Annotated in this window: 59 protein-coding genes (1 of these 59 only partly in view); 31 read left to right on the top strand and 28 right to left on the bottom strand. The window is 70.6% G+C overall.

Annotation, left to right across the window (positions count from 1 at the left end):
* The 4 genes from E4P42_RS08180 to E4P42_RS08165 all read left to right on the top strand — a co-directional run.
* Window positions 1–892 carry the 3' portion of an alpha-hydroxy acid oxidase gene (locus E4P42_RS08180; RefSeq protein WP_245233938.1) on the top strand. 302 nt of this gene lie to the left of the window's left edge, so the window shows 892 of its 1194 coding nt (coding positions 303–1194); its start codon lies beyond the left edge, outside the window; it ends in the stop codon at window positions 890–892.
* Between the two features lie 29 nt (window positions 893–921).
* Window positions 922–1956 carry a LacI family DNA-binding transcriptional regulator gene (locus tag E4P42_RS08175; protein ID WP_135124895.1) on the top strand — a complete coding sequence of 345 codons (1035 nt, stop codon included), beginning with the start codon at window positions 922–924 and terminating at the stop codon, window positions 1954–1956.
* A gap of 103 nt (window positions 1957–2059) precedes the next feature.
* Window positions 2060–3196 (top strand): GGDEF domain-containing protein, encoded by a 1137-nt coding sequence (locus E4P42_RS08170; RefSeq protein WP_245233937.1) that lies wholly within the window; start codon window positions 2060–2062, stop codon window positions 3194–3196.
* A 106-nt stretch (window positions 3197–3302) separates the two neighbouring features.
* Window positions 3303–4217: an MBL fold metallo-hydrolase gene (locus E4P42_RS08165; RefSeq protein WP_135124893.1), complete on the top strand. Its 915-nt coding sequence runs from the start codon at window positions 3303–3305 to the stop codon at window positions 4215–4217.
* Window positions 4218–4224: 7 nt separating this feature from the next.
* On the opposite strand, the gene E4P42_RS08160 is transcribed toward E4P42_RS08165, so the two are convergent.
* Window positions 4225–5268 (bottom strand): diguanylate cyclase, encoded by a 1044-nt coding sequence (locus E4P42_RS08160; RefSeq protein ID WP_245233936.1) that lies wholly within the window; start codon window positions 5266–5268, stop codon window positions 4225–4227.
* Window positions 5269–5500: 232 nt separating this feature from the next.
* Here E4P42_RS08160 and E4P42_RS08155 point away from each other — a divergent pair, with 232 nt between their 5' ends.
* The 5 genes from E4P42_RS08155 to E4P42_RS08135 all read left to right on the top strand — a co-directional run bounded on the left by E4P42_RS08155 (window position 5501) and on the right by E4P42_RS08135 (window position 8297).
* Complete coding sequence (locus E4P42_RS08155) at window positions 5501–6145, top strand: FKBP-type peptidyl-prolyl cis-trans isomerase (RefSeq protein ID WP_371287002.1); 645 nt, start codon at window positions 5501–5503, stop codon at window positions 6143–6145.
* A 61-nt stretch (window positions 6146–6206) separates the two neighbouring features.
* Complete coding sequence (locus E4P42_RS08150) at window positions 6207–6599, top strand: hypothetical protein (protein WP_135124889.1); 393 nt, start codon at window positions 6207–6209, stop codon at window positions 6597–6599.
* Between the two features lie 37 nt (window positions 6600–6636).
* Window positions 6637–7215 (top strand): zeta toxin family protein, encoded by a 579-nt coding sequence (locus E4P42_RS08145; protein WP_135124887.1) that lies wholly within the window; start codon window positions 6637–6639, stop codon window positions 7213–7215.
* An 11-nt stretch (window positions 7216–7226) separates the two neighbouring features.
* Window positions 7227–7601 carry an RNA-binding S4 domain-containing protein gene (locus E4P42_RS08140; RefSeq protein WP_135125241.1) on the top strand — a complete coding sequence of 125 codons (375 nt, stop codon included), beginning with the start codon at window positions 7227–7229 and terminating at the stop codon, window positions 7599–7601.
* A gap of 102 nt (window positions 7602–7703) precedes the next feature.
* The gene (locus E4P42_RS08135) at window positions 7704–8297 is read left to right on the top strand and encodes a GNAT family N-acetyltransferase (RefSeq protein ID WP_135124885.1); all 594 of its coding nucleotides are present in this window, start codon (window positions 7704–7706) and stop codon (window positions 8295–8297) included.
* A 7-nt stretch (window positions 8298–8304) separates the two neighbouring features.
* Here the strand turns inward: E4P42_RS08135 and E4P42_RS08130 are convergent, their stop codons facing one another.
* Window positions 8305–8916 carry an ABATE domain-containing protein gene (locus tag E4P42_RS08130; protein ID WP_135124883.1) on the bottom strand — a complete coding sequence of 204 codons (612 nt, stop codon included), beginning with the start codon at window positions 8914–8916 and terminating at the stop codon, window positions 8305–8307.
* Between the two features lie 138 nt (window positions 8917–9054).
* Between E4P42_RS08130 and E4P42_RS08125 the strand changes: the two genes are divergently transcribed.
* Window positions 9055–9342, top strand: coding sequence for a DUF732 domain-containing protein (locus E4P42_RS08125; protein ID WP_167759400.1), 288 nt, complete (start codon window positions 9055–9057; stop codon window positions 9340–9342).
* A gap of 9 nt (window positions 9343–9351) precedes the next feature.
* On the opposite strand, the gene E4P42_RS08120 is transcribed toward E4P42_RS08125, so the two are convergent.
* Window positions 9352–10929 carry an FMN-binding glutamate synthase family protein gene (locus E4P42_RS08120; RefSeq protein WP_135124878.1) on the bottom strand — a complete coding sequence of 526 codons (1578 nt, stop codon included), beginning with the start codon at window positions 10927–10929 and terminating at the stop codon, window positions 9352–9354.
* A 393-nt stretch (window positions 10930–11322) separates the two neighbouring features.
* Between E4P42_RS08120 and E4P42_RS08115 the strand changes: the two genes are divergently transcribed.
* Genes E4P42_RS08115 through E4P42_RS08100 form a run of 4 tightly spaced genes read left to right on the top strand, consistent with a single transcriptional unit; the run spans window position 11323 to window position 14090 of the window.
* Window positions 11323–12162 (top strand): SH3-like domain-containing protein, encoded by an 840-nt coding sequence (locus E4P42_RS08115; protein WP_135124876.1) that lies wholly within the window; start codon window positions 11323–11325, stop codon window positions 12160–12162.
* A 16-nt stretch (window positions 12163–12178) separates the two neighbouring features.
* Entirely contained in the window at window positions 12179–12880 is a 702-nt protein-coding gene (gene scnC, locus E4P42_RS08110; protein WP_135124874.1) for a thiocyanate hydrolase subunit gamma, read from the top strand.
* On the top strand, window positions 12881–13252 hold the full coding sequence (locus E4P42_RS08105) for a thiocyanate hydrolase (protein ID WP_135124872.1): 372 nt from the start codon (window positions 12881–12883) through the stop codon (window positions 13250–13252). It abuts the gene before it with no gap.
* Between the two features lie 28 nt (window positions 13253–13280).
* Complete coding sequence (locus E4P42_RS08100) at window positions 13281–14090, top strand: DNA-formamidopyrimidine glycosylase family protein (protein ID WP_135124870.1); 810 nt, start codon at window positions 13281–13283, stop codon at window positions 14088–14090.
* 11 nt (window positions 14091–14101) lie between these two features.
* On the opposite strand, the gene E4P42_RS08095 is transcribed toward E4P42_RS08100, so the two are convergent.
* Window positions 14102–15682, bottom strand: coding sequence for a threonine/serine exporter ThrE family protein (locus E4P42_RS08095; protein WP_135124868.1), 1581 nt, complete (start codon window positions 15680–15682; stop codon window positions 14102–14104).
* Between the two features lie 108 nt (window positions 15683–15790).
* Between E4P42_RS08095 and aceA the strand changes: the two genes are divergently transcribed.
* Entirely contained in the window at window positions 15791–18088 is a 2298-nt protein-coding gene (aceA, locus tag E4P42_RS08090; protein WP_135124866.1) for an isocitrate lyase ICL2, read from the top strand.
* Between the two features lie 7 nt (window positions 18089–18095).
* On the opposite strand, the gene E4P42_RS08085 is transcribed toward aceA, so the two are convergent.
* Complete coding sequence (locus E4P42_RS08085; protein ID WP_209305726.1) at window positions 18096–18512, bottom strand: DoxX family protein; 417 nt, start codon at window positions 18510–18512, stop codon at window positions 18096–18098.
* A gap of 64 nt (window positions 18513–18576) precedes the next feature.
* Window positions 18577–19365, bottom strand: coding sequence for an SDR family oxidoreductase (locus E4P42_RS08080; protein WP_135124864.1), 789 nt, complete (start codon window positions 19363–19365; stop codon window positions 18577–18579).
* 69 nt (window positions 19366–19434) lie between these two features.
* Between E4P42_RS08080 and E4P42_RS08075 the strand changes: the two genes are divergently transcribed.
* Window positions 19435–20097, top strand: coding sequence for a L,D-transpeptidase (locus E4P42_RS08075; RefSeq protein WP_371287001.1), 663 nt, complete (start codon window positions 19435–19437; stop codon window positions 20095–20097).
* Between the two features lie 9 nt (window positions 20098–20106).
* On the opposite strand, the gene E4P42_RS08070 is transcribed toward E4P42_RS08075, so the two are convergent.
* Together E4P42_RS08070 and E4P42_RS08065 are read right to left on the bottom strand one after the other, a co-directional pair.
* On the bottom strand, window positions 20107–21519 hold the full coding sequence (locus E4P42_RS08070; RefSeq protein ID WP_135124862.1) for an FAD-binding oxidoreductase: 1413 nt from the start codon (window positions 21517–21519) through the stop codon (window positions 20107–20109).
* Window positions 21520–21530: 11 nt separating this feature from the next.
* Window positions 21531–22088 carry a helix-turn-helix domain-containing protein gene (locus E4P42_RS08065; protein WP_135124860.1) on the bottom strand — a complete coding sequence of 186 codons (558 nt, stop codon included), beginning with the start codon at window positions 22086–22088 and terminating at the stop codon, window positions 21531–21533.
* A gap of 121 nt (window positions 22089–22209) precedes the next feature.
* On the opposite strand from E4P42_RS08065, the gene E4P42_RS08060 reads away from it, so the two are divergent.
* Window positions 22210–22983, top strand: a complete 774-nt coding sequence (locus E4P42_RS08060; protein ID WP_135124858.1) for an enoyl-CoA hydratase/isomerase family protein — start codon at window positions 22210–22212, stop codon at window positions 22981–22983.
* 3 nt (window positions 22984–22986) lie between these two features.
* Here E4P42_RS08060 and E4P42_RS08055 read toward each other — a convergent pair whose 3' ends face one another.
* The 9 genes from E4P42_RS08055 to ripD form a co-directional block, all read right to left on the bottom strand.
* The gene (locus tag E4P42_RS08055; RefSeq protein ID WP_135124856.1) at window positions 22987–24081 is read right to left on the bottom strand and encodes a spore photoproduct lyase family protein; all 1095 of its coding nucleotides are present in this window, start codon (window positions 24079–24081) and stop codon (window positions 22987–22989) included.
* Between the two features lie 59 nt (window positions 24082–24140).
* The gene (locus tag E4P42_RS08050) at window positions 24141–24560 is read right to left on the bottom strand and encodes an EVE domain-containing protein (RefSeq protein ID WP_245233935.1); all 420 of its coding nucleotides are present in this window, start codon (window positions 24558–24560) and stop codon (window positions 24141–24143) included.
* 107 nt (window positions 24561–24667) lie between these two features.
* Window positions 24668–25765, bottom strand: a complete 1098-nt coding sequence (locus E4P42_RS08045) for a DUF808 domain-containing protein (RefSeq protein WP_209305725.1) — start codon at window positions 25763–25765, stop codon at window positions 24668–24670.
* A gap of 57 nt (window positions 25766–25822) precedes the next feature.
* Window positions 25823–27067: a sulfotransferase gene (locus E4P42_RS08040; protein ID WP_245233934.1), complete on the bottom strand. Its 1245-nt coding sequence runs from the start codon at window positions 27065–27067 to the stop codon at window positions 25823–25825.
* Window positions 27064–28149, bottom strand: a complete 1086-nt coding sequence (locus E4P42_RS08035) for a DUF1214 domain-containing protein (protein ID WP_135124854.1) — start codon at window positions 28147–28149, stop codon at window positions 27064–27066. Before E4P42_RS08035 ends, E4P42_RS08040 begins: the two co-directional genes overlap by 4 nt.
* Window positions 28146–28760 (bottom strand): TetR/AcrR family transcriptional regulator, encoded by a 615-nt coding sequence (locus E4P42_RS08030; RefSeq protein ID WP_209305724.1) that lies wholly within the window; start codon window positions 28758–28760, stop codon window positions 28146–28148. The genes E4P42_RS08035 and E4P42_RS08030 overlap by 4 nt, the downstream gene beginning before the upstream one ends.
* Window positions 28761–28812: 52 nt before the next feature.
* On the bottom strand, window positions 28813–29019 hold the full coding sequence (locus tag E4P42_RS08025) for a helix-turn-helix transcriptional regulator (protein ID WP_135124852.1): 207 nt from the start codon (window positions 29017–29019) through the stop codon (window positions 28813–28815).
* Complete coding sequence (locus E4P42_RS08020; RefSeq protein ID WP_135124850.1) at window positions 29019–29498, bottom strand: DUF2975 domain-containing protein; 480 nt, start codon at window positions 29496–29498, stop codon at window positions 29019–29021. The genes E4P42_RS08025 and E4P42_RS08020 overlap by 1 nt, the downstream gene beginning before the upstream one ends.
* 60 nt (window positions 29499–29558) lie before the next feature.
* A complete protein-coding gene (gene ripD, locus E4P42_RS08015; protein WP_135124848.1) occupies window positions 29559–30179 on the bottom strand; it encodes an NlpC/P60 family peptidoglycan-binding protein RipD in 621 nt (206 codons plus the stop codon).
* Between the two features lie 203 nt (window positions 30180–30382).
* On the opposite strand from ripD, the gene E4P42_RS08010 reads away from it, so the two are divergent.
* Together E4P42_RS08010 and E4P42_RS08005 are read left to right on the top strand one after the other, a co-directional pair.
* Complete coding sequence (locus E4P42_RS08010; protein ID WP_245233933.1) at window positions 30383–30622, top strand: DUF6480 family protein; 240 nt, start codon at window positions 30383–30385, stop codon at window positions 30620–30622.
* 51 nt (window positions 30623–30673) lie between these two features.
* Window positions 30674–31777: a spore photoproduct lyase family protein gene (locus tag E4P42_RS08005; RefSeq protein ID WP_135124844.1), complete on the top strand. Its 1104-nt coding sequence runs from the start codon at window positions 30674–30676 to the stop codon at window positions 31775–31777.
* Here the strand turns inward: E4P42_RS08005 and E4P42_RS08000 are convergent.
* The gene (locus E4P42_RS08000) at window positions 31765–32808 is read right to left on the bottom strand and encodes an NADP-dependent oxidoreductase (RefSeq protein ID WP_135124842.1); all 1044 of its coding nucleotides are present in this window, start codon (window positions 32806–32808) and stop codon (window positions 31765–31767) included. The two genes, E4P42_RS08005 and E4P42_RS08000, sit on opposite strands and share 13 nt — an antisense overlap.
* A 69-nt stretch (window positions 32809–32877) precedes the next feature.
* Between E4P42_RS08000 and E4P42_RS07995 the strand changes: the two genes are divergently transcribed.
* Complete coding sequence (locus E4P42_RS07995) at window positions 32878–33315, top strand: MOSC domain-containing protein (RefSeq protein WP_135124839.1); 438 nt, start codon at window positions 32878–32880, stop codon at window positions 33313–33315.
* Between the two features lie 4 nt (window positions 33316–33319).
* On the opposite strand, the gene E4P42_RS07990 is transcribed toward E4P42_RS07995, so the two are convergent.
* Window positions 33320–34102, bottom strand: a complete 783-nt coding sequence (locus tag E4P42_RS07990) for a hypothetical protein (RefSeq protein WP_135124837.1) — start codon at window positions 34100–34102, stop codon at window positions 33320–33322.
* A 102-nt stretch (window positions 34103–34204) separates the two neighbouring features.
* Between E4P42_RS07990 and E4P42_RS07985 the strand changes: the two genes are divergently transcribed.
* On the top strand, window positions 34205–34429 hold the full coding sequence (locus E4P42_RS07985; RefSeq protein WP_135124835.1) for a hypothetical protein: 225 nt from the start codon (window positions 34205–34207) through the stop codon (window positions 34427–34429).
* A 32-nt stretch (window positions 34430–34461) separates the two neighbouring features.
* Here E4P42_RS07985 and E4P42_RS07980 read toward each other — a convergent pair whose 3' ends face one another.
* From E4P42_RS07980 to E4P42_RS07960, 5 genes are all read right to left on the bottom strand, one after another.
* Complete coding sequence (locus E4P42_RS07980) at window positions 34462–36999, bottom strand: M50 family metallopeptidase (RefSeq protein ID WP_135124833.1); 2538 nt, start codon at window positions 36997–36999, stop codon at window positions 34462–34464.
* A 30-nt stretch (window positions 37000–37029) separates the two neighbouring features.
* A complete protein-coding gene (locus E4P42_RS07975) occupies window positions 37030–37833 on the bottom strand; it encodes a peptidoglycan-binding protein (protein ID WP_135124831.1) in 804 nt (267 codons plus the stop codon).
* Between the two features lie 256 nt (window positions 37834–38089).
* Window positions 38090–39448, bottom strand: coding sequence for an aldehyde dehydrogenase (locus tag E4P42_RS07970; protein ID WP_245233932.1), 1359 nt, complete (start codon window positions 39446–39448; stop codon window positions 38090–38092).
* Between the two features lie 33 nt (window positions 39449–39481).
* Entirely contained in the window at window positions 39482–41041 is a 1560-nt protein-coding gene (locus E4P42_RS07965; protein WP_135124829.1) for an acyl-CoA carboxylase subunit beta, read from the bottom strand.
* 29 nt (window positions 41042–41070) lie between these two features.
* Window positions 41071–41502 carry an SRPBCC family protein gene (locus E4P42_RS07960; RefSeq protein WP_135124826.1) on the bottom strand — a complete coding sequence of 144 codons (432 nt, stop codon included), beginning with the start codon at window positions 41500–41502 and terminating at the stop codon, window positions 41071–41073.
* Between the two features lie 198 nt (window positions 41503–41700).
* Here E4P42_RS07960 and E4P42_RS07955 point away from each other — a divergent pair, with 198 nt between their 5' ends.
* The 4 genes from E4P42_RS07955 to E4P42_RS07940 all read left to right on the top strand — a co-directional run bounded on the left by E4P42_RS07955 (window position 41701) and on the right by E4P42_RS07940 (window position 46404).
* Window positions 41701–42144, top strand: coding sequence for a Fur family transcriptional regulator (locus E4P42_RS07955; protein ID WP_371287000.1), 444 nt, complete (start codon window positions 41701–41703; stop codon window positions 42142–42144).
* Window positions 42145–42189: 45 nt separating this feature from the next.
* A complete protein-coding gene (katG, locus tag E4P42_RS07950) occupies window positions 42190–44451 on the top strand; it encodes a catalase/peroxidase HPI (protein ID WP_135124824.1) in 2262 nt (753 codons plus the stop codon).
* A gap of 73 nt (window positions 44452–44524) precedes the next feature.
* Window positions 44525–45418, top strand: coding sequence for an aminoglycoside phosphotransferase family protein (locus E4P42_RS07945; protein WP_135124822.1), 894 nt, complete (start codon window positions 44525–44527; stop codon window positions 45416–45418).
* Window positions 45415–46404: a haloalkane dehalogenase gene (locus E4P42_RS07940; RefSeq protein WP_371286999.1), complete on the top strand. Its 990-nt coding sequence runs from the start codon at window positions 45415–45417 to the stop codon at window positions 46402–46404. The genes E4P42_RS07945 and E4P42_RS07940 overlap by 4 nt, the downstream gene beginning before the upstream one ends.
* A gap of 21 nt (window positions 46405–46425) precedes the next feature.
* Here the strand turns inward: E4P42_RS07940 and E4P42_RS07935 are convergent, their stop codons facing one another.
* The 3 genes from E4P42_RS07935 to E4P42_RS07925 all read right to left on the bottom strand — a co-directional run bounded on the left by E4P42_RS07935 (window position 46426) and on the right by E4P42_RS07925 (window position 49303).
* On the bottom strand, window positions 46426–47118 hold the full coding sequence (locus E4P42_RS07935; protein ID WP_135124819.1) for a GDSL lipase: 693 nt from the start codon (window positions 47116–47118) through the stop codon (window positions 46426–46428).
* Window positions 47119–47234: 116 nt separating this feature from the next.
* Window positions 47235–48443: an acyltransferase gene (locus tag E4P42_RS07930; RefSeq protein WP_135124817.1), complete on the bottom strand. Its 1209-nt coding sequence runs from the start codon at window positions 48441–48443 to the stop codon at window positions 47235–47237.
* 170 nt (window positions 48444–48613) lie between these two features.
* Complete coding sequence (locus E4P42_RS07925; RefSeq protein WP_135125223.1) at window positions 48614–49303, bottom strand: M15 family metallopeptidase; 690 nt, start codon at window positions 49301–49303, stop codon at window positions 48614–48616.
* A 206-nt stretch (window positions 49304–49509) separates the two neighbouring features.
* Here E4P42_RS07925 and E4P42_RS07920 point away from each other — a divergent pair, with 206 nt between their 5' ends.
* The 5 genes from E4P42_RS07920 to E4P42_RS07900 are packed head-to-tail and all read left to right on the top strand — an operon-like array spanning window position 49510 to window position 54068.
* The gene (locus E4P42_RS07920) at window positions 49510–50727 is read left to right on the top strand and encodes a PP2C family protein-serine/threonine phosphatase (RefSeq protein WP_135124815.1); all 1218 of its coding nucleotides are present in this window, start codon (window positions 49510–49512) and stop codon (window positions 50725–50727) included.
* Window positions 50724–52319, top strand: coding sequence for a CHASE3 domain-containing protein (locus E4P42_RS07915; RefSeq protein ID WP_135124813.1), 1596 nt, complete (start codon window positions 50724–50726; stop codon window positions 52317–52319). The genes E4P42_RS07920 and E4P42_RS07915 overlap by 4 nt, the downstream gene beginning before the upstream one ends.
* A complete protein-coding gene (locus E4P42_RS07910; RefSeq protein WP_135124811.1) occupies window positions 52316–52756 on the top strand; it encodes a response regulator in 441 nt (146 codons plus the stop codon). The genes E4P42_RS07915 and E4P42_RS07910 overlap by 4 nt, the downstream gene beginning before the upstream one ends.
* Window positions 52757–52797: 41 nt before the next feature.
* Entirely contained in the window at window positions 52798–53475 is a 678-nt protein-coding gene (locus E4P42_RS07905; protein WP_135124809.1) for a S9 family peptidase, read from the top strand.
* Window positions 53472–54068: a class I SAM-dependent methyltransferase gene (locus E4P42_RS07900; protein ID WP_135124807.1), complete on the top strand. Its 597-nt coding sequence runs from the start codon at window positions 53472–53474 to the stop codon at window positions 54066–54068. Before E4P42_RS07905 ends, E4P42_RS07900 begins: the two co-directional genes overlap by 4 nt.
* 4 nt (window positions 54069–54072) lie before the next feature.
* Here the strand turns inward: E4P42_RS07900 and E4P42_RS07895 are convergent, their stop codons facing one another.
* Window positions 54073–54855 carry a metalloregulator ArsR/SmtB family transcription factor gene (locus E4P42_RS07895; RefSeq protein WP_135124805.1) on the bottom strand — a complete coding sequence of 261 codons (783 nt, stop codon included), beginning with the start codon at window positions 54853–54855 and terminating at the stop codon, window positions 54073–54075.
* A 380-nt stretch (window positions 54856–55235) separates the two neighbouring features.
* On the opposite strand from E4P42_RS07895, the gene E4P42_RS07890 reads away from it, so the two are divergent.
* Window positions 55236–55683, top strand: a 448-nt coding sequence (locus E4P42_RS07890; protein WP_135124803.1) for an NlpC/P60 family protein, incomplete at its 3' end; no start/stop codon positions are given.

The following is a 55683-nucleotide window of genomic DNA, read 5'->3' as shown; positions in this document are numbered from 1 at the left end:
CGAAGGCGAGTACGCCGGCGCCCGCGCGGCAGGCCGCGCCGGCATTCCGTTCTCGCTCTCGACCATGGGCACCGCATCGATCGAAGACGTCAAGTCCGTGAACCGGCACGGGCGCAACTGGTTCCAGCTGTACATGTGGAAAGACCGCGACCGGTCGATGGCGCTGGTCGACCGCGCCGCGAACGCAGGATTCGACACGATGCTGGTGACCGTCGACGTGCCGGTGGCCGGAGCGCGCCTGCGCGACAAACGCAACGGCATGTCGATCCCGCCCGCCCTGACCGCGAAGACGGTGCTCAACGCGGTTCCCCGCCCGCAGTGGTGGATCGACTTCCTGACCACCGAACCGCTCGCGTTCGCGTCGCTGGACCGGTGGTCGGGCACCGTCGCCGAATTGCTCGACACGATGTTCGATCCCGCCGTCACATTCGAGGATCTGGCCTGGATCAAAGCCCAGTGGCCGGGCAAGCTCGTGGTCAAGGGCATCCAGACGGTCGAGGACGCGATCGCGGTGACCGACCTGGGCGTCGACGGCCTGGTGCTGTCCAATCACGGTGGGCGTCAACTCGATCGGGCCCCGATCCCGTTCCACCTCCTCCCCGGCGTCGCCGCCGCGGTCGGCGACCGCACCGAGATCATGCTCGACACCGGCATCATGTCCGGGGCCGACATCGTGGCCTCCATCGCACTCGGTGCCCGGTTCACCCTCGTCGGGCGTGCCTACCTGTACGGCCTGATGGCCGGCGGTGAGGCCGGCGTCGACCGCGCCATCGCGATCCTGCGTGAGCAGATCACGCGCACCATGCGCCTGCTCGGCGTGGCCTCCCTCGACGAACTGGAACCTGGCCACGTCACCCAGTTCGAGCGACTGGCCCCGCGTGCCCGGCGCTGAAGACTACGCCGATCTGGTGTGATGGACGTATGGCCGTGAGCATGCGTGACGTCGCCAACGCGGCGTCGGTATCCCTCGGCACCGTCTCCAACGTGCTCAACGCCCCGGAGAAGGTCTCCCCCGCCACCGTGGCCCGCGTACACGACGCCATCGACCGGCTCGGGTTCGTCCGCAACGACGCCGCGCGGCAGTTGCGGGCGGGACGGTCGCGGTGTGCCGGTCTGGTGGTGCTCGACATCGGCAACCCGTTTTTCACCGACATCGCCCGTGCCGCCGAACAGCAGGCGGCCGTGCACCAGCTGACGGTGCTGCTGGGCACCTCCGACGGCGACGACGCCAAGGAGCAGGCTTACGTCGACATCTTCACCGAGCAGCGGGTGTTCGGGCTGATGGTGTCACCCCTCGGCGAGAACCTGGATCGCCTCGCCGCGCTGCGACGGCGCGGCACCCCGGTGGTGCTCGTGGACCGCGACGGCGCGGGAACGGTGTTCGACTCCGTGGCCGTCGACGATGTGGCCGGCGGTCGGCTGGCCACCCGCCACCTGCTCGACAGTGGGCGGCGCCATATCGCGTTCGTCGGCGGGCCTCGGGGTCTGCGCCAGGTGACCGACCGGCTGCGCGGCGCACAACAGGCCGTCGACGCGGTGTCCGGCGCGCGACTCGAGGTGATCGAGACGCCGACGCTGAGCGTGCTGGCCGGACGTACCGTCGGAGAACAGCTGCATCGGCGGCCCGCCGGCAAGCGTCCCGACGGGGTGTTCTGCGCCAACGACCTCGTCGCCATCGGCGCCCTGCAGGCGTTCACCATGCTCGGTGCGCTGCGGGTCCCCGACGACATCGCGCTGATCGGCTACGACGACATCGATTTCGCCCAGTCCGCGGTGGTGCCCCTGTCCTCGATTCGCCAGCCCACCGCGCTCATCGGGGCGACGGCCGTCGACCTCCTGGTCGCCGCCGCCGACCGGACGGACCGCGCACCGTCGCACCCGGTCTTCGCCCCGGAACTCGTCATCCGCCGCACCACGGCCGCCGCGCCAGGGGAATCTGCCCCCTCGCTGCGGTGAACTCGTGCGGTGCCGGTCCGCGATTGAACCGACTACTATTCAGATTTTGTTTGCCCGCACGGCGGTAGGGCGGGTCGGTGCGGACGGTTGACGGGGGTGCGGGTTGCCGGCGACTTCGGGCAGCGTCGTGGTGTTCAGCCGGTTCATCCGCGCGTGGTGGCAGGAGCCGGTCGACTACGCCGGGCAGGTGCAGTACTTCGCCAAACGGGCGATGTCCGGGGCGATCAAGACGCTGATCGGTCTGGGCACCGGTTTGAACGCGGTGCTCTCGCTGGCGATCCTGCTGCCGTTCGCCGACACTCCGGCCTCGCGCGTGGTGGTCGCGCTGTTCGCCGCGTTGCAGTTCGGGTGGGCATGGGCGTGGTGCACCCGGCCGTGGCCGTCGCGGCGCACCTCACTGGCGTTCGTCGTCTCCGCCGACATCGGAATCGCCGCGGTGGCCGTGGTGGACGCGTCGTGGCTGCTGGGCCTGTTCGGCTTCAACGCATTCGCGATGATCTCGGTGTACCTGATGTTCTTCGACGGTCCCAAAGTGATGGCCGCCCATGCGCTCTGGATACTGCTGGCGACCACCGGGTTCGCCGTACAGGCCGGGGCCGCTGCGGGCTTCGACGCGCTGACGTTCACGGCCAGCACGCTGGCCGCGGTGGCGCCGGTCGTCGCGACACCACTGGGTGTCCAGCTCGGTATCTGGGCCATGCGCAACGACGCGAACGTGTCGGTCACCGATCCGCTGACCGGGTTGCTCAACCGGCGCGGTCTGCACCTGCACATCGAGGAGTTGGTGCGCGACGCCGCCACCGCGGATGCCGAGGTGACGGTGATGGTCGTCGATCTGGACCGCTTCAAAGACGTGAACGACACCTTTGGCCACACCGTGGGCGACGACGTGCTGGTCCGCAGCGCACGCCGGATCATGACCGCGGTGCGAGGCACGGCCCTGGTGGCCCGCATCGGCGGTGAGGAGTTCGTGATCGTCGATGTCGCCCCCGGGCCGGGCCGCGACCCGGCGCGGGAATTCGACCGGGTCCGGGAAGCCATCGCCGCGCCCGCACCCCATGCGGTCACCGCCAGCGTCGGCGTCACCTGCGTGCCCGTCGCCGGCTTCACCGCTCCGGGAGTAGACCCCGTGGCGCTTCTCGACACCGTCATCGAACGCGCCGACGAAGCGATGTTCGCGGCCAAGCGCGGCGGCGGCAACGCCACGGTGCACCTGACGCCTGTCTGCGGCAACGGCTGATCCGAGCCGGCCCACCAGCCGGGATGAGTCCGGCCGCCGGAGCGAGTTCCACGCGGAAGACAGGTCGATTCCGCCTGTCGTCCGGTCGCTCAGGAGGAGAACGAACATGAGCATTGTCGACGAGAACCCCGCCGGTAGGCCCCGCCACGATGAACTGGTCCCCTCGCGTTACGCGGTGCAGGTCGGCGACATCGAGGTGCTGGTGATCAGTGACGGCGTACTTCCCATCACCGCCAGGACGATGGCGACCAATGCCGACGCCGCCGAGTTCAGCCATTGGCTCGACGACCGGTTCCTGCCGCACGACGTCCTGGACTGGCCGCTGAACGTGGTCGTGGTGCGCAGCGGCGACCAGACGATCCTGGTGGACGCAGGGCTGGGCGTGGAGTTCCCTGACTTCCCCAGGGCCGGGCAGACCGCCCACCGCCTGGAGGCCGCAGGCATCGATCCCGCCGCCGTGACCGACGTGGTGCTGACCCATCTGCACATGGACCACGTCGGTGGACTACTCACCGCAGGACTACAGGATCGGCTGCGTCCCGACCTGCGCGTCCACGTCGCCGCCGCCGAGGCCGAATTCTGGGAGTCGCCTGACTTCTCCCATACCGACATGCCCGCGCCGGTACCCGACGCGCTGCGCTCGATCGCGTCGCGGTTCCTCGACGAATACCGCGGTCGGCTGCGGACCTTCGAGACCGAGTACGAGCCGGCGCCCGGAGTGCTCATCGCCCGCACCGGCGGTCACACCCCCGGGCACAGCATCGTGCGGCTGGCGTCCGGCGGTGACCGGCTGACGTTCGCGGGTGACGCGGTGTTCGAGCCCGGTTTCGACAATCCCGGGTGGCACAACGGGTTCGAGCATGATCCGGACGAGTCGGTGCGGGTCCGGGTGCAGCTGCTGCGCGAGCTCGCCGCGACCGGTGAGTCGCTGGTGGCCACCCACCTGCCGTTCCCGTCGGTCTGCAAGGTGGCCGCCGCCGCCGACGCCTTCCGGTGCGTACCGGCCGGCTGGCACTACTGAGCCCGGGTCAGCTCTTGGGCAGCGACGGCACCGAGTTGATCGCATGCCTGGACGGCGGCTCGGTGTGGTGCTCGTGCCGATTGCCGCCCGCGCGTTTGGCCCGGTACATCGCCGCGTCGGCGGCCCGCACCAGCCGGGCCAGGCTGTGGAGTCCGGCGCGGTCGCGGATCGCGGGGCCCACCGCCATCCCCGCGGTTCCGACGCTGGCGGTGACGGACTGCGGCAGCGCGGCGATCTCCTCGCAGATCCGCGCCGCGATCGACGTCGGATCACTGGTCGGGTACACCGCGGCGACCACGAACTCCTCGCCGCCGCACCGGCCGATCACGGTGGGGACCCCGACCATCGCGTGGCGCAGCGCGCGGGCCACCGCGATGAGGGCCTCGTCGCCGGCCTGGTGGCCGTAGGTGTCGTTGATCTGCTTGAACTTGTCCAGGTCGACCAACGCCACGATCAGGTGGCCACCGGTGGTCCGACTGCCCACCATCTTCGACGCCTGCTGGTCGAACGCCCGCCGATTGAGCAAGCCGGTCAGTGAGTCGCGGTCGGCTTCCACCAGGTCGATGCCCAGCGAGCGGACGATGACGTGGATGGCGACCGGCATCGCGATGTTGATCTGCACCACCAGCAACAGATCGACGGCGGCCAGGGCGGTGTGCCCCTCCCACGCCAGCCGCAAGGCGGCGACCACGCCGACGGCCGTCGCGACCACGAAGTTGTAGAGCACCAGCACCGTCGAGTGGAAGAACGCGATGTATGCGGCGATGGTGGCGAACGAGATGCAGCCCGTCAGCGCGCCCTGCGGATCCGGATACGCCAGACACGCCAGCGCGATGGCCGCGTTGGAGACCACCGCAAAGGCCAGCGATTGCGCGTGCGACGGCCAGCGCCACGTCCACAGCGCCACGCCGGCGACTCCGCAGGCGACGGCGGCCCACATCATCGCGACCGGGAGCGCACCGACCGGACCGTCGAAGCGCAGCAAGGCGAGCAGGCACGCGGTCAGCGACGCGGCGATGAGCGCCATCATCAGTCGCACGGAGGTGGTCATGCCGCGGGCGGACAGGTACTCACTGATCCACTCATAGTGGTTCGCTCGCACCCGCCATCGCGGCGGTAGCGCGGCCGTCATCGTGCTCGCCCCCGAAGAAGTTCAGACGGTCGGCCGTCGTGTGCGCCGACCCTGCACAGCAAACTGATCCGAGACTACATGGTTCCGGTCCGGGCACGTACCGATCCCGGGAACCGCGAGGCGCAGTGGGGCCGCCGGTAGCGTGACGGCCGTGAACATCTCTCGCCTGCCCTCCTCGGTCGCGCTCGTCCTCGGGGCCGCGTCGGTGGCCATGACGCTCACCGCGTGCGGCTCCGATGAAGAAGCTCCCGCGACCACGACGTCGTCGGCGCTGGAGGCGACCACCTCCCCGTCGCCGTCCCAGACCGCTCCGGCGACGACGGAGGCGGCGGCCATGTCGTGCCCGACGGCCGCCCCGGCGGCCGACGCCGCACCGGAGTGGACGCTGCCCGGCACGACCGGAAACGTCGCGGTGACCGGCTCGACCGAGGAGGCCGCGCCGCTGATCACCGTCGAGGCACCGTTCAGCGTGACCGAGACGCAGGTGCAGACGCTGCAGCCCGGGAACGGCCCGGTCGTGTCCGACACCGCGACCGTGCTGGTCTGCTACATGGGTGTCAACGGCCGGGACGGCTCGGTGTTCGACAGCAGCTATGAACGCGGCGCCCCGGTGGACTTCCCGCTCGACGGCGTCGTGCCGGGCTTCCAGAAGGCCATCGCCGGCCAGAACGTCGGCTCCACCGTCGCCGTCGCCATGGTGCCGGCCGACGGCTACCCCGAGGGCCAGCCCGCCGCGGGTATCGAGCCGGGTGACTCGCTGGTGTTCGCAATCAAGATCCTCGACGCCGCCAACTGAATCGACCACTACCTGTAGCAGTCTGCTACGCTGGTTTCACACTGCTACAGGGAGGTTCGTCATGGCTGAGGCCGCCGCCGACCGGGTCACCCGGTTCGCCGCGGATCTGATGGACAGTGCGGCCGCCGAGGGCGCGCGCCAGAGCCGCTCGGCCAAACAGCAACTCGACCACTGGGCCCGCGTCGGACGCGCCGTGTCCAGCCAGCACAGCGCCGCCCGCCGCAGGGTGGAGGCGGCCCTGGCGGGTGCCACTCCCCTGCGCGACCTGAGCGCCGAGGAAGGCGTGGTGTTCAACGCCGAGATCTCCGCGGCCATCGAGGACAGCCTCGCGCGCACCGATTACGGCGCGAGCTTGGCCGCCCGCGGCGTCACCACCGTCGCGCTCGGCGACGACGGAGAGCTGGTGCAGTACCGCCCCGACGGCAGCACCGCCGTGCTCGACCACCGCGCGTGAACACGGCGGGCGCTGACGCGAGCCGCCGACACCAGCGGTGAACCGGCTCGATCTCATCGTCGGACCCAACGGCGCGGGCAAGTCCACGTTCATCGAACTCACCCTGACTCCACTGCTGCCCGGCAGCGCGGTGGTCAACGCCGACGAGATCGCCAGACACCGCTGGCCGGCTGACCCTGCCGGACACTCTTACGACGCCGCCCGGATCGCCGCGGCCACCAGGGCGGCCCTGTTGGATCGCGGCGCGTCGTTCATCGCCGAGACCGTGTTCTCGCACCCGTCGAAACTCGACCTCATCGACGCCGCGCACGCGGCCGGCTACACCGTCGTGCTGCACACGGTGCTGATCCCCGAACCCCTCGCGGTCCAGCGCGTGCGCCACCGGGTCGCGGCCGGCGGCCACGATGTCCCCGAACAGAAGATCCGCGACCGCTACCGGCGGCTGTGGGATCACGTCGCGGTGGCCGCGGTGCGCGCGGATTCGGCGACGTTCTACGACAACAGCGCCGTCCGGGGACCGCGGATCGTTGCCCAACTCGCCGGGGGCTTCATCGTCGGCTCTCCCACCTGGCCGGACTGGACGCCCGCGGCACTCGCGTCCCGGTGGCCGGGCTGAGCGGGTTCATCATGGACGGTGTGGAGTCGACGAGAATCGATCGCTGGCTGTGGTCGGTACGGCTGACCAAGACGCGTCCCGACGCGGCGTCGGCATGCCGGGGCGGGCACGTGCGGATCAACGACCGGCCGGCGAAACCGTCGTCGATGGTGTCGCCCGGCGACGAGGTGCGGGCCCACCTCGGTGACACGACGCGCATCGTGCAGGTGGTGCGGATCATCCACAAACGCGTCGGCGCGCCCGACGCGGCGACGTGCTACCTCGACCGCACTCCCCCGCCACCACGAGTGACGGCCATTCCGGTCGCCGTGCGCGACCGCGGGGCCGGACGGCCCACCAAACGCGACCGCCGCATGCTGGACCGGTGGCGCGCCGGCCGGATGTGAGCCACCCGCGCCGCGGCATCCCCTCCCGGCTGTAACTGTTAAAAGAATGTTGAACGGTTACTCTGCATGTGGACGCGCGCCGCACTGCGGAAGGAGGGCGCGATGGCCACGGAGAAGGTGCAGACGCTGACCGCTCGTCCGTTGTCGGACGCCACCTGGGAGGACTTCGTCGACGTCCTCGGCGACAACGGCGGGGCACGCGGATGCTGGTGTATGCACTGGCGCCTGTCGTTCGCCGAATGGGCCGAGGGCAGGGGCGACGGAAACCGGCGGGCGATGCGGAAATTGGCGCGGCGCGACGACGCTTCCCCCGGCGTGGTGATCTACCGCGGGTCTGAGGCGGTCGCGTGGTGCTCACTCGGACCGCGCGAGGACTTCCCCCGGATGGCGCGCTCACCGCTGCTGGCACCGATCGACGACGAACCGGTCTGCGCGATCGCCTGCCTGTTCGTGCACCGCGCGCACCGCGGGGCGGGGTTGCTGCCGGCGGTCCTCGACGCGGTCTGCCGCTATGCCGCCGGCCGCGGTCACCCGATCGCCGAGGGGTACCCGGTCGAACCGCGCGAAGGCCGGCGCGCCGGCGCCGACACCGCGATGACCGGTATCGCCAGCGCATTCCGCGGCGCCGGCTTCCATGAGGTGGCGCGCCCGCGGGACGACCGCCCGGTCATGCGGCGCCGCCTCCGACCGGCCTGAGGCGGGCTCAGGCGCCGGCGGAGTCGGCGCGGCGGTGGCGGGTCACCTTCTCCCGGTTGCCGCAGGTGCTCATGCTGCACCACCGTCGGCGACCGCCCCGCGACGAGTCGAGGAACAACCAACCGCACCGGCCGCAGGCCCGGACGCGGTCCGGGGGCAGCGTGAACAGCGCCTGCACCGCCATCAGGGAGAGCGCGGCGGGGATCGCCCCCGGTGCGGCCCAATCGGCCTCCCATTCCCCGGGGCCGGGCCCGGTCCAGTCGATGCGGGCGCCGCGCGCCCCGGCGCCGGCCCGCTCGAGCAGCGCGCCCAGCGCCCCGGATGGCACCGCGGTGCCGCCGGCCACCGCGCCGAACACCGCGGCCGCGTGCTCACGCACCGCGCGCACGTCGGCCACCAGTGCCCGCTCGGCGGCCGGGGTGAGCGTCGGCGCGGTCGCGAACAACCCCACCGACAGGCACCAGGCCACCACCTCCGCGGGTGACCGCAGCAGGTCGTTGTCCTCGGCGGGATGCAATCGGTCGAACACCGTGTTGGTCAGGTCGAGGATGGGGTGGCCACCGATGAAATGCGCGTCCTGCCAAGGTGATCGCGCGCGGGGCTCACCGAAGGTAACCATTGAAACCACTGTATCCGGTTGCGCGCCTGCGGGGCGCACGCGCGGTTCCCCGGTACGGGCCTGCCGCCGGGACACCGGGAACTGACGGGGTGGACAATGATCATGAAACGACGTCGAGTCACACCACGGAGGTCCCCGATGTACCGCTCATTCGCCGTCGCCGGACTGGTCTCGGCCGCGGCACTCGGGTTGGCCCCGTCGGCATCCGCCGACGAGGCCGGGTACCTCGAACTGCGGGAGACGCTGGCGTTTCTGACCGAGGATCAGCTGCTGTCGGCCGGTCACGCGGTGTGTCAGGCGACGCGCAGCGGCGTCCCGGCCTCGGACATCGTCGACATCGTCCTCGACGAGCTGCAGCCGTACGGCGTCACCGTGTCGTCCGCGACGCACATCGTCGTCACTGCGATCACCGAACTCGGCTGCTGAGCCGGCCGGTCAGCCCACCGCCGAGGGCGACGGCGGCGCCGAATCGCCCTGCCGCGTGCGCCCGGCCATCAACCCGATGATCGCCTCCCGGTCGGCGGGCGACGGCAAGCCCATACCGGGTGCGTAGCCGTAGACGTCGTGCAGCGGTGTGGTGGCGGTCCGACCGGTGAGGATGTCCACCGCGTCGGTGCCGATCAACCCGGGATGCTCGACGCCGCAGGCCTCGGCCACCTTGACCAGGTCCCGGCGCAACGTCTTGATGTAGTGGGCGGCCCGCTCCGCCTTGAGCTCGGGCACCAGCCCGCGTGCCAGCCAGGCGTTCTGGGTGGCGACGCCGGTCGGGCACGTGTCGGTGTGGCACTTCTGGGCCTGGATGCAGCCGATCGCCAGCATCGCCTCTCGTCCGACGTTGACCATGTCGCAGCCGAGCGCGAACGCGACCACCGCGTTGTCGGGCAGGCCGAGCTTGCCGGCGCCGACGAAGGTGACCTGCTCGTGCAGCCCCCGGTCGGCGAAGATGCGGTAGACCTGCGAGAAACCGAGTTGGAACGGCAACGACACGCTGTCGGTGAAGATCAGCGGCGCGGCGCCGGTCCCGCCCTCCCCGCCGTCGATGGTCACGAAGTCCACGCCCCGGCCGGAGTCGCGCATGAGATCGGTGAGCTCGTACCAGAAATCCAGGTCGCCGACTGCGGCTTTGATGCCGACCGGCAGCCCCGTCTCGGCGGCCAGCAGTTCCACCCAGTCGAGCAGGCTGTCGGTGTCGGAGAACTCGGCGTGCCGGGACGGGCTGACGCAGTCGCGCCCTTCGGGAATGCCGCGGGTGGCGGCGATCTCGGCGGACACCTTGGCCGCGGGCAGCAGTCCGCCGAGGCTGGGCTTGGCGCCCTGGCTCAGCTTGATCTCCAGCGCCCGCACCGGGGCGCCGGCCACCAGGTCCTTGAGCTTGGCGAGGTCGAACCGCCCGTGTTCGTCGCGGCAGCCGAAGTACGCGGTGCCGATCTGGAAGATCAGGTCACCGCCGTGGCGGTGGTAGCGGGAGATACCGCCCTCGCCGGTGTTGTGCAGGCATCCGGCCAGCGCGGCGCCGCGGTTGAGCGCCTCTATCGCGTTCGCGGACAACGAACCGAAACTCATCGCGGAGATGTTGACCACCGACGGCGGCCGGAACGCCTTGGCCCGCCCGCGCGCGGCGCCGATGACCTTCGCGCACGGCACCTCGACGTCGTGGCCGGCGGTCGGCGCCGACGGCGGAACGGTGCGGGCGAACGTGCGGTGTTTGATCACGGGGTACCCGGCCGTGTACTCGATGTTGTTGTCGGTGCCAAAGCCGAAGTAGTTGTTCTCCTTCTTCGACGAGGCGTACACCCAGCGCCGCTGATCGCGGGTGAACGGGCGCTCCTCGTCGTTGGCGGCGACGATGTACTGGCGCAACTCCGGTCCGATCGCCTCGATCAGGTACCGGGCACGCCCGATCACCGGGAAATTGCGCAGCAGTGCGTGTTTGCGTTGGAAGACGTCCCGGGCCGCCGCGGCGACCAGTGTCGAAGCGGCGGCGGCGGCGACGGTGCGAACGGTACGACCCATGGGTCGAGGGTTTCCGCGGGCCGGCGGCTCAAACCGGCCCCGACCGGCCGCGACCGTCCGTTCGCGCGCTCGCCACCGGGTGTTCAGACAACTCGCCGGCGCAGTGCCGAAGGGCGGCGCCGACCACCGCGGGCGATGGTGACCCACAGCCATCAGAGGGCACCCTGTGTCCGACCGGGCCGACCGGAGTGCCGCGTGAGAATTGATATTTGTTGTGACACAACCGCTTCGACGGCCGCCTGCATGGTCGCGCCCCGCGGGGATGCGGCCTGTTCGAGGTCCGCGTGATGATCGGATCGATTCCAGAAAGCCGATCCGCCACGTGTGGCGACCGGCCACAGCGAATAATCTCGGGCGTCTCGGTAGTGCGTCCGCACCACGAAGGGAGCGCCGATGGGTACGGCCGCGCAGCGTGCCTCGCAACTCGACCTGGTCGCCCGCCTCAAGTCGGCGTATCCGGAACTGCCGGATGCACCGACTCCCGATCAGCTCGACCACGCGCGGATCACCGCGTACCTCAAGCCGGTGCACGACGTCGGGGGTGAACCCGACGCGCCGATGACGTACGAGAACAAGCAGTACGAACAGTGGGAGGAAGCGACCTACGTCATCTGCGAGGTGCTGGGTGCGCGCGGCATCTGGCTGTCTGAGGAGCGGCGCCGGATCGGCAACGTGGACGTGGGGCGGGCACAGTATCTGGGCCTGCCCTACTACGGCCGCTGGCTGCTCGCGGTCGCCCGCGTGCTGGTGGAGAAGCACCACATCGGGCTCACCGAACTCGCTGAACGCATGGCCGAGGTGAAAGCGCGCTACCCCGACGGCCTCGACGGCCGGAAACCCCAGGCGCAGCCCAGGTTCGAGGGGGACGGCGCACAGGTCAAGCGCAACGAACATCACCGGCACGCCGTCGGCAAGGGCGACCCCCAGGTGTACGCCGGCCTGGCCGGTGCGCCTCGCTTCGCCGTCGGCGACGCCGTGCGGGTGCGTGAACTTCCCGTCGTCTTCTACACCCGCACCCCCGAATACTGCCGCGGCGCCACCGGCACGATCGCCGAGGTGGCCTACGAGAGTCCCGCGGCGGAGGACGAGACCTGGGACCTGCCCGATGCCGCCCCCGAGTGGTTCTACGTCGTCGAGTTCAACCAGAGCCAGCTCTGGCACGGCTACACGGGGACGCCGGCGGACACTCTGCGCACCGAACTGCCCGAGCGCTGGCTCGAGCCGGCGACCTAGCCGAGGAGGACGGCACATGGCCCACGACCACGACCACGACCGCACCGTCAAACCCATGGTCGACGAGATCACCGACTTCGAGGTGCTCGAGATCGCGCTGCGCGAATTGTGCATCGAGAAGGGCATCTTCACCGCTGAGGAACACCGTCGCTTCACCGAGTTCGCCGAGCAGATCGGGCCCACCCCTGCGGCCCGGCTCGTCGCCCGGGCGTGGCTGGATCCCGACTTCGAACAGCTCGCCCTCACCGAGCCGATGGCGGCGAGCAAGGAAGTCGGCGTCGACTGGCTGGAGCCGACCGGGTTCGGCACCCCGAGCGACTTCACCGCGTTCCAGATCCTCGCCGACACACCGACCGTCCACCACGTGATCGTGTGTGCGCTGTGCTCCTGCTACCCGCGGCCCATCCTCGGCAACTCCCCGGAGTGGTACCGCACCCCGAACTACCGGCGCCGGATGGTGCGCTGGCCTCGCCAGGTGCTCGCCGAATTCGGCCTGTACCTGCCCGACGACGTCGAGGTCCGGGTGCAGGACTCCAACCAGAAGCACCGCTTCATGGTCATGCCGATGCGCCCGGAGGGCACCGACGGCTGGACCGAGGACCAGTTGACCGAGATCGTCACGCGGGACTGCCTGATCGGGGTGGCGCTGCCGAGAGCCGGGGTCACCACCAACGTCATCACCGACACCCGCCCGGCCGTCCACCCGATCGGTGACTAGATGAGCACCGCGGAGCGCGGCCCGGTCGACGGCCGCCGGATCGAAGCCCTCGAGCGCATCGTCGAACGCAACCAGGTGTGGCCGCGGATGGCGGAGAAATACGGGGTGGTGAACCCGGTGCCGCCGTGGAAGACGAGCCTCGACGGGTTGTGCGACGCACTCGACCACGGCGGCTGCGGGCGGGCCGAGGGGCTGGACTTCAAGCAGCGCCGCGACGAGGAGGACCAGCTGTCGGCCACCGTCTACGCGGGGCTGCCCTATCCCGAGAGTCAACTCGTGTCGTTGGCGCACTCGCTGCTGATCCGCGGCCTCATCGACGAACGTGACCTGCAGGAGCGGCTGACCCGCATCCGCGCCCGGCTGGAGGCGTAGACCGCGCGCAACGGGAATCATCGGGGGCGTGCCCGAAGGTGACACCGTCTACGCGCTGGCCCGCCGGCTCGATGCCGCGCTGCGCGACCGGGTGCTGACCCACGGGCAACTCCGGGTGCCCGCCCACGCCACCGCCGACCTCGCCGGCCACACCGTACTCGAGCACGTCACCCACGGTAAGCATCTCCTGACGCGCCTGTCCGACGAGCTCACCCTGCACACCCACCTGCGGATGTCCGGCTCCTGGACCGTGTCCGAGCAGGGCCGGTGGCTTCCGCCCGCGGTCCTCCCCGACGTTCGGGTGGTGCTGCGCACCGCCGGACCGGCCGCTTACGGGGTGCGGCTGCCGGTGGTCGAGCTGCTGCGCACCCGCGACGAACGCGACGTCGTCGGGCACCTCGGACCCGACCCGCTGCGCACCGACTGGGACCCCGACGAGGCCGCGCGGCGCATCGCGGCGCAGCCGGACCGGCCACTGGTGGCGGCGTTGCTCGACCAGCGGTGCGTCGCGGGATTCGGCAACCTGTGGGCCAATGAACTGTGCTTCCTGCGCGGGCACAGTCCGTGGACGCCGGTCGGGGCCGTCGACGTCGGTGCCCTGCTCCGTCTCGGCGCCCGCGCCCTGCGGCACTCCGCCACCGTGCCCGGCGCGATGCAGGTGACCACCGGGGTGCGCCGCAAAGGTGAGCAGCACTGGGTCGCCGGCCGGGCGGGCCGGCCATGTCTGCGGTGCGGGACGACGGTGCAGGTGGTGGCCGAGGTCGTCAACGACCCGGAACGGCGCCGCACCTGGTGGTGCCCGACCTGTCAGCCGGGCCCCGCCCCCGCGCCGCGATGACCCGGGCGGTGTCAGCGCGTGGTGTCGTCGTCCGCCGTGGACCCGTCGCGGTCCGACGCGGGGTCGGTGTCGTCGCGCGCCGGTTCGAGCGCGACGCTGCGGGACCGGCGGCCGCCGCCGGTGGCGTCCGCCGGTTCGGACGGCTGCAGCGCGACCACCTGTCCGACGGCGCGGCGCAGCCCGGGCGGTCCCTCGATGCGGATCAGCTCGCCGATACGCCCGGCGCGGTAGCGCAGCGGTGAGCCGAGGAACTCGCCGAGCACCACGCCGCTGCCCAGCGCCAGCGCCACCGCGGTCGCCGAGAGCATCTGCGCCAGACCGTCCTGATAGTTGCCGTCGACGGCGAAGTAGAAGACCGCGCGGAACACCGCGAGGCCGGGCAGCATCGGCATGATGCCCGCGGTCGCGGTGACCAGCGCGGGTGACTGGCGGCGGATCGAGATCAACGTGGCCAGGAACCCGACGCCCAGTGCGGCGGCCCCGGTGGCGACGACCTGGCCGACCCCCGCGCTGCCGAGCCCGATCAGCACCCACTCGGCGAGGCCGGCGGCCACCCCGGCGGTGATCACCGACCGCCACGGCGCGTAGCTCGCGATGGTCAGGCACGCGCCGGCCAGGCCCGCTCCGACGACCGCGAGCGCGATCTCCCACGGCCGGTTGGGGATGATGAACATCTCGGTGGCGTCGACATGGAGTTCGATCGCGACCCCCGCGATGGTCGCGACCTGCAGGCCGGCGACGATGCCCACCACGATGCCCGCGGTCAGAAACAGCGCCTCGCCGAGGCGGGCCACCGCGGTGAGCATGTAGCCGGTCACCGCGTCCTGCATCGCGCCGACCAGTGTCAGACCTGACAGCAGCATCACGATGCCGGTGGCCACCAGGGCCGTCGGTCCCTGCCCGGCGAACAGATACGCCGCGACCGCGACCAGCGTCGCGATCGCCGCGCCGGTCACCTGATAGAAGAAGAACGGCGTGCCGATCCGGGCCAGCAGCCGGCCCACCCGGTCGATCACCGCCGACGTCACCGCGGCCAGAATGCACGTCAGCCAGCCGCCGCCGAGCAGCATGGCGATACCGAGCGCGAAACCGGCCCAGCCTGCCGTCGCGAGCCACCGCGGGTAGGGATGCGGCCGCTCGGTGATCTCGTCCATCTCCTCGTGGGCCTGATCGACGGTGACACCGCCCACGGTGATCCGCTGCACCAGCCGGTCCAGCGCGGCCAGGCGCGAGTAGTCGGTCGTACGCGTGTGCACCGACCGCACGATCGTCACCGGCGCGCTGTCCGGGCTCGGCATCGCCGACACGATGATCGTGGTGAACGTGATGTCGACGACGCAGTCGCTGAGCTGGTAGGCCTGCGCGACGTCGCGGGCGGTCGCGACGACGTCCGCGGTGCCCGACCCCGACGACAGCATCACCTCGGCGAGCCGGATGGTCAGATCGAGGACCTTGCGGGTGTGCATATCCCCGCGGCCCTCGGCGCCGCGGAAGCGCCGACCCGCGACGGGTGCCGGGTCGCGCCGTCCGCGCAGTGCCATCCGCAACCCGCGGCGCAGCGCCGCGGTGCCCTCTGTCCGATCGTGCTCCATCGCCCAGCAGGATACTGACGGCGCCTGATGTGCCGGGCACGACATCGAGGCTGTGGCGACTCGCCGAATCGGCCGTCGCGTCGCCACCATCGTCCTATCGTCGGCACCATGACCACCATCGACGCCCAGTCCGAAGTCACGACCTCGTTCGAGAAGGAGGTCGCCGACACCCAGCGATACTTCGACTCGCCGCGGTTCACGGGCATCACCCGCCTCTACACCGCCCGGCAGGTCGTCGAGCAGCGCGGCACCATCCCCGTCGACCACACCGTCGCGCGGGAGGCGGCGCAGGCGTTCCACCCCCGGCTGCGCGAGCTGTTCGCCGAGGGCCGCAGCATCACGACCTTCGGACCCTACTCCCCGGGCCAGGCCGTGACGATGAAGCGAATGGGCATCGAGGGCATCTACCTCGGTGGCTGGGCCACGTCGGCGAAAGGGTCCACCAGCGAGGACCCCGGGCCCGACCTGGCCAGCTATCCGCTCAGCCAGGTGCCCGACGAGGCCGCCGGGCTGGTGCGGGCGCTGCTCACCGCCGACCGCAACCAGCACTATCTGCGGCTGCGGATGGACGACGCACAGCGTGCTGCCACCCCGGTCCACGACTTCCGGCCGTTCATCATCGCCGACGCCGACACCGGTCACGGCGGCGATCCGCACGTGCGCAACCTGATCCGGCGCTTCGTCGAGGCCGGGGTGCCGGGCTACCACATCGAAGACCAGCGCCCCGGCACCAAGAAGTGCGGCCACCAGGGCGGCAAGGTGCTGGTGCCGTCCGACGAGCAGATCAAGCGGCTCAACGCGGCGCGCTTCCAGCTCGACGTGATGGGGGTGCCGGGCATCATCGTCGCGCGCACCGACGCCGAGGCCGCGAACCTGATCGACAGCCGCGCCGACGAACGCGACCAGCCGTTCCTGCTCGGCGCCACCAACCTCGCCATCCCGTCCTACAAGTCGTGCTTCCTGGCCATGATGCGCAGCTTCTACGACGCCGGGGTCACCGACCTCAACGGTCATCTCCTGTACTGGCTGCCCGAAGGCGAGTACGACGCGGCGCGAGCCTGGTTGCAGCGCAACGGGATCGGCGACGTGATCGCCCGGGCCGCCGCGGCGTGGCGCGCCGACGGCGACCCGAGCAACGATGCGCTCTACGACGATGTCGAATCGCAGTTCGTCGCGGCGTGGGAGGAGGACGCCGGCCTCAAGACCTACGGTGAGGCCGTCGCCGACCGGATCGCGTTCGCCGAGGGCGACGGGGAGGCGCTGGCCATGAGCGCCGACGAGTGGCGGACGTTCGCCGAGCGGGCCTCCCTGTACAGCGCCGGCCAGAAGGCCCGCGAACTCGGTGTCGAGGTGGCCTGGGACTGCGAACTGGCCAAGACGCCCGAGGGCTACTACCAGCTGCGCGGCGGAATCCCCTACGCGATCGCCAAACAGCTCGCGGCGGCGCCCTTCGCCGACATCCTGTGGATGGAGACCAAGACCGCCGACCTTGCCGACGCCCGGCAGTTCGCCGAGGCCATCCACGCCGAATTCCCCGACAAGATGCTGGCCTACAACCTGTCGCCGTCGTTCAACTGGGACACCACCGGCATGACCGACGACGAGATGCGGGCCTTCCCTCTCGAACTCGGCAAGATGGGCTTCGTCTTCAACTTCATCACCTACGGCGGCCACCAGATCGACGGTGTGGCGGCCGAGGAGTTCGCCACCGCCCTGCGTCAGGACGGCATGCTCGCGCTGGCCCGGGTGCAACGCAAGCTGCGGCTGGTCGAATCGCCCTACCGTACGCCGCAAACCCTGGTCGGCGGGCCGCGCAGCGATGCCGCGCTGCTCGCCTCCTCCGGGCGGACCGCGACCACCAAGGCGATGGGTAAGGGCTCCACCCAGCACCAGCACCTCGTGCAGACGGAGGTGCCCAAGAAACTGCTCGAGGAGTGGCTGGCGCTGTGGAGCGAGCACTACGCGCTCGACGGGGCCCTGCGTGTGCAGCTGCGCCCGCTGCGCGCCGGCGGCGAAGTCTTGGAACTGGGCATCTTCGGCGAACGCGACGGCCGCGAGGAAAAGCTCGCCAACGTGCTCGTCGACCCCATCAAGGACCGCTACGGGCGCAGCATCCTCACCGTGCGCGACCAGAACACGTTCGCCGAGGAGCTACGGCAGAAGCGGCTGATGACGCTGATCCACCTGTGGCTGGTGCACCGCTTCAAGGCCGACGCCGTCTACTACGTGACGCCGACCGAGGACAACCTGTACCAGACCGAGAAGATGAAGTCGCACGGCATCTTCAGCGACGTGTACCAGGAGGTCGGGGAGATCATCGTGGCCGAGGTGAACCGGGAGCGGATCGCCGAACTGCTCGGCGCCGACCGCGAGGCACTGGGCCGGCTGATCCGCAAGGAGGACTGAGACTCCGTCAGACGCTTGTGGATGCGGTGCCAGCGGCAGTCCGCTGCCGCTGCACCGCCCAGGCGCCGGGTCCGGTGAACGCCAGCAGCAGCATCGCGAAGCAGAACAGCACGGGGGTTTCGCCGCCGTTGACCATCGGCCAGAAGCTCTCGGGGAAGTGCCGCCAGAAGTACGCCACGGCCATGGTGCCCGAGGCCAGGATCGCCGCCGGCGCCGTGAACAGCCCGATGGTGACCAGCAGGCCCGTGACCACCTCGATGACCCCGGCGTACCAGGCCGGCCAACTGCCGAACTCGACCGCCGAAGAGCCCGGGACGCCGAAGAGTTTCGCCGTGCCGTGGTGAGTGAACAGCAGGCCGACCACGATCCGGAAGATCGAGAGCATCCTGGGTGCGTGCGGGGCGAGACGGGGTCCGAGCGTCATGGCCCGAACCTACCTGGACCGCGGTCCGGATGGAGGGCGTGCGTCGGGTGATCCCCGTCGCACGTCATACCCGGCCGGTCGCCCTCATCATCTGCTCGGACACCATTGCCAGCACCGGCCGCGGTGCGATCCGGTAGCCCAGCGCCAGGATTCGGTTCTGCAATCCCGACACCACCGTGGGGAACGGCCGATCGAGCGCCTTGAGCGCGGTGTCGACCACCTCGGCCGACGTCTGCCTGCCCCGCGTCGCGAACGATTTCCCGGTCCGGTCGAAGAACTCCGTTTCGGTGGCGCCGGGGCACAGCGTGAGTACCTTGACGCCCTGCCCGCGCGTCTCCTGCCACAGCGCCTCGCTGAACGACAGCACGAACGCCTTCGTCGCGCCGTAGACCGCCATGCTCGGGACGGGTTGGAAACCCGCCGTCGAGCCGACGTTGATGACGATCCCCCGGCGGGCGGCGACCATCGCGGGCAGCAGGTGCCCGGTGAGCTCGACCAGCGCCACGCAGTTCAACTGGATCTGGGCGGCGTTGGCGGCGGGGTCCTGTTCGGCGAACCGGCCGTGGGATCCGACGCCGGCGTTGTTGACCAGGATGTCGGCCTTCCGGCCCAGCGTGCGTATCTGCGCGGCCACCTCGGCCGCGGCTCCGGGCACGGCCAGGTCGGCGGTCAGCACGTCGACCTCGCGGCCCGGATGGCGGGCCAGCAGCTGCCCGCGCAGCTCTTCGAGGCGCTCGGTGCGCCGCGCCACCAGGATCAGGTTCACGCCCGCGGCGGCCAGCCGGACCGCGAACTCCTCGCCGATGCCGCCGCTGGCGCCGGTGACCAATGCCGTTCTGCCCGAGAGATTCATGCACCCAACGTAACCAGTCCCTATGCTGTGACGGAACCGCCTGCGTGCGGCCAAGCTCGAGGAGGTGTCGTGGCGGGTGGACGCCTGCGTCGGCTCGGCGTGACGTCGCTGGCGGCACTGCTGGCCGCCACCATGAGCGCCGCGCCCGCGGCCGGGCAGCCGCCGGCCGGGTCGCAGATGATCGTGGTCAGCGCACCCGACGCCCAGTCGCCGACCGCGACCCTGACCGCCTATCAGCGCGACGGCGCGGGCTGGCGCACGATCCTGGGGCCGATGCGCGCCGACCTCGGATCGCTCGGCGTCGGCGCACCCGCCGACGACGTGTTCCGCACCCCCGTCGGCACGTTCCCGCTCGGCCAGGCGTTCGGCCGCCAGCCCAACCCGGGCACGAGGATGCCGTACTTTCAGGCGACCGACGAGGACTGGTGGGACGAGGACGTCGACTCCCGCACCTACAACACCCATGTCCACGCCGCCGAGATCGACTCCGAGGACGCCGAAAACCTCTACGACTCCGGCCCGATCTACGACTACGCGGTGCTGATCGACCACAACCCGCAGCGGGTTCCCGGCCGGTCGGCCGGCATCTTCCTGCACGTCACCGACGGCGAGCCGACGTGGGGCTGCGTGGCCGTCGATCGCGACCAGATGCGGCGGGTGCTGCAGTGGCTGGATCCGGCGGCATCGCCGCACATCACCATCGGCGTCGGGATCGACGGGCCCGCGCGCTGACCGCGGGTTTCAGCGCCCCGCGATCACGTTGGCGATCCGCGCCAACCTGCTTGTGCCCGGGCGGTTTCGCGCCGCCTCCCGCCGGTCGGCGGTGCGGTACATCGCGTACATGCCGTGCACACCGAGCCAGCGCAACGGTTCGGGTTCCCATCGGCGCACCCGCCGCCCCACCCAGGGCAGCCGGGTCAGCGCGGTGTCCCGGCCCGACACCAGGTCGGCCAGCGTGTGTCCGGCCAGGTTCGTCGTCGTCAGCCCGCTGCCCACGTAGCCACCCGCGGTGCCGAGACCGGTCGCCGGGTCGAAGTCCACGGTCGCGGTCCAGTCCCGGGGCACCCCCAGCACCCCGCACCAGGCGTGGGTGACCGGTACGTCGCGTGTCGCCGGGAACATGTCGTGCAGCAGGGTGATCAGCGCGTTGACCGTCCACTCCTGGGTGGCACCGCGATCGTCGATGCGGGACCCGAACCGGTATGGGATGCCGCGCCCGCCGAGCGCGATGCGGTGGTCGGCCGTGCGCTGGGCGTACATGTACCCGTGTGCGAGATCGCCCAGCAGTTCTGCTCGGTGCCAACCGATCTCGTCGTGGACCTGGTCGGGTAGCGGCTCGGTGACGATCATCGAGGAGTTCATCGGCAGCCAGTTGCGCCGCTGGCCCGGGATGGTCGCGGTGAACCCCTCGAGGCAGCGCAGGACCACCGGCGCCCGGACCGTGCCGCGGTCGGTCACCGCCCGGCCCGGGGCGATGCCGGTGACCGTGGTCTGCTCGTAGATCGTCACGCCGCCGGCCTCCACCGCCCGCGCCAGCCCCTGCACCAGCTTCGCCGGCTGCACCCGTGCACAGTGCGGGCTGTACAACGCGCCCTGGGCGTTTCGCACCCGCACCCGGTCGTCGAGTTCGGTGCGGCTGAGCACCACGAAGTCCTCGGGCCCTGCCCCCCAACGCCGTTCGAAGTCCAGCGACTCCCGCAACCGGCCGAGTTGGGCCTGATTGCGCGCGACGTGCAGCACGCCGTCCTTGACGATGTCGGCGTCGATGTCCTCGGCCTCGGCGACCGCGATCACCTCGTCGACCGCGCCCTGCATCGCCCGCATCAGGTCCACCACGCCCTGGTGGCCGTGGGTGGCGGCGTAGGCGTCGCGCGAACCGGCCAGTTCCGCGGACAGCCACCCGCCGTTGCGGCCCGAGGCGCCGAAGCCGGCGAACTCACGCTCGACGATGACGATGCGCAGCTGCGGCTGGGCCTGTTTGAGATAGTGCGCCGCCCACAGGCCGGTGAGCCCGGCCCCGACGATGCACACGTCGGCGTCCACGTCACCGGGCAGTGCGGCGCGGCGCGTCGGCCAGCCGATGGCGCGGTACCAGAACGAGACGCCGCCGTTGATGAAATCCGTTGCCAGAGCGCCGGGCTGGTGGTCGGACATGGTGTCGCTCCTCAGTCGGTGGGGGGACTCACTATCCAGAGCAGCTCGGCCCGGGTGTCGCTGTGGTTGTGGACGGTGTGCGGGACCGAGGTGCGGTATTCCGCGCTGTCGCCGGCGTCGAGGCGGTAGTGCGTGCCGGCCAGGTCGAGGGTCGGGCTGCCGGCGATGACGACGAGAATCTCCTGGGCGTCGCCGTGCGTGTAGGCGGGGCCCGCGCCCGCCCCGGGCGCGAACTCCGCGGCGTAGACCTCGAGGTGGCGTAGCGGCTTCTGCGACAACAGATATTTCGCGCTGGACTCCGAGACGTGGATTTCCGGGCGGGCGGCCCTGCGCAGGATGCGGGGGCCGTCGGTGTCGGTGTCGGCGAACAGGTCGGGCAGGGACACGCCGAGCGCCTCGGACAGCCGGCGCAGGCTGCCCACGCTGGCGTTGACCTGGCCACGTTCGAACTGGCTGAGAAATCCGGGCGAGACGTCGGCCCGGCCGGCCAGCTCGCGCAGCGTCATCTGCCGCGCTGTGCGGAACCGCCGCAGCCGCGCCCCGGTCGCCACGTCGCCGTCGTCCGGCATTCGGTGAACATCCGTTCGTCGAAGGTGATCCGTTGTTTGGTGGCACCGAACAACGTGTTCGCCGACTGACGGTAGGCCGCGGCGGCGGTTCCCGCAAGGGGGTGCTCACTAGGGTGCAGCCATGAGCCTCGTCACCTACGAGTTGGACGACCACATCGCCACCATCACCCTCAACCGGCCGGAGGCCCGCAACGCCATCAACGGCGCACTGCGCCACGAACTCAACACCGCGTGGAACCGGTTCCGTGACGACGAGGACGCCTGGGTCGGCATCCTGACCGCCAACGGCACCGTGTTCTGCGCGGGCGGGGACCTCAAGGACGGTGCGGGGTCGGTCGGCACGTTCGGCGGCACCTTCTGGGAGAAGCCGACCATCAACTCGTTCGAGAGCGGCATGGAACTGTTCAAACCCACGATCGCGGCCGTACAGGGTCCGTGCGTGGGCTACGGTGTGACCGGAATCCTGTTCTGCGACTTCGTCATCGCCTCCACCGAGGCGACGTTCTCGTTCCCGGAGGTCGCGCTGGGCATGCCCACCGTCGTCGGGGCGATCCGGCTGCCCGAGCGGGTGCGCTGGGCCGACGCCATGGAGTTGCTGCTCACCGGCCAGCCGATGACGGCCCAGCGTGCCAAGGAGATCGGGCTGGTGTGGCGGCTGGTCGAACCGGACGATCTGCGGGCCGAGGCGCGGGCGTGGGCCCGCACGCTGACCGCCGCCGCCCCGCTGGCACAGCGCGCCACCAAGGAGGTGGCTTGGCGCTCCTCGCGGATGGGCTGGATCGAGGCCGTCCGGTTCGGCGAGACGATGCGCAAGGTGGCCGCCGCCACCGAGGACGTCGCCGAAGGCATCAGCGCGTGGCGGGAGAAGCGCGCCCCGCGCTGGAAGGGCCGCTGACGGTCAGAACGCGTAGCGGATCCGGCACTCCGGCAGCTTGGCGTCGATCAGCTCGGTGAGCTGCTGAACCCACCGGCCCTTCCACGGGCTCTTGTAGCGGACGTTCCACTGCCCGCTCTGGCTGCGCTTGAGCTGCTGCAGATCCGGGCGCCACAGCAGCTCCTCCCCCTTGGGGTGCCAGCCCATGTTGACGTCGTGCAGGCCCTCGTTGTGGGTGAGGAAGATGATCTCGGCGGCGAGCTGCTGCTTGGTCCGCGCACTGGTGCCGTCCGCGATCTGGTCGAGCAGCTCGGACCAGTCGGCGAGCCAGTTCTCGTGCACGATGACCGGGCTGAAGTTGAGGTGCACCTCGTATCCGGCCTCGACGAAGTCGTCGATGGCGGCGATGCGCTCGGCGATCTTCGAGGTGCGGATGTCGACGAGCTTGGACGTCTCGGCCGGCATCAGGCTGAACCGGACGCGGGTGCCGCCCTGGGGGTCGTAGTCGAGCAGGTCGCGGTTGACCAGTTTGGTGGCGAAGCTGGCCTTGGCGTTGGGGATGCGGGCGAACAGCCCGACCAGGTCGCGCACGTTGTCGGAGACCATCGCGTCGACCGAGCAGTCGCTGTTCTCGCCGATGTCATACACCCAGTCGACCGGGTCGCACTGGTTCGGCACGGGTTTGGGGCCCTGACGCTTGGCGTGGCGTTCGAGGTAACCGGTGATCCTGTCGATGTTGGCGAACACCGTGATCGGGTTGGCGTACCCCTTGCGGCGCGGGACGTAGCAGTACGAGCAGGCCATCGCGCAGCCGTTGGCGGTCGACGGGGCGATCCAGTCGCTCGAGCGTTCGTTGCGTCGGGCCGACAGGCTCTTCTTCTCACCGAGGACCAGCGTCTGCTGTTTGATGCGCACCCAGTCCTCGACGTTGCCCTCGTTGCCGTAGAGGCCGGGGATGGCCTGATGGGACAGCACCTGGATGCGTTCGGCGTCGGGATATCGGTCGAGCACCTCGACGGCACGCGGGAAGCGTTCGATGTCGGGTTCGTGGTAGATCCGGGTGATGTCGAGGAGTCGGTCCGCCAGAGTGGCCGGGGTACGGCCGAGCGTGGACGTCATGTGTGGTTCAACGGGGGCCGGGTGACCGGGATTCCGCCGCGGCGCCGGGGTCACCGACATCACAGCTGCCCCGCGGCCGTCGGGAGCAACGGGTCGATGAGGCCGATCTCGTCGACGTCGACCCACGACGGATTCGCCTGCTGAGGAGACCGGAACACCTCCAGCGACGCGAGGCTCCCGGTCGCAATCAGCGCGGCGGCGGTGACCGGTCGGCCGAACAGCGGGATGTCGACGGGAACGCGGAGGCGGCCGTCGTCCCATTCCGCCCGGCCGGTGAGGCGTCCGGCGCCCCAGATGCCGCGCTGCGGATGCGCCGACACCCAGAACAGCACGCGGTCGCCGGGCCTCAGCAGGCGGGAGCGGTAGTTGTCCGCGACGCACCACGAGCGGTGCGCCGCGCCCGCCACCACCATGGGCGTCAGCGACGTCACGTGCGGGTTGCACTTGATCACCCACGCACCGAGTGCTTCCCGGGTCACGCGGCGTCGCGCTCCAGACTGACCGTGGGCAGGCCGGCTCCCGCACTTCTCCCGCACAGCTTCAGTCTCGCGCGGCGACGCGTGCGCTCGGACCCGTCGAGCCGGCGTCAGCGGGTGCGTTCCGGCGGATGTCCACCCGAGGGCGCGGCGCCGCCGTCCTCCGGCTGGAACTCGGCCGAACCGTCGTCCTCGGCGGCATCGGTGTGGTCCTCGGCGCCCAGATCGCGCGGATGGCTCATCGTCGTCTCCTCGCCTGTCGGATGTGCGTCGGCGTGATGCTTCTTGCCGAACGGCAGCACGTGCATCACCGCCACCACCAGGGCGCCGACCACCAAGCCGATCACCGCCGACGCGGCCGTGTTGACCAGCCAGGCCAGGACGCCGCCGACGCCCGGCACCGCGTGGTGGACGGCCTCCTCGGCGTGGTGGACGATCCCGTACGGTCCGTGCCAGCCCAGCTCGTCGGTGCCGACCAGCAGGATGTGCCCGCCGACCCACAGCATCGCGACCGTGCCGATCACCGAGAGCGCGGCGAGCAGCTTGGGCATCCCGGCCACCAGTCCACGACCCACCGACTGCGCGACGCGGGAACTGCGCTGCGTCAGCCGCAGCCCGATGTCGTCCATCTTCACGATGCCCGCCACCACGCCGTACACCGCGGCGGTGATCACGAGCGCCACGACGACGAGGATGATCAGCCGCGGCCAGAACGATTCGCTCGCCACCTCGTTGAGCGCGATCACCATGATCTCGGCCGACAGGATGAAGTCGGTGCGGATCGCGCCGGTCACCATGTACTTCTCGGCGTCCTCGCCCACCTCGGCCGCGGGCGCGGCGTGGCTGTCATGACCTCGGATACGGCCCCACACCTTCTCGGCGCCCTCGAAGCACAGGTAGGTGGCGCCCAGCATGAGGATCGGGGTGAGCAACCACGGCAGGAACTGGCTGAGCAGCAATGCGGCCGGCAGGATGAACACCAGCTTGTTGCGCAGCGAGCCGATCGCGATGCGTTTGATGATCGGCAGTTCCCGCTCGGCGGCGATCCCGTGCACGTACTGCGGGGTGACCGCGGTGTCGTCGACCACGACACCCGCGGCCTTGGCGGTGGCCCGGCCGGCGGCTGCGCCGATGTCGTCGACCGAGGCCGCCGCGAGGCGGGCCAGCGCGGCGACGTCGTCGAGCAAAGCGAACAGGCCGGCGCTCATGGCGTCTGCTCCATGGGCGAAGGGTACCCGCCGCGCGTGCTCTACACCCGGGCCGCGTCAGCTCGCGACGAACCGGTCGCGGTAGGGCCGCAGCCGCGCGGCCACCGCGTCGACGTCGAGGCCGAGATCGGCCGGTCGGTGGCGCACCCCGCCGTACAGACCGCGGGGGTGGTCGGTGCGGAAGCGCTGCATCGCCGTGCGGGCGCGCTCGTCGAACGGCTGGCCGGCCAGCGCGTAGATCCGCGCCAGCGTCCCCTCCTCGTCGGCCATGAAGTCGTCGAAGCGGATGTCGACGGACCGGTCGGCGGGCAGCACCGCGCGGTCGCGCAGGCATCCGGTGAGCAGGTCGTCGGCGCGGTCCACCCAATAGCGGGTCAGCGCCGCCGGATCGGGCCGGTCGCACGACATGCGCGCGGCGTAGCAGATCATCGTCGCCATCGACTGCACCACCTCGACCGGATCCCGATGCGTCACCACGAACGTCGCGTCGGGGAAGGTCGAGACCAGTGCCGGGAACTGTTCGAGGTGCTGCGGGGACTTCAGCACCCACCGGGTTCCGCCGCGCAACCACTGCAGCGCCTGCAGCGTGCGCTTGAGATGGGCATAGGACGGCGACTGGTCGGTGTCGCGGTAGTGCGCCGCATAGGAGGGGACGTGGAACATCGTCTCGAACAGCATGCCGCCGATGTCGTTGCCGAGCAGCTGGATCTCCTCGTGAGCGTGCTCGACGGTCATGTCGTGCATGCGCCGGAACTCGGGCATACAGGTGTGCACCAGGTCCAGGCCGGCAGCGCACCGCGCCCGGCGGGCCGCGTCCTCCTCCCCCGGCGCGGCGACGGGTTCCAGGCTCTCCCAGTAGGGCAGGTACCGGATCGCCGGATCCGCGGCGATCATGTTGTGCAGGTGCGTGGTTCCGGTGCGGGGCAGCCCGCAGACGATGATCGGGCGGTCGATCGGCACGTCGAGGATCTCGGGGTGCGCCGCGATCAGCGCGGTCAGGCGTAAGCGGTTGACCAGATGCTGGGTCAGCTGTTCGAACGCCAGCGCCCGGCCGGCGTCGGACAGCCCGGCCTCCTCACGCAACGAGGTGCACAGCACATTCAGGCGGGTGCGGAACCCGTCGTCGCCCCAGTCGTCGAGTCCGGTCCGGGCCTCGGCCGCCGCCAGCAATGCCGCGGGCGTGAGCGTGACGGTGGCGCCGTAGCCGGCCAGCGCCGCGCGCATCGGCTGCGCAGCGGCCGGGAACTCCGGCGCGGCGAGGTCGTCGAGCGTGATCGCCGCGGGCCGGGCCGGCGCACTCACCGCGACACCCGGTCGAAGTCGGAGGCGATGTCGACGACGCGGCACTGCGGCCGCTCCGGCGTCTGCTCCGGCAGGAACCAGCGCAGCCAGATCAACCCGGTGCGCCGGCCCGCGGTGGACACCCAGTTCGGATGTCCGGGGTCGCGGTCGGCGATCACGATCTGCCACGAGCCGTCGGGCCGGTACCCGATCTGGGCGCCGTTGATCGTGACGCGTTCGTAGGTGTAGTCGTAGGTGTGCAGGAACGGATTCCACAGGCACAGGTTCCAGAACACACAGTCCGGTGAGGTTCCCTCCACGATGAGCGCCTGATCCGGTTCCAGGGCGTAGGCACCCATCGCGTAGGCGGCGTCGGCGGCCGACCATCCGTAGGCGTTCTGCGGCACCGGGAACGGCTCGTGGATGCTGTTGGGCGGGTCGACGCGGGTGGGCAGGAACGAGCACTGTTCGCGAATCCATGTGCGGGCGGCCCGCATTCGCCGCGCCAGATCCTGTGCGTCGTCGTGGCGCCGAGCCGGCGGGTCGATGGTGTCGATGGCCCACCGGGTGCGCCGCCCGCTGGCCGGATCCTCGAGGTAGTCGCGGGTCAGGGCCATCACCGCGTCCGCTTCGGTCCGCAACCAGGTGCCGGGCTGCGGGTCGGGGCTCATGGTGAAGGCGAAGTTCCCGTCCTCGTCGAAGTCCAGGTCGCGGTGGTTGACGGTGCCGACGATGCGATTGCTGTAGCTGCCGTCGTCGGGACCTCCGTAGACGGTCATCGACAGGTACACCGCGTCGCCGCGGTTGCCGGTCACCCGGTAGGTCCGCGCCGGGTCGACGGGCGCAAGCTGGTAGAAGGCGTCCGAATTGTCGCCGCCCCATTTGAGATACGGCCCGATGACGTCCACCAGCCGCGGGCGGTCCTTGTCGCCCCAGACGTACGCGTCGACGGCGACGCGCAGCAGGCTGAAGGTGAGGCGGTAGCCGTCGAGGAGGTCGGCGTCGGCCAGGGGCGGATCGGCGTGCAGGAACCGGTCCTCGATGGCGCGCACCTCGTCGAGCAGGGCAGCGAATGCCGTGGACAGTTCACCGTGACGGGTCATGGGTGCTCCTGGTTGCGGACGGCGGCGCCCCGTAGGAGCAGCGCGCCGAGGTGGGCGACGCAATCGTCCACGTCACGGCGGTCGAGGACATGGACGGCGTAGAACGCGCTGCCGATCACCGTGTCGTAGAGGGTGTCGGCGTCGAGTTCCGCGTCGACCGCCCCCCGCGCGACGCCGTGGCGGACCAGCGCCGCGAACTGTGCGCGGGTGGCGTCGTCGAGCAACTGCTGCGCGCGGATCTGCAGCTGCGGGTCGCGGTGGCGGTCGGCGAGGATTCCGAGCGCGGCGGCGTGCACCGCCGGCTCACGCCAGAACTCGACGACGGCGCGCACGAAGCGGTGCAGGTCTGCGCCGAAATCGTCGCTGCCGGTGAGCAGATCGCCGATGTCAGGTTGGCCGAAGGCCGCGTCGAACACCAGGTGTGCCTTCGACGGCCAGCGGCGGTAGACGGTGGGGCGGCTGACCCCGGCCTCGCGCGCGACGGACTCGATGGTCACCTGGTCGTATCCGTCGCGGACCAGGATCGTGCGGGTCGCGGCCACGAGGTCGTGCCGGGTGCGCGGATTCCGGCGCCGCCCCCGCGGCGGCGTCTGCGGCGCGGCCTCGGTCACACCTCAGCTTTACACGGTGTCACGTAATTCGTCGGCGATTCGGCCGATGCGCTCAGTCCTCCACCCACTCCAGGAGGTCGCCGGGTTGGCACTGCAGCACCCGGCACATCGCCTCGAGTGTGGTGAATCGCACCGCCTTGGCGCGTCCGTTCTTGAGCACGGCCACGGTGGCAGGGGTGAGCCCGACCCGTTCGGCGAACTCGCCGACGCTCATCTTGCGGCGCGCGAGCTGGACGTCGATGCGCACGACGATCGGCATCAGATGACGGCGTCCATGTCGGTGCGCAGCGCGGTCGCCTGCGCGAGCAGGGCGCGCATGACCACCACCAGCAGGCCGAGGACCGCGCCGCCGGTCAGAAGCAGGAACAGCAGCAGTGGCAGCCCGGGGTCGCGGGCGTTGAGCCCGACGTAGAGGAACACCCCGAGCAGCACCGCCCACCCGGCCCCGATCGCGCCGACGATGGCGTCGACCCAGGACATCGACGCCTCGGTGAAGATGCGGTCGCGCCGCACCAGGGTCAGCAGCTTCCACGTGCACACGATGACCACCTGCGCGCACAGCACCCAGAACATCGTCACCGCCGTGGCCGGCCAGCGCAGGTGCGCCGATTCGGGCGATTCCGCGGCCATGTGCGCGAACTGGCCCGGAAGCGACATGGTCTGCATCAACAGCAGGATCCCGAACAGCGCCACCAGGCAGGCCCGCAGTCCACCGATCACCCATCGTTGCCTCGTCATACAACGACTATCGTTCGATACCTATCGAAAGTCAATAGGTTGGGGAGGTGGCCGCCGCGGTCAGTCGATGTAGCGCACGAGGTACGGAGCCATGTTGTTGGTGCGCACCGGCGTCACCTGGACCGCATCCCCCACCTCGATCATCTGACCGTTGCCGATGAACAGCGCGACACTCTGCGTTCCGTTCGGTCCGTAGAACAGCAGATCGCCGGGCAGCGCCTGAGACGGCAGCACCTTGCGGCCCACCAGGTACTGCTCCCCCGAGGTCCGCGGCAGCTTGAGCCCCGCACCGGCGAACGCGTACACCATCAGACCAGAGGCGTCGAAGCCGACGACCCGCGGCGCCGGAGCCGGTGCGGGCGCGGGCAGCACGGGAACCGTTGGCAGACCGGGCATTCCCGCGGGCGGGAGAAAGCCGGGCGAGCCGGCGACCGGGAGCGAACCGGGTGCGGTCGCCGCGGACTGGCTCACCTCGGCGGTGCTGCCGTTGCCCAGTGACGGTCCGGCGACCGTGCCGCCGCCGTAGGCGAACGGCACCCCACGCTGCGACAGCGCGCGGGCGATCACGATGTCGATGGCCTGTTGATTTCGGGTAGGGAACATCAACCTGTCGGCGGTGGCGGCCCCCGCGGTCGCCAACGACACAGCCAGACACACGACGAACACGACGATCCGTCTCATCCCAACCCACCTCTTCGTATGCACGCAGACATCGACCGGTCGGCCACCGGTCAAGATCACTTCTACCGCCTGGCCTCCCCGGATGGCGAACCCGTAAGCGTCCCATCGGCAAAAGATGCCGGAGTGAGACGCAACGGTGACCGAATGCGGGTGAACGCGTGTGAGACGCGCACCGCGGGGTACGTCGGAACACCATGACAGGTATGCCGCCGCAACCCGAACCCGAGGAAGTTCCCGGTCTGGAACCCGGCGGCGGCGTCGCGCCGGGCGATACGCCGCCCGACGCGGGGTCGACCGCGGTGGGCGAGGAACCCGGGCCGCAGCCGGCCCGCCGGGTCACGCCGGGCAGCGTGCTGACGATCGTCCTCGTGGCACTGTTCGCGCTGGCGTTTCTCGCCGTCGCCGTGGGCGTGGTGCTGCACATGACCGGAGTCACGGGCTGACCTGCCCGCCGGCCGGAATCGCGCTCCCCCGCGAATCGTTGCACCAGGCACATGACCACGATCGCTGCCCTTACCTCCACCCCCTCGCCCACTCTGTGGAAGCCCGCGCGCGTCCTGGTGACCCGGTCCGCCGCCGAGCTGCCGCACGGGGCGCAGATCATCGACCGCTGTGCCGCCGCGGGCGTCGAGGACATCACCGTTTTGCGCGGCGACCGCTTGCCGCCGCTGGGCGCCGACTCCGACCGTGCCGCCTACGCACTGGCCAAACGCACGCTGGCGGTGGTCGTCGCACCGCCCGGTAAGCGCAAGCCGCAACCGATTCCGCCCAGTGCGGACTGGCGTATCGACCTCGCGCAGGGCTGCCCCGGCCACTGCCAGTACTGCTACCTGGCCGGGTCGCTGTCCGGCCCGCCGATCACCCGCGTGTATGCGAACCTGCCCGACATCCTCGCCGAGATGGACGGCCACGTCGGCCGGGGCACGATCACCTCGGCGTCCCCGCTGCGCGCCGACGAGGGCACCACCTTCGAGGCCTCCTGCTACACCGATCCGCTGGCGCTCGAACACCTCACCGGCTCCCTGTCGGCGACCATCGAACACGTCGGCACCCACCCGTGGCCCGGTCCGGTGGGGCTGCGGTTCACCACCAAGTACGACAACGTCGCGCCGCTCCTGGACCTGCCGCACGGCGGCCGCACCCGGGTGCGGCTGTCGGTCAACGCCGAGAACGTCGCCCACCGCTTCGAGGGCGGTACGGCGCGGTTGCCACGCCGCATCGCCGCGCTGCGCGCGCTGGCGCTCGCCGGCTACCGCATCGGGCTGACGATCGCCCCGATCATGCCGATCGACGACTGGCGCAACGGGTACGGTGCGCTGCTGCGCGACGTGGCGGCCGCCGTGTCTGACATCGCCGACCTGGACCTGACCGTCGAGTGCATCACCCACCGGTTCACCGCGGGCAGCAAGGACGTGCTGACCGGGTGGTACCCGCGCACGAAGCTCGAGATGGACGAGGCCGTGCGCACCCGCAAGTTCGGCAAGTTCGGCTCGGCGAAATACGTCTACCCGAAGGAGACGATGGCCGAGTTGCGCGGGTGGTTCGAAGCCGAGCTCGCCGAGACGCTGCCGGCCGCCCGCCTGCTCTACTGGACCTGACCCGGCGGAGCACCGGCGGGATCGCCGACCCGCACCAGCATCTTGCCGATGTTCGCACCGGTGAACAGCCCGTTGAGCGCGTCGACACACGATGCGACGCCGTCGAGCACGTGCTCGCGGTGCACCAGCCGGCCGTCGGCCTCCCACGCGCGCAGGGCGGCGAACGCCTCCTCGTAGCGCCCCCACTCGTCGAGGGCGTTGAAGCCCTGCATGGTCGCAGTCTTGGCCAGCAGGTTGACGTAGTTGGCCGGACCCGGATGCTCACCGGTCAGATAGCTCGAGATCACCCCGCACAGCACCACCCGCGCGCGGTGCGCCAGCCGGCCCAGCACCGCATCGAGGATCGGCCCGCCCACGTTGTCGAAGTAGACGTCGACCCCGCGCGGACAGTGCTCGCGCAGCGCGGCGGCGACATCGGCGTTGCGGTAGTCGATACACGCGTCGAAGCCGAAATCCTCGACCACAGCGCGGCATTTTTCCGGTCCGCCCGCGATACCCACCACGCGGGCCCCGGCGATTCTGGCGATCTGCCCGGCCACCGACCCGGTCGCCCCCGCGGCCGCCGACACCACCACGGTCTCCCCTGGCTGCGGGCGGCCGATGTCGACCATGCCGAAATACGCTGTGGCGCCGGTCGGTCCGTAGACGGACATCACCGCGAGTTGGTCGACCTCCCCGCGGCCGGGCACCGGCGTGCTGAACAGGTCGTCGCGGATGATCGCGTATTCCTGGAAGCCGGTCAGCGTGGTGACCACGTCGCCGACCGCATACGCGTCGCACCGGGACTCGATGACCTCACCGATGCCCGCGGCCCGGATCACCTCGCCGAGCTGCACCGGCGGGAGGTAACCACGCTGATCGTTGAGCCAGGTCCGGACCGCGGCGTCGATGCCCACATAGGTGACGCGCAGCAGCGCCTCACCGTCCGCGGGCGTCGGCGCCTCGGTGACGATCAGCTCCGTATCGTCGGGATCGACCAGCCCTTCTGGCCTGCGGCGCAACACGATCTGGCGGTTCGGCGGTGATGGCACGCCTGCGAAGTTACCGATCGCGATGGCGCCCAGGGCGAGAACGGTTCGCGCGCTCGTACAATCGCGCCGGTGATCGTGCGCGCAATCCACATCGCCAAGGGCAGGCGGCTGCCCGTGCGGTCGGTCGAGTCGGTACTCGCCGAGGCAGGACGGGGCCTGGTCGGTGACCGCTACCACGGCACCAAGCACCGGCACGTGTCGATCCAGTCCCAGGAACTGCTCGACCGGGCCGCCGAGGAGCTCGGTCACCCCTTCGACTGCGGCGCCACCCGGCGCAACATCACCGTCGACTCGGGCGACATCCCGACGGCGCCGGGGAGTCGGCTGACCATCGGTGAGGTCGAACTCGAGGTGGTGCGCATCCTGGCGCCGTGCCGGCTGCTCGACGATGACATCGGGCGCGGCGCGGCCGCGGCGCTGCGCCGCCGGGCCGGATCGGCGTGCCGCATCCTGACCTCGGGCACCATCAGGCTCGGCGACCCGGTGCACATCGTCGCGACCGCCTGAGGGGTCAGCGGCGCCGCTCGCGCACCCGGTAGGTGGCCGGCCACGACAACCGGGATTCGTCGCCCACCAGCGGGGTGCCCTTGCCGCCCACCCGCACGTCGTAGGCCTCCTGTCCCGCGCCCACCTCGCGGGTGACGTGTTCGGTTGCCAGGAAATAGAGTTCGTCGATCGCGGCCTCGCTGTAGGCGACGAACGTGGTCTTGCGGGTGATGTCGCCCGCGCCGGCGGTCATCCGGTCCGGCAGCACGCGCGAGATGAGCGCGCCGGCCGCCATCAGCACGAACGGCACCGCCCAGTAGCAGACGAACGTCACCGGGGTTTCGGTGTCGAGGATCGACGCGTCGCCGCGCACCAGCGGTGGGATCGCCGACGACACGGTCATCCCGGCGAACACCGCCACCCAGACCCACGTCAGCCGGGTGGTGATCTGTGTGAACAGATCGGTGTCGATGATGTCCTTCGGCTGGCCGGCGGCGGCGAATTCGCGTATGAACGGGCGGCCGGCGAGCACCCCGGCCAGTGCGGTCAGCAGCAGGCCGGCGTTGCTCAGCGGCAGCAGCCAGCGCAGCGCGAACAGGTCGGTCGAGACCAGTGTCAATGCGGTGAGAACCGTGAACGTCACGGCCGCGCCGATGTCGAGGGTGCGGCCGGAGGACTGGCGGGCCGGTCCGATGGCCAGTGCCGCCACCGCGACCACCAGCGCGAGCAGCGCGGCGAGCAGCATCGGCGCGTTGCCGATCACAACCCAGTAGACAACCCATGGCGCGAATCCGAGGACGATGCCCATGCCGAGGATTCTAGAGCGTCACCGTTACAGCGACGGCTCCAGTTGTCACGGTTCGTCGCGGCGGCGGCGGGACCACCTCGCCGAGGTGTAGAACTGCGGGTGATGCGATACCTGCTCATCGCCCTGTACCTGGGCGGCTGGCTGCTGACCACCGTGGCACTGCTGCGGCGGCAGTTCGGCGACGACGAGCGGGGCCGGCGCGACCGGATGGTGTTCAACACGGTCAGTGTGCTGTGCGCGATCGCGCTGGCCGCCGTGTGGCCGCTGTCGGGCTGGTTCCTGCCGATGATCCGCGCCGCGCTCGGCCGGCACGACGACGACGGCTGATCCTCGGTCCGGACGGCACTGCCCCGCCCGGATCACGGCGTGGACCCGGTGTCCCCCGACGTGTCGGTGCCGTCCGACGTGCCGCCCGATGTGGTGTCGGTGCCCGCATCGGTGGAATCGGCGGGCTCCGCGGTCGAGTCTCCGGTTGCGGTCGGTTCGGGGGTGGCGGGCGGCGCCGCCGACTGTGTCGCGGTCGCCGTCGGGCTGACCGCGGTGGCGGTGTCCACCGCGGTGGCGGCCGTCGACGGGGCGGGCGCCGAGGTGGTGGCGCTCGGCGTCGGCGACCCGCTGGTGGGCGGCGCGGACGTCGTCGCGGGAGCCGACGTGGTCGCGGTGACGGCGCTCGTGCTCGTGGTCGGCGGCGTCGCCGAGGTCGTCGGGATCGTCCCCGGCTGATCTTCCTCGACGATCGCCATGATCTGCCCGGTGTACTTGTCGAGGCGCGCCTCGATCTGATCGGGCGGCACCCGGCCGGCCTCGATGTCCTTCTCGAACTTCCTCATGTCCGCCCACACCGCGTCCAGCTTCCTCATCGCGTCCTCGGACAGCGGCTCGTCGACGGTGATGAACACCTGACGCGCCAGCGCGTAGGTCAGGCAGTTGGCGCATTCGTAGTTCAGCGCACCGGCGAGGTTCTGCGGTGCCACCACGTTGTCGTCGGCCGCGTCGCTGTCGATGACGAACACCACCTGGTAGGCCACCGCCACCGCCGCGCAGGAATCGCATGACGCATAAGCGTGTGCCTCGTTGACGTTCATCGCATCGGCGTTGTCGGTCACGTAGACCATCGCGAAAGCGGCGTCGTAGACGGTGGTTCCGTCGGTGGTGTTGACCGCGAGCGCCTGATTGTCGCCGGGTTCCGGCGCGAGCGGTTTGTCGACGGGGAACACCCAGCCGTTGTCGCTGCCGGTGGTCGAGGCCGCGGGGGCGGCGGCGACGCTGCCGCCCGAACCGCCGCTGCTGCCGGTGAAGTCGGTCTGCTGACGGGGCAGGAGGATGAGCGCCAGCTGCGGAGACTGCTGGGTCGGCGGCGGGCTGGCGGTGTCCCACACCGCCTGCATCACGCCCTGCTGGCCGTTGACGAACCTCGGTGCCGCGGCCAGGGCCGGATCGCCGTCACGCGCTGTGGGCGTGGCGATCTCGTCGGTCTGCAGCGCATAGACGATGTCGCCGATCGTGCCGCGCTCCCACGGTTGGATCGGCCGGTAGGTGCCCTCGCCGGGCCACCAGGCGTAGGCCACCCCGGCGAAGGCCACCGCCCCCAAGGCCACGACCATCACGCGCTTGACCGGTTTACCCGCCGACCCGGCCCAGGCCGCCGCGGCGCTGCGCCGGACCAGGCGCACCAGCATGTAGATGATGCCGGCCACCGGGATGACGATCGCGATCATCGCCAGCACGCGGGCGACGGCCTGCAACATGTCCCCGTCGGCCCACGCGGTGGCCAGCACGTCCTGCTGCTTGTTCAGGCCCGCCCATGCGCTGCCGAGCACCCGGGGCAGCGTCCAGACCGCGAGGGCGAGGGTGGCGAGCAGGAGCGGGACCACCAGCACCACCCACAGCGTCACCACGATGCGGGCCCACGGTTTGAGCAGCCGGGCGTGGGGATCGCCCCACCGCCACGGCAGCGCGCCGAGCAGCGTCGGTTTTATCCGGGAGTACAGGTCCGGCACGCCGGTCAGATCGGCCAGCACGTGGTAGCCGTCGAAGCGCACCAGCGGCGCGAGCTGGCGCAGCATCTGCAGAATCTGTGTCGCGACGACCAGCAGCAGGGCGTCGTAGCCCAGCCACCACCACAGGCCGGTGATCACGATCGCGACCAGCGCGTTGAAGTACAGCCCGCCCAGATCGGTGCGGATCCGCCCGGCGCGGCCGAGGCGGTAGGAGTCGGTGACGTCGGTGTAGAACGCCGGCCACACCAGGTAGACGCCGAACCCCATCACCCCCGGGGTGGCGCCGCCGTACCGGGCGGCCGCGGCGTGCCCGAACTCGTGGAATCCCGCGGACAGGATCGTGACCGCGAACACGAGGATGAGCAGCCCCGGGCGCTCGAACGCGTCGTGGGCCGCCGACGCGAGACCCTTCTCGAAGAACACCCACCAGCACACCGCGACGAACGCGACGAGCGCGGGCAGCACCACCCACGGCCGGAACAGGAACCGGAACGGATCGGTCACCCGCCGGGTGCGGTCCGGATCGGTGACCGCGTACCGGAATCGCAGACCGAGCAGCGGGTCGCGCTTCTTGACCACGGGCTGGCTGCCGTCTGCGCGCACCAGCAGCCCGAGTGGGCGCAACTGTCCGTCGGCGAGCTGGCGGACGTTGTCCTCGCTGACCGTGCGGCCGGTCGCCGCCGAGACCCTCTCGGCGATCTCGGCGGCGGTCCGGCGTCCGTCGACCTCGCGGAGCACCGCGTAGAGCAGCGGGGTCAGCTGCACGGTCTGCCCGTCGCCGCGCCGCGCGAGGGACGGCGGGATCCGGTAGCCGGATCCCGCCATCTCCCCGATCAGCTGGACACCGTCGGCGCGCTGCAGTCCGACCTGGGTCGGCTGGGCGTCCATGGTGGTCACAGGAGCACTCCCGTCGTCGCGTCAGGCGGGTCAGCCGGCGGTGCCGCCGCCGCTGCTGCTGTCGCTCCCGGAATCGGAGCCGCCCGTGGAGCTGCTCCCGGAGTCGGTGCCGCCGGTGGCCCCCGAATCCGTGCCCGAATCCGTGCCGGAATCCGTGCCGCCGGTGTCGCTGTCACCCTGCGAGATCTGGGAGTCCTGGTTGGCCGTCGCGACCGCCTCACCGGTGATCGACTGGCTGATGATGGCGTCCTGCTCGGCGATCGAGATCGCATCCGAGTCGACCGAGCCGATGTTGGCGGCCACGCCGGCGTTGATCGGTGCGGCGACGTTGGCGTTGGCGGCCACCGCGCCACTGATCGGGGCCGCCAGGTCGGTGTCGAGGTCGACGTTGACGTTGACGTTGAGCAGATTGCCGTCGAGCAGCGCAGCCGGGCTGGTGTCGACGCTGGTGCCGGTGCCCGTATCGGTGCCGGTGCCGGTATCGGTTCCGCCGGTCGGCTCGTCCCCGTCGGTGTCCATACCGCCCTGATCGATGCCGCTCACCTGGTTGGAGGTGGCGTAGGCGTTCGCGGCAAGCGTCTGTTCGATGGAGGTGCCCTGGTCCACCACGGCCTGGGCGCCCGAGCCGTAGGAGAGCACGTTGGCGCCCGCGGCGGCGTCGATCGGGGCGGCCACGTTGAGATTCGCCGCGGCGGCGAGGTCGATCGGCGACGCGGCGTCGATCGCGACGTCGACATCGGCGTTGAGGTCGAGGATCGACACGACCTCTTTGTCGGGCAGCGCGATCGCGCTCTCGGCTGCGAGTTCGGCCGCGCTCAGTCCTTCGGTGCTCATCTTGATCTCCGCTCTGGTCACGTGGACTCGGGCGACGTTGCTACGCCCGAGCGACAGGTGCGCCTGTCATGACGCGCGGATACCCATACTTCTCCAAGATCAATTAGGAAATTCCTCAGGATCGCGTGCCGAACTGGGAGAACGGGAGTCAGCTAATTAACCTCTCCGTCACCGACGCGTCGCCCCTCTTCGGTTGTGCAGTCGAAACGGGGCGGCGCTGGGTAAGAGGCCGTTTTGCTGGCGATATTTGGCTCCGTCAGGGGGTCGGTGGCGGCGACCAGTGCACGACCTTCACCGCGGTCATCTCGTCGAGCAGTTCCGGCCCGAAGCCGAAGCCCTGCCCGCTGGCGCGGCGGGGTTGGGACGCCCCGCCCGGCGCTCCCCCGAAGACTGCGTTGATCTTCACGGTGCCCACGGGCAGCGTCCGCCAGGCGGTCTGCGCATGGGCCATGTCGGGGGTCAGCACGGTCGCGGCCAAGCCGTACCGGTCGTCGGCGGCCTCGGCCAGCGCGGTGTCGAAGTCGGGCACCACGCGCACGGGCGCCACCGGCCCGAACGTCTCCTCCCGCAGCACCAGCATGTCCGGTGTGCAGCCGGTGAGTACGGTCGGCGGATAGAAGCAGCCCGGGCCGGGCCGTGGTTCCCCGCCGGCACGGATCTGCGCGCCAGCGCCGACGGCGTCCGTGACGTGCTGGTGCACCACGTCGCGCTGGCGTTCGTCGACCAGCGGGCCGATGCGGTCCGCCCACTCGCGGGCCTGACCGGCCAGCGCGTCGACGAACCCGCCGGCCGCCTCTTCGACGACGTAGATGCGTTCCACCGACACACAGATCTGACCGGCGTTGGCGAAGGCGCCCACCGCCGCCTGCTCGGCGGCCCACCGTGGGTCCACCCCGGCGTCGACGATCAGCGCATCGTTGCCGCCGTTCTCCAGGACGGCCTTCGCGCCGCGCTCCGCACAGGTCCGCGCGATCTCTCGTCCGGTCGCACTGCTGCCGACATGGGCGACCACGTCGACGTCGTCGGCGGCCGTCAGGCGCGCCCCGACCGTCGCGTCCCCGTCGACGATCTCCAACACGCCGTCGGGCAACTGTTCGGCCAGCAGTTCGGCGAAGCGGCGGCCGGTCGCCGGGCAGCGCTCACTCGGCTTGTGAACCACGGTGTTTCCGGTCACCAACGCCGCGCCGAGCAGTCCGGCCGCCACGGCGACCGGATCGTTCCACGGTGTCAGCACCGCCACCACGCCGCGCGGCTCGGGGACCATCAGGTCCGTGGCCGACCACCCGCCGTGCAGGCTCCGGCCGCGGTGCAGCGGGCCCAGTTCGGCGTACTGCACCAGCGTGCCGGCGCCGGCCTCGACACCGCCTGCGGCGTCGGTGCGCAACTTGCCGGTCTCGCGTTCGTTGAGTTCGGCCAACTCGTCGGCGGCCGCCCGCACCGCCGCAGCGGCCGCGGTGAGCGCGGCGGCGCGTTCGGCGGCCGGTGTGCGGGCCCATCCCGGGGCCGCTGCGCGTGCCCGCTTGACCGCTTCGTCACAGGCCGAGGCGTCGGCGATGGGAACGCGGCTGACGACGTCGCCGGTGCGGGGATCGAGGACTGTCAGTGTCTCTGGCACGGCCTACCGGTTACCCCTGGACCTGCCGGTCAATCACCAGGTGTCCACGAAGCGCGGCGTGCGGCGTTCACGGGGAGCGCCGCACGCGGCGGCCAGCGTGGCGACGACGACGCTGCGGGTGTCGGCGGGATCGATGACGTCGTCGATCTCGAACATCGACGCGGCATTCAGCGCCTGCGCGTGCTCCTGCGCCGCGGCGGTGGCGTCCCGTACCGCGGCCTCACGCTGCTCCGGATCGGCGATGGCCTCGAGTTCCTTGCGCATCCCCAGCCGCACCGCGCCTTCCAGACCCATCGGACCCAGATGCGCCCCGGGCCAGGCCACCGTCAGCAGCGGCTCGTGCAGTCCCCCGCCGGTCATGGCCTGCGCGCCCAGGCCGTAGCCGCGGCGCAACACCACCGCCACCAGCGGCACCCGCAGGGCCGCGCCGGCCACCAGGAGGCGGGATCCGCGGCGCACCAGGGCCTCCGCCTCCGCGGCCGGGCCCACCATGTAGCCGGGGCAGTCGACCAGGGACAGCACCGGAATCTCGAAGGCGTCGCACAACTGCAGGAAGCGGGCCGCCTTGTCGGCCGCGGCCGCGGTGATCGCGCCGGCCATGTGGCGGGTGTCGTTGGCGAGCACGCCGACCGGGTGGCCCTCGATGCGCGCGAACGCCGTGACCATCTCGCGGGCGAACCGCGGCCGCAGCATCGTCACCGATCCCTCGTCGGCGAGCGTCCGGATGATCGGGGCGACGTCGTAGGCGCGTCGGGCGCGTTCGGGCACCGCTGCGCGCAAGAGGGTCTGGTCCGGCACGGGTCCCGGTGCGCAGGGTCCGGTGAAGTAGCCGACCAACGTCCTGGCCACGGCGACGGCCTGGGCCTCGTCGTCGACCACGACGTCGACCACGCCGTTGGGTTCCTGCGTCGAGATCGGCCCGACCGCGTCGGGTGCCACGTCGCCCAGTCCCCCGCCCGCGATCATCGCCGGTCCGCCCATGCCTATCGATGTGCCGGTGGTCGCGACAATCAGATCGGCGCAGCCGGCGATCACCGCATTACCCGCGAAGCACCGGCCGTTGACGACCGCGATCCGCGGCACCAGCCCGGACAGACCGGCCCACAGCGCGAAGGCGCGCACGTCGAGGGAGGACACCGTGGGGACGTCGGTGTCCCCGGGGCGTCCCCCGCCGCCCTCGGCGAAGAACACCGTCGGGAGCCGCATCCGTTCGATGAGGTCGAACAACCGGTCCTTCTTGCGGTGGCCCAGGGCGCCCTGAGTACCGGCCAGCACCGTGTAGTCGTAGGACAGCACCGCGCACGGGGCGCCGTCGATGCGGGCCGTGCCGGCCACCAGCCCGTCGGCCGGCGTCCGGGCGATCAGGTCAACCGCCTCCCGCCGTTGCCGTTGTGCCGCAACGGCGAAGCGGCCGTACTCGACGAAGGATCCGGCATCGATCAGGTCGGCGATGTTCTCGCGCGCCGTGCGGTGTCCGGCGGCGTGACGGCGCTCGACCGCGTCCGGTCGGGCCGCGTCCTCGGTCAGCGCCCGCCGGCGCATCAGCTCGGCGTGGTCGGCGCGCGGCGGGTCGGCGGCGGTCGGGTCGGCCATGTCGGGGACTGTTCGCCTCGGGTCTGCGGTCAGCTGTAGAGCTCTTCGAAGCGCTGGATCGACCGGTCGATGTCGCCCTTGACGGCGCGCGCCGCGGTCGCGCCGATGGGTCCGAACAGCGGCGCCCCGCCGAGTTCGAGGGTGACGGTGAAGGCGCACCCGCCCGTGGTCGGACGCACCGCCATGGTCAGTCCGTACTTGGTGCCGCCGACCCCTTTGCCCTTCACCTCGAGCAGTTCGGGCGGGTCGAGTCGCTGAATGGTCCAGGTGACCCGGTTGCGCATGCCCTTGGCGCCCGCGACGCCGACGATCGTGGTGCCCTCGGTGAGCTCGTCCGGCAGCTTGCTGCGCCAGCCCTCGTGCAGCACCAGCCAGTCCCCCATCTCCGAGAGGTTCGACGCGTGCGCCCAGGCGTCCTCCGGACTCAGCGTCAACTCGCGGGACAGCTCCAATTTCGCCACGCGGTGATCCTAGTCACGGGCCGGTGCGGCGCCCGACCGAATCGCCGATCCGCTGCCGATTTCGCGTTCCGCTCACCGCGGGCGGCCGAGTTCGTAAGGCGCAGAACGGTTCAGCTCGTCCAACCGGCCTGCGGGTCGGCTCCCGCGGAACGACATGCTGGGCGCCAAGTCTTGACTAATTCCAGAAAAAGGAGTGATATGGCTGTCGTGTCGTCGGAGTACGTGGACCAGCTGAGGGGCGCCGATCTGCGCGTCACCCGTCCGCGGGTGGCCGTGCTGGAAGCGGTGCACGCCCATCCGCACGCCGACACCGACACGATCTTCGCCGCCGTGCGCGCCGCGCTGCCGGAGGTGTCCCGCCAGGCGGTCTACGACGTGCTGCACGCACTCACCGGCGCTCGCCTGATCCGGCGGATCCAGCCGTCCGGCTCGGTAGCACGCTACGAGACCCGGGTCGGCGACAACCACCACCACGTGGTGTGCCGGGCATGCGGCAAGATCGGCGACGTGGACTGCGCGGTCGGGGAGGCGCCCTGTCTGACCCCCTCGCATCACGACGCGCTCGACGGCTTCGTCCTCGATGAGGCCGAGGTCATCTACTGGGGCTTCTGCCCAGACTGCTCCACCCAACGACATCCCTGATCACATCCGTGATCACAGCCCCATCACTCGAATGATGTACGGAATATGAAGGGAAACACAGTGTCCGACACCTCCGACGCCCGCCCGCCCGCCTCCGACAGCGAGACCCACAGCCACAGCGAGTCCGAGAACCCGATCATCGACTCGCCCGAACCCAAAGCTCATGCGCCGCTGACCAACAAGGACTGGTGGCCCGAGCAGGTCGACGTGTCGGTGCTGCACAAGCAGAACGAGAAGGGCAACCCGCTCGGCGAGGACTTCAACTACGCCGAGGCGTTCGCCCAGCTCGACGTCGAGGCGTTCAAGCGTGACGTCATCGATGTCATCAACACTTCGCAGGACTGGTGGCCCGCCGACTACGGCAGCTACGCCGGCCTGTTCATCCGGATGAGCTGGCACGCCGCGGGCACCTACCGCATCTTCGACGGCCGTGGCGGCGCCGGCCAGGGCAGCCAGCGCTTCGCCCCGCTCAACAGCTGGCCGGACAACGCCAACCTGGACAAGGCGCGCCGCCTGCTGTGGCCGATCAAGCAGAAGTATGGCAACAAGATCTCCTGGGCCGACCTGATCGCGTACGCCGGGAACGCCGCGCTGGAGTCGTCGGGCTTCCAGACCATGGGCTTCGCGTTCGGCCGCGAGGACATCTGGGAGCCCGAGGAGATGCTGTGGGGCCAGGAGGACACCTGGCTGGGCACCGACAAGCGCTACAACGGCACCAACGACAGCGACAAGCGTGAGCTCGCCGAGCCGTTCGGCGCCACCACGATGGGCCTCATCTACGTCAATCCCGAAGGCCCGGAAGGCAAGCCGGATCCGCTGGCCGCCGCACACGACATCCGCGAAACCTTCGGCCGGATGGCGATGAACGACGAGGAGACCGCGGCGCTGATCGTCGGCGGCCACACCCTCGGCAAGACGCACGGCGCCGCCGACGTCAACGTCGGCCCCGAGCCCGAGGGCGCTCCGATCGAGGATCAGGGTCTGGGCTGGAAGTGCCCGTTCGGGTCCGGCAACGCCAACGACACCGTGACCAGCGGCCTGGAGGTCGTCTGGACCGGCACGCCGACGCAGTGGAGCAACGGCTACCTCGAGATCCTGTACGGCAACGAGTGGGAGCTCACCAAGAGCCCCGCGGGCGCCTGGCAGTTCGAGGCCAAGGACGCCGAGGCCACCATCCCGGATCCGTTCGGTGGGCCGCCGCGTAAGCCCACGATGCTGGTCACCGACGTCTCGATGCGGGTCGACCCGATCTACGGGAAGATCACCCGGCGGTGGCTGGACCACCCCGAGGAGATGAACGAGGCGTTCGCCAAGGCGTGGTACAAGCTGATGCACCGCGACATGGGCCCGGTCAGCCGCTACCTCGGCCCGTGGGTGGCCGAGCCGCAGCTGTGGCAGGACCCGGTGCCGGCCGTGGACCACGCGCTGGTCGACGAGTCCGACATCGCCTCGCTGAAGAGCACGCTGCTGGATTCCGGCCTGTCGGTCGCGCAGCTGGTCAAGACCGCATGGGCGTCCGCGTCGAGCTTCCGCGGCACCGACAAGCGCGGCGGGGCCAACGGCGCCCGGATCCGGCTGCAGCCGCAGCGCAATTGGGAGGCCAACGAGCCGGCCGAGCTCGACCGGGTGCTGCCGGTGCTCGAGCGCATCCAGCAGGACTTCAACAGCTCGGCGACGGGCGGAAAGAAGATCTCGCTGGCCGACCTGATCGTGCTCGCGGGGTCGGCGGCGGTCGAGAAGGCCGCGCGCGACGCCGGCTACGAGATCGACGTGTACTTCGCACCGGGGCGCACCGACGCCTCACAGGAGGACACCGACGTCGAGTCGTTCTCGGTCCTGGAGACGAAGGCCGACGGGTTCCGCAACTTCGCCCGGCCCGGTGACAAGACGCCGGCCGAGCAGCTGCTGGTGGACAAGGCGTACTTCCTGAACCTGACCGCTCCGGAGATGACCGCGCTGATCGGCGGTCTGCGGGTGATCGGCGCGAATCACGGCGGCACCAAGCACGGCGTGTTCACCGACCGGCCGGGCCTGCTGACCAACGACTTCTTCGTCAACCTGCTGGACATGCGGACCCAGTGGAAGCCGTCGGAGGCCACCGAGAACGTCTACGAGGGCCGCGACCGCTCCACCGGTGCGGCGAAGTGGACCGCCACCGCCGCCGACCTCGTTTTCGGGTCGAACTCGGTGCTGCGCGGCATCGCCGAGGTCTACGCGCAGGACGACAGCGCCGGCAAGTTCGTCGAGGACTTCGTCGCCGCGTGGGTCAAGGTCATGAACAACGACCGGTTCGATCTGGAGAAGTAGCAGTCACACCGTCATCACCGGGACACCCCGCGAACCGCCGCCCGGTTCGCGGGGTGTCTCGCGTTGCGCAGACATGATCGAGCTCCCAGACACGCTGCGCGCCATGGCGGTTCGCGGACCGGACTGGCGGCAGTGGCTCGACGGGCTGCCCGCCGAGGCGCAACGCCAGATGCGGGAGTGGGAGCTGCGTCCCGACGGTGCGCCCACCCACGGCGAGAGCTCGCTGGTGCTGCCGGTCCGCACCCCGTCCGGTCAGGCCGCCGTACTCAAACTGGGCTTCCCCGAGGACGATTCGCAGCACGAACACCTCGCGCTGCGCCGGTGGGGCGGCGTCGGCGCGGTGCGGCTGCTCAGCGCCCAGCCGCACCGGCGCGCACTGCTGCTCGAGCGGTTGGCACCCCGCGACCTGACCGAGCTCTGGGACGTCGCGGCGTGCGACGTGGTGGCCGGACTCTACCGTCGCCTGCACGTGCCCGCGCTGCCGCAGCTGCGGACGCTGACCGCCGCGCTCGACACGTGGACCGCGCTGCTGGCCGGGCTGCCGCGCGGCGCGCCGCTGCCCCACCGGCTCGTCGAGCAGGCGGTCGGGCTCGCCGGCGACCTGCGGAGCGACCCCGCGAGCACCGGCACACTCATCCACACTGACCTGCACTACGCGAATGTGCTCGCCGCCGAACGAGATCCGTGGGTGGCGATCGATCCCAAGCCGCTCAACGGCGACCCGCATTACGAGGTCGCGCCGATGCTGTGGAACCGCTGGGACGAGCTGGCCGGCGATGTGCGTGACGGGGTGCGCAGACGGTTCTACGCCCTCGTCGACGCGGCGGAGTTCGACGAGTCCCGCGCCCGCGCCTGGGTGGTCATCCGGATGATGACCAATGCCGTGTGGGAGCTGACCCGGCCCGGCCCACCCGACGGCGGTTGGCTGACCGTATGCGTAGCGGTGGCCAAGGCCGTGCAAGATTGACCGCGACACCCGCCGAGGGGAGCGATGCGATGCAGGTCCTGCGGACACCCGACGAATGCTTCACCGGTCTGCCGGGATACGCGTTCGCACCGCACTACCGGCAGGTGAGCACGCGCACACTGCCGCCAGTGCGCATGCATTTCGTCGACGAGGGTCCACCTGACGGGCCGGTGGCCCTGCTGCTGCACGGCCAACCCACCTGGTCCTACCTCTACCGCGACGTCATCGGCGTGCTGGTCGCGGCGGGGGTGCGCGTCATCGCCCCCGACCACATCGGCTTCGGCCGATCGGACAAACCCGCCGACCCCACCGATTACACCTTCGCCCGCCACGTCGACTGGATGCATGCGCTGGTGACCGCGCTCGACCTGCGCGATGTCACGCTGGTCGCGCAGGACTGGGGTGGCCCCATCGGGCTCAGTGTGCTGGCCCGCGACCCGGACCGGTTCGCCGGCGTGGTCGCCACCAACACGATCCTGCACACCTGCGATCCGGGTCTGGCCGACCGGCTGACCTGGGCGCACCACGGCGTCGGCGACGGCCGCGTCCTGCACGAGGAGGCGCTGCTCGACTACGTGGCGTTCTACCAGCGCTCCCCCGACATCACCGCCAGCGTCTTCCTCGACGCCGTCGCCGGACCCCTTCCCGAAGACGTGCTGCGCGCCTACGACGCCCCGTTTCCCGACCGCGCCTACAAGGCCGGGCTGCGCCAGCTCACCGCACTGGTCCCGCTGACCCGCAGCGATCCCGGCGCGAAGATCGGGCGGGCCACCATGGCGGTGCTCGAGCAGTGGCACCGGCCGTTCCTGACCGCCTATTCCGACGGCGACCCCGCAACCCGCGGCTGGGACCGGGTGTTCCAAGAGCGCGTGCCGGGCGCCCGCGGCCTCGAGCATCCGGTGATCACCGGCGCCGGGCATTTCGTTCAGGAGCAGTGCGGGGCGGAACTCGGGCGACTCGTCGCCGATTTCATCGGCGGTGTATGAAGCCGATTTCATCGGCGGTGTCTAGATCCGACGGGCCAGCTGGGCGGCGATCAGCGGGGCGATCTTGTCCGCCATGTAGACGTGCCCCGCATCGGTCGGGTGCACGCCGTCGGCGCCGATGAGCTGCGGTTCGTCGACGAACCACCGTTCGGCGAGCGGGTCGACGAATGTGGCGTTGGCCAGCCGCGCCTGATAGCGCAGGGTGTCGCGGATGCGGGTGATGGCCTCGGGCGGGTCGGCGGTCGGCCACGGCGGGCCGATCACCAGCAGCCGCGCATTCGGGGCGGTGCGCCGGGCCGACTGGAAGACGCCGTACACCATGATCGACAGCAGTGCCGGCTCGACGGGCTGGTCGTTGCGCGAGCCGTAGAACACCACCAGCTGGTCGTCGGGCGAGACGGCGCGGGCGGTGAGGTCCTCGAAGACACTGCCGCGGTTGCCGCGAACGCCGTAGCCGGCGCCGCCCTCGGCGGCCACGTCGGCCCGGACCGGCAGGCCCTGGCGGGCCAGTGACTGCCAGGCCAGCGTCGCCCATCCGCGGTTGCCCTCACCGCCCTCGTTGCTGCCGGTGGTGTAGGAATCCCCCACCACCGCCACGCGATAGCCCGAGTACTGCAGGGTCACCATGGGGTCGTCGCGGTGCGGCACCGGGCGGCCGACGACGAGACCGACCAGCAGCGCAACCGACAGCACCAGCGTGACCAGGCGACTCACCGCTACCTCCCCGTTCGACGGCATCGGGACGCCGCACACACAATGCTGAGGAGCCTATGTCGCCGCGCCGGGACCGCAACAGCTCGGCTTGCTCGCGTGACGATCACGAAACCGACTCAGCCCGCGCGCACGGCGAGCGGCTCGCCCCGCTCGGCCCGCGCTTCCGGCAGCGATGAACCAGGGCCGGTGCCGGAGTCGCGGACGTCGACCATCCGGCGCATCCACAACCGGGCCGGCTCCTCGACGACGTGGTAGAGCACCGCCGCCCCCACTGTGGACACCGCCAGCAGGCCCAGCACCACCGCCTGCGCCGCGATGCCCGGCGTCAGCGTGATCTCGAACTGCACCGCCGCCCAGTTCCACGCGGTGTGCACCAGCTCGTGAACCATGTACAGGCCGAACGATATGTGCCCCAGATACACCATCGGCCGGGCCGAGAGCAGTCGCGGCAGCGTGCCCGCGCCGACGGCGAGCGTCACCACCAACGGCACGAACAGCACGTCCACCAGGCCGCTGGCGTCGCGGATGCTCGCGGGCGGGCGGGCGTCGAGATAGTAGAGCGCGCCGACCATCGTGGCGGCGATCGCCAGGGACAGCAGTCCGAAGCCCTGGCGGGCGCGCGTGGTGAGCCGTAGCTTGCGCACCGCGGCACAGGCGAGCGCGCCCGCGGTGAACTGCATGACGATGCGCGGCAACCAGCTCCATGGAGTGTAGAACTCACCGGTCGCCAGCAGCAGCAGCGTCGGCGGCAGTGAGGCGGCGACCGCAAGCCACAGCAGGCCGCGGGCCCGGGTCACCCGGGCAATCCGGAACACCACCAGGATCAGCGCGCCGAAGAGCAGATAGGCCAGCCATTCCGCACTGATCGACCAGGCCGGGCCGTTCCAGCTCGACCCGTCGAAGAACGGCTGGAACCACAGCTGCACGAGGAACAGCTGACGCAGGTAGCTGACGGCCGTCAGCTGGTCCACCGCGGGTGAGGGGACGTGACCGACGTTGAGGGTGAAGATGATCCAGGCCGCGGCCAGATGCATGGTCACCAGGTACACCGGCCACACCCGGGCCAGCCGCAACCACAGGAACCGCACCGTTGCCCGGGTCGACCAGCTCTGACCCATCCGGTCGAGGTAGGTCCACGTCAACACGAAGCCGCTGAGGATGAAGAACAGGTCAACGCCCTGGGCGCCGCAGTCCAGCAGCGGCGCCAGCGCCGACGCCAGATCCGGTGCGGCCTGCGCGAGCAGGGGCCGGAAGTGGAACAGCACCACCCACACCGCGGCGACGATGCGCAGCCCGGACAGGGCCCTGATCTCTCCGCTGCGCACAACACTCGTTTCGTGAGGGACTGGTGACTGGCTCGTTCGGCTCGGTGGCAACGGCCTCGAACGCGAATGGCGGGCCTGCACACACCGAGCGGCGTAGGTGAGAGTAGCAGCGGTGCGGACCGCTGTGCGCGCCCGAAACCTGTGTGCCCCCTGCCAACCGGTATCGGCCGTCAGCGCCGTTCGAAGTGTTGGTAGTCCTTCGGAGTGCGCCAGTCCCCACCCCAGCGCCAGCCGCGTTCGGTGAACGCGAGCACCGCGGGATCGCCGGCGTGCAGCATCCCCGGATCGATCCGCGACCGGTTCAGATACGGACCCGCGTTGGCCGGCTGGTAGGCGCCACCGCTGTCGATGTACGGGTTGATCAGCGGGTTGATGTCGATGGCGCGGCCGTAGGCGTGATACGACCAGCTCTGCGACCCCGGGATGCCGCGACAGTTGTACGCCGAGGTGTTGTTGTCGGCCATCGACAGCTCGTCGTCGGCGTTCGGATAGACTTCGACGGTGCGCATCCGCTCGACCGGATAGCGCATCCGGTAGAGCTCGCCGAAGATCTCGATGACTTCGCCGACGAGATCCTCGTGCACCACCAGCGCGCCGCGCTGGGTGCGGTTGTCGAAGCCGAGGAACGCCACCTCGATGCGGCGCAACCGCTCCGGACCGACCGGACAACCCGGCCGCCAGGTGGCGCCGAGGTCGGCCACGGTGACGGGGGTGACCGTCGGCTCGAGTGACACCGGCGGTGCGGGCGGCGGCGCCGGATCCGGGGCGCGCGTTGCACTCGGGGCGGCCGGCGCCGACGCCGGCGGCGACGGCGACGGTGCCTGCGGGGGCGCCGCGTCCGGCGCGCAGCCGGTCACCATGGCGAGTACCGACGTAACAGCGGCGAGGGCGGGACGGAAAGACACGGTGGGATCGCCGTCGACGCTACCTGCCGGCGCCCGACTCGGCGCGGTGCCGGGTCGCCGGATCGACGCCCAGGACAACAGGCTTCGGTATTGTCAGAGAGCTATCACTGAAGCAGAGGTCAGCGCGGCCGCGGTGATGACACGAGAAGGACGGTTTGTCGATGCTCGCGCCGCATGACCCAGGACTGAGGCCTTTGCCGCACACTGGCGTTGCTCCCACCATGCCATCCGAACCGTTGTCCGTGCTCTTGGTCGAAGACGACCGTGGCGACGCGTTGCTCGTCGAGGAGTTGATCATCGACGCCGTCGCCGACATCCGGCTGCGGTGGGCGGAGTCGATGGCGCTGGCCGAACGCGAGATCAAGACGTCGCGCCCCGATTGCGTCCTACTCGACCTGAATCTGCCCGATGCCAACGGCACCTCGGCCGTCGACCGGATCTGTGATCTGGATCCCACTCTGCCGATCGTGGTGCTCACCGGCCACATCGACGAGCACTACGGCGTGTCCGCCGTCGCGTCCGGTGCGCAGGACTATCTGGTCAAGGGACGCGTCGAACCCGAGATGCTGCGCCGGTCGCTGCTCTATGCGATCGAGCGCAAACGCTCGGAGCTGACCGCGGTGGATCTGCACGCCAGCCAGCTGCGCGCGCAGGAGAACGCCCGCCTGGAACGCGGGCTGCTGCCCTCGCCGCTGCTGATGGACGATCCGGGCGTCGACATCGTCGCCAAGTACCGGCCCAGTCGGCCCAATGCGCTGCTCGGTGGCGACTTCTTCGACTTCGTGCAGACCCCGGACCGCACCGTGCACGTCATGGTCGGCGACGTCTCGGGACACGGGCCCGACGAGGCGGCCCTCGGCGTCGCGCTGCGGATCGGCTGGCGGGCGCTGACCTTCGCAGGGCTGCGCGGCAACGAGCGCATGCAGCAACTCGAGCGGATCCTGCGCGCCGAACGCCAGGGCAGCGGGATCTTCGCCACGGTACTCAGCCTTGCCTTCTCTCCCAGGAACCGCAGCTTCACCGCGGTGCGCGCGGGACATCCCGGCATGCTGCTGCACGGCGGCGGCACGGTCGAGTGGTTGGAGCCGCCCGCAGGCCCGGCGCTGGGCCTGGGTGGCAGCGACTGGCCACTCAACGAGCTGGAGCTGCCGGAGGGGCACGGTGTGCTGCTGCTGACCGACGGGCTGTTCGAAGGCCACTCCGGCGAAGGCAACCGGCGCCTCGGTGAGGATGGTCTGCTTCTGCTGGCCCGGTCGCTGGCCGCGTTGCCCGGCTCGCAGTTCGTCGAGACGCTGATCGATCGTGCCGAGGAACGCGCCCGGTCCCGCGGCGGGTTGAGTGACGACATCGCCGTGGTGCGGGTGGAGCGCACGCGGTGACCGCTCCCAACCGGAGCCGGGGGCGCCAGCTCACCGTGCAGGGCTGGCAGAACGTCGTCCTGGCGACGATGGGTGTGCTCGTGCTGGCCGGCTCGGTCGCGGGTGCGATGCTCATGACCCGCACCGACTCGGTGTCGCGCGAACTGATCGATCACATCCAGCCCGCCCGGGTGGCGGCGTACCAGCTGCAGGGAGCGCTGCGCGATCAGGAGACCGCCGTGCGCGGCTATGCGATCGCCGCCGACCCGCAGTTCCTCGAGCCCTACTACGACGGCCTGATGACCGAGCAGGAGACCGCGCAGGAGATCCGCGGCCACGTGGAGGGGCGCGGCAATCTGCTCGCCGACCTCGACGCCGTCGAGGGGGCGGCCGAGCGGTGGCGGGAGAGCTACGCCGAGCCGCTGATCGAGAGTGTCCGCGACGGCCGGACCGGGGCGGCCGTCGACAATGCGCTACTGCAGCGCGGCAAGGAGGAGTTCGACAACATCCGTGCGCTGTTCCACGTGCAGAACGTCGACCTGGCCGCGGCCCGCACCGTCGGTATACAGGAACTCGACGACGTGCGCGCCTGGCGCGATCGGGTGCTGGCGGCCATCATCGGCGCCTTCTTCGTCACCGCGCTGCTGCTCGCGTTGATCGTGCGCGGCGCGCTGGTGCGGCCGCTGTCGGCGCTGGCCGAGTCGTGCCGGCGGATCACCGAAGGGCATTTCGACGAGCGCATCGTGCCGCGCGGACCCCGCGACATCCGGGCCATCGCCTCCGACGTCGAGGACATGCGCCAGCGCATCGTCTCCGAGCTCGAGGCCTCCCGCACCGCGCGTGTCGAACTCGACGAGCAGGCCGTCGAACTGCGCCGGTCGAATGCCGAACTCGAACAGTTCGCCTATGTCGCCTCGCACGACCTGCAGGAGCCGCTGCGCAAGGTGGCCTCGTTCTGTCAGCTGCTCGAGAAGCGCTACGGCAACCAACTCGATGAGCGCGGGACCGAGTACATCCGGTTCGCCGTCGACGGCGCCAAGCGGATGCAGGTGCTCATTAACGATCTGCTGACCTTCTCCCGGGTGGGCCGACTCAACGCCGCTCACTCGCCGGTCGACCTGGGCGACGCCCTGGACGCGGCGTTGTCCAACCTCACCACGGCCATCGACGAATCCGGCGCCGAGATCGTGCGGCCGGCCGAACCGCTGCCGACCATCTTCGGTGATCCCACCCTGTTGGCGATGCTCTGGCAGAACCTGATCGGCAACGCGGTGAAATTCCGCAAGCCCGACACCGCGCCCCGCATCGTCATCGCCTGTGAACCCGGCGGCAGCGATCGCGCGGGTCAGTGGTTACTCACAGTGTCCGACAACGGGATCGGCATCGCCGAAGAGTTCTCGCAGAAGGTGTTCGTGATCTTCCAGCGACTCCACGGCCGGGAGGCCTACGGCGGCACGGGGATCGGCCTCGCGCTGTGCAAGAAGATCGTGGAGTATCACGGCGGCACCATCTGGATCGACAACAGCTACACCGACGGCACCAGGTTCCGCATGACCCTGCCCGTCGCCGTCGAGGAACAACCCGAAGCGGTTCTGGAAGGAGCCACATCATGACCACGTCCAGTCGGCCCATCGACGTCCTGCTCATCGAGGACGATCCCGGCGACGAGCTGATCACCCGAGAAGCATTCGAACACAACAAGATCAGCAACACGCTGCATGTCGCGCACGACGGTCAGGAGGGGCTGGACTTCCTCTACCGCCGCGGCGAGTACGCCGACGCTCCCCGGCCCGACCTGATCCTGCTCGACCTCAATCTGCCCAAGTACGACGGCAGGCAGCTGCTGGAGACGGTGAAGTCCGACCCGAACCTCAGCCACATCCCCGTCGTGGTGCTGACCACCTCCTCGGCCGAAGAGGACATCCTGCGCAGCTACAAGCTGCACGCCAACGCGTACGTCACCAAGCCGGTCGACCTCGACCAGTTCATGAACGCCGTGCGCCAGATCGACGAGTTCTTCGTGCAGGTGGTACGGCTGCCGCAGTTCTGACGGCACGGCACGGCACGGACAACACGGGAAGTGGAGCGTCGATGACCACGTGCGAGTACGCCCCCGGCCGGTCAGCCGATCGCTACGGCGAGCCCGACCACCCCACCGTGCTGCTGTGGCATGGCATGCAGACCGACTCGCGCGCCGCCGTCGGCCCACTGGCCGAACGGCTCGCCGCGCGCGGCTTTGCGGTGGTCGCCGCCGACTGGGACTCCCACGCCGACGATCTCGGCCGGGCGGACCTGCTGGCGTCGGCCCGGTTCGCGGCCGGGCAGCCGGGGGCGGCCGACGGTCTGATCGTCGTGGGCTGGTCGATGGGCGGTGCGGCCGCGATCGGTCTGACGCTGGCCGCCGCGCAGCACGGGGTCCGCGTCGCGCGCGCGGTGTGCCTCGGTGGCGCGTTCACCGCGCCCGATCCCTTCGCGGGCGGCCGTCTGATCGTCGCTCCACCGTCGGGAGACCGGACCCCGATCACGCTTGTGCACGGCGCCTCCGACGACGTCGTCCCGCCCCGGGTCAGCCGCGATTTCGCCGCCACGCTGGGCGGGGCCGGCTGGGCCGTGCAGTACCTCGAGATCGCCGCCGACCACGGCAACATCGTCGGCGCCCGTTTCGACGCGGCCGCCGACCGGTACGAACCCGCGGATGACGCGGACAGCCTCGCGGTCGCCGACAGCGTGGCCGCGCTGATCGCCGGCACCGGCGACGGCGACCGGTGACCACGCGATGGCAGGGCGCCGACGCGCCCCGCGGTGACGACTATGACGCCCGGTGGCGGCGGCTCGCCGAATCGGGGCAGAGCATCCACGGCGAGGCCGACCTGGTCGAGCACCTGCTGCGCGGCACCGGCGGCACGCGGGTGCTGGACGCGGGCTGCGGCACCGGGCGGGTGGCCGTGGAACTGGCCGCCCGCGGGTTCGCGGTGGTCGGCGTGGACGCCGACCCGGCGATGCTTGATGCCGCGAAAGTCAAGGCACCCGAGTTGATCTGGGTACTCGGAGACCTCGCGGACCTGGAATCCGCGCCCGACGGGGTCGGCGCCGACTTCGACCTCGTCGTGCTCGCCGGCAACGTCATGATCTTCGTCCGGCCCGGCACCGAGAGTCGGGTGCTGACCGGCCTCGCCGGTCGGCTGCGCCCCGGCGGGCTGCTGGTCGCGGGCTTCTCGATCCGTCCCGACCGGCTGTCGCTCGACGACTACGACCGCGCCGCCGCCGCGGCCGGGCTGACGCCGGTGCAGCGGTGGGCGACGTGGGAGCGGGTTTTCTACGACGGCGGCGACTACGCCGTCAGCGTGCACCGGCGGGCCTGAGGCGTCAGGCCGGTCCGAACTCCAGCCCGCTCTTCAGGTTGGCGAGCTTGCGTGGCCACATCCGGGCGATCAACGGGCCGACCACGCTGTCCGGGCCAAAGCCGTCGTGGACGACGGTCAACTCGACCTGCTCGTCGACCACCGCCATGTCGAACGACACCCGCGAGCGGGGCTCGGCGGCTGCCCGCGCCACCTCGTCCGCCCCCAGGCCGCGGTACACGCCGCCGACCTCGGGGGTGAAGGTGTGGAACCGGAACGCCAGCCGCTGATAGGGATCGGACTCCAGCACGATCTGCTCGGGGTCGGTGATCTCGAGCATCTTCTCCTGCCAGGCGTAGGCCGCTCCCTTCTCCCAGGTCGAGACCACCGCGTGGCCCAGGTGGCGCCGCGACGTGGACGGCTCGGTGAGTGCATGCCACAACCGCTCGGGGGTGGTCCGCAGGTAGGTGGTGTAACAGAAGGCCTGCGGTTCGGGCGCGGGTTCGGACGGCGTCGCGATGGCGAGCTCGACCGGCGGCTGCCCGCGGGTGGGTGCGTACTGGGTGATCCAGCGGTCGGAGAGCGCGGCGATCGGATCGGCATTGAGGTGGTGGAGTTTCTCCCGACCCCGCCGCACCGTGGTCACCAGGCCCGCGGCCTCGAGCACCGCGAGGTGCTTGCTGACCGACTGCCGGGTCATGTCCAGGCCGGCGCACAGCTCTCGCAGCGTCTGGCCGTCGTGGACGTTGAGCGTGTCGAGGAGCCGGCGGCGGCTGGCGTCCGCCAACGCTTTGAAGACCTCGTCCATCGCGATCCTCCATACGCAGCCGACTGGCTGCCTGACCGACCATATGCAACTCTACGGATGCATGTCAACGCTGGGGTCACGGGCGGTGCCGGCCCGTGCGCGTCGGCTACCGGTCGCCGCCCCGACCTGCTTCTCGGTCGGCTGGGGTGGCGCGGGGACGGTGTTTGCCATGCCCGCAGTTAAGGTGCGAGTTTCCCGGCTCGACGGATCGCTGTCGGCCAATCGTCGACGGCCGAACGGTGTCCATCAAGACGGACCGCGGGCCGCGCGGGGCCGGTAAACGCTGATCACATGGGCGTGGGCCGTGCCACATCGCTGTAGCCCTATGGGCGAGCTCACGGTTTTGGCGGCCTTCGCCGGCTCTGTTACTGTCCCGCCGCATGTTTGCTATCGCCACTTTGTTGACGCTGGTCAATTCGGTTTCCGGCACGCCGTACGTCTCCGGTGGGGACTCCCCCGCCGGCACCGACTGCTCCGGTCTCGCCTCGTGGGTCAGCAACGCGGCCACCGGACGCCCGGTCTACGGCGACCGGTTCACGACCGCCAACATGGAAGGTGAACTGCTCGCCCGCGGCTTCCAGCACGGGTCGCAGCCCGGTGCGCTGGTGATCGGGTGGAACAGCGGCCACGCGGCGGTCACCCTGCCCGACGGCACGCCGGTGTCCTCCGGCGAGGGCGGCGGCGTCAAGGTCGGCGGGGGCGGTGCCCACCAGGACCAGTTCACCAACCACATGTTCCTGCCGATGCCCGCGGCCGAGCCCGTCCCGGCGCAACCGCCGGCGCCGCTCCCGCCGCCGCCCGGCGCACCGCTTCCCCCGCCGCCGCCGG

This window comes from Mycobacterium sp. PS03-16 (assembly GCF_004570325.1).
Taxonomy (GTDB): Bacteria; Actinomycetota; Actinomycetes; order Mycobacteriales; family Mycobacteriaceae; genus Mycobacterium.
Note: the sequence above shows the minus strand (reverse complement) of the source record. Positions and strands in the feature narration are given on the sequence as shown.

What these genes read in the sequence shown, in the direction of transcription:
- E4P42_RS08175 (WP_135124895.1), top strand. Translation starts at nt 922, where the DNA reads ATGGCCGTGAGCATGCGTGACGTCGCCAACGCGGCGTCGGTATCCCTC.
- E4P42_RS08165 (WP_135124893.1), top strand. Translation starts at nt 3,303, where the DNA reads ATGAGCATTGTCGACGAGAACCCCGCCGGTAGGCCCCGCCACGATGAA.
- E4P42_RS08160 (WP_245233936.1), bottom strand. Translation starts at nt 5,268, where the DNA reads ATGACCACCTCCGTGCGACTGATGATGGCGCTCATCGCCGCGTCGCTG.
- E4P42_RS08150 (WP_135124889.1), top strand. Translation starts at nt 6,207, where the DNA reads ATGGCTGAGGCCGCCGCCGACCGGGTCACCCGGTTCGCCGCGGATCTG.
- E4P42_RS08140 (WP_135125241.1), top strand. Translation starts at nt 7,227, where the DNA reads ATGGACGGTGTGGAGTCGACGAGAATCGATCGCTGGCTGTGGTCGGTA.
- E4P42_RS08135 (WP_135124885.1), top strand. Translation starts at nt 7,704, where the DNA reads ATGGCCACGGAGAAGGTGCAGACGCTGACCGCTCGTCCGTTGTCGGAC.
- E4P42_RS08130 (WP_135124883.1), bottom strand. Translation starts at nt 8,916, where the DNA reads ATGGTTACCTTCGGTGAGCCCCGCGCGCGATCACCTTGGCAGGACGCG.
- E4P42_RS08125 (WP_167759400.1), top strand. Translation starts at nt 9,055, where the DNA reads ATGTACCGCTCATTCGCCGTCGCCGGACTGGTCTCGGCCGCGGCACTC.
- E4P42_RS08120 (WP_135124878.1), bottom strand. Translation starts at nt 10,929, where the DNA reads ATGGGTCGTACCGTTCGCACCGTCGCCGCCGCCGCCGCTTCGACACTG.
- E4P42_RS08115 (WP_135124876.1), top strand. Translation starts at nt 11,323, where the DNA reads ATGGGTACGGCCGCGCAGCGTGCCTCGCAACTCGACCTGGTCGCCCGC.
- scnC (WP_135124874.1), top strand. Translation starts at nt 12,179, where the DNA reads ATGGCCCACGACCACGACCACGACCGCACCGTCAAACCCATGGTCGAC.
- E4P42_RS08105 (WP_135124872.1), top strand. Translation starts at nt 12,881, where the DNA reads ATGAGCACCGCGGAGCGCGGCCCGGTCGACGGCCGCCGGATCGAAGCC.
- E4P42_RS08095 (WP_135124868.1), bottom strand. Translation starts at nt 15,682, where the DNA reads ATGGAGCACGATCGGACAGAGGGCACCGCGGCGCTGCGCCGCGGGTTG.
- aceA (WP_135124866.1), top strand. Translation starts at nt 15,791, where the DNA reads ATGACCACCATCGACGCCCAGTCCGAAGTCACGACCTCGTTCGAGAAG.
- E4P42_RS08085 (WP_209305726.1), bottom strand. Translation starts at nt 18,512, where the DNA reads ATGACGCTCGGACCCCGTCTCGCCCCGCACGCACCCAGGATGCTCTCG.
- E4P42_RS08080 (WP_135124864.1), bottom strand. Translation starts at nt 19,365, where the DNA reads ATGAATCTCTCGGGCAGAACGGCATTGGTCACCGGCGCCAGCGGCGGC.
- E4P42_RS08070 (WP_135124862.1), bottom strand. Translation starts at nt 21,519, where the DNA reads ATGTCCGACCACCAGCCCGGCGCTCTGGCAACGGATTTCATCAACGGC.
- E4P42_RS08065 (WP_135124860.1), bottom strand. Translation starts at nt 22,088, where the DNA reads ATGCCGGACGACGGCGACGTGGCGACCGGGGCGCGGCTGCGGCGGTTC.
- E4P42_RS08060 (WP_135124858.1), top strand. Translation starts at nt 22,210, where the DNA reads ATGAGCCTCGTCACCTACGAGTTGGACGACCACATCGCCACCATCACC.
- E4P42_RS08055 (WP_135124856.1), bottom strand. Translation starts at nt 24,081, where the DNA reads ATGACGTCCACGCTCGGCCGTACCCCGGCCACTCTGGCGGACCGACTC.
- E4P42_RS08045 (WP_209305725.1), bottom strand. Translation starts at nt 25,765, where the DNA reads ATGAGCGCCGGCCTGTTCGCTTTGCTCGACGACGTCGCCGCGCTGGCC.
- E4P42_RS08035 (WP_135124854.1), bottom strand. Translation starts at nt 28,149, where the DNA reads ATGACCCGTCACGGTGAACTGTCCACGGCATTCGCTGCCCTGCTCGAC.
- E4P42_RS08025 (WP_135124852.1), bottom strand. Translation starts at nt 29,019, where the DNA reads ATGCCGATCGTCGTGCGCATCGACGTCCAGCTCGCGCGCCGCAAGATG.
- E4P42_RS08020 (WP_135124850.1), bottom strand. Translation starts at nt 29,498, where the DNA reads ATGACGAGGCAACGATGGGTGATCGGTGGACTGCGGGCCTGCCTGGTG.
- ripD (WP_135124848.1), bottom strand. Translation starts at nt 30,179, where the DNA reads ATGAGACGGATCGTCGTGTTCGTCGTGTGTCTGGCTGTGTCGTTGGCG.
- E4P42_RS08010 (WP_245233933.1), top strand. Translation starts at nt 30,383, where the DNA reads ATGCCGCCGCAACCCGAACCCGAGGAAGTTCCCGGTCTGGAACCCGGC.
- E4P42_RS08005 (WP_135124844.1), top strand. Translation starts at nt 30,674, where the DNA reads ATGACCACGATCGCTGCCCTTACCTCCACCCCCTCGCCCACTCTGTGG.
- E4P42_RS07990 (WP_135124837.1), bottom strand. Translation starts at nt 34,102, where the DNA reads ATGGGCATCGTCCTCGGATTCGCGCCATGGGTTGTCTACTGGGTTGTG.
- E4P42_RS07985 (WP_135124835.1), top strand. Translation starts at nt 34,205, where the DNA reads ATGCGATACCTGCTCATCGCCCTGTACCTGGGCGGCTGGCTGCTGACC.
- E4P42_RS07975 (WP_135124831.1), bottom strand. Translation starts at nt 37,833, where the DNA reads ATGAGCACCGAAGGACTGAGCGCGGCCGAACTCGCAGCCGAGAGCGCG.
- E4P42_RS07965 (WP_135124829.1), bottom strand. Translation starts at nt 41,041, where the DNA reads ATGGCCGACCCGACCGCCGCCGACCCGCCGCGCGCCGACCACGCCGAG.
- E4P42_RS07955 (WP_371287000.1), top strand. Translation starts at nt 41,701, where the DNA reads ATGGCTGTCGTGTCGTCGGAGTACGTGGACCAGCTGAGGGGCGCCGAT.
- katG (WP_135124824.1), top strand. Translation starts at nt 42,190, where the DNA reads ATGAAGGGAAACACAGTGTCCGACACCTCCGACGCCCGCCCGCCCGCC.
- E4P42_RS07945 (WP_135124822.1), top strand. Translation starts at nt 44,525, where the DNA reads ATGATCGAGCTCCCAGACACGCTGCGCGCCATGGCGGTTCGCGGACCG.
- E4P42_RS07925 (WP_135125223.1), bottom strand. Translation starts at nt 49,303, where the DNA reads ATGGTGACCGGCTGCGCGCCGGACGCGGCGCCCCCGCAGGCACCGTCG.
- E4P42_RS07920 (WP_135124815.1), top strand. Translation starts at nt 49,510, where the DNA reads ATGCTCGCGCCGCATGACCCAGGACTGAGGCCTTTGCCGCACACTGGC.
- E4P42_RS07910 (WP_135124811.1), top strand. Translation starts at nt 52,316, where the DNA reads ATGACCACGTCCAGTCGGCCCATCGACGTCCTGCTCATCGAGGACGAT.
- E4P42_RS07905 (WP_135124809.1), top strand. Translation starts at nt 52,798, where the DNA reads ATGACCACGTGCGAGTACGCCCCCGGCCGGTCAGCCGATCGCTACGGC.
- E4P42_RS07895 (WP_135124805.1), bottom strand. Translation starts at nt 54,855, where the DNA reads ATGGACGAGGTCTTCAAAGCGTTGGCGGACGCCAGCCGCCGCCGGCTC.